Annotated in this window: 52 protein-coding genes and 1 pseudogene (2 of these 53 only partly in view); 19 read left to right on the top strand and 34 right to left on the bottom strand. The window is 65.0% G+C overall.

The annotated features are described in order from the left end of the window. The 4 genes from QWL29_RS10565 to QWL29_RS10550 all read left to right on the top strand — a co-directional run. Positions 1-114: the end of a TIGR03013 family XrtA/PEP-CTERM system glycosyltransferase gene (locus tag QWL29_RS10565; RefSeq protein WP_305822848.1), read on the top strand. The gene continues 1,290 nt to the left of window position 1, outside the view; only the last 114 of its 1,404 coding nucleotides appear in the window; the start codon falls outside the window, past its left edge; the stop codon is at positions 112-114. A gap of 63 nt (positions 115-177) precedes the next feature. Beyond that, complete coding sequence (prsK, locus tag QWL29_RS10560) at positions 178-2,271, top strand: XrtA/PEP-CTERM system histidine kinase PrsK (RefSeq protein WP_305822847.1); 2,094 nt, start codon at positions 178-180, stop codon at positions 2,269-2,271. Between the two features lie 27 nt (positions 2,272-2,298). Beyond that, complete coding sequence (gene prsR / locus QWL29_RS10555) at positions 2,299-3,660, top strand: PEP-CTERM-box response regulator transcription factor (RefSeq protein ID WP_305822846.1); 1,362 nt, start codon at positions 2,299-2,301, stop codon at positions 3,658-3,660. Beyond that, positions 3,657-5,084, top strand: a complete 1,428-nt coding sequence (locus QWL29_RS10550) for a right-handed parallel beta-helix repeat-containing protein (protein WP_305822845.1) — start codon at positions 3,657-3,659, stop codon at positions 5,082-5,084. The genes prsR and QWL29_RS10550 overlap by 4 nt, the downstream gene beginning before the upstream one ends. Positions 5,085-5,096: 12 nt before the next feature. On the opposite strand, the gene QWL29_RS10545 is transcribed toward QWL29_RS10550, so the two are convergent. From QWL29_RS10545 to QWL29_RS10495, 11 genes are all read right to left on the bottom strand, one after another. After that, positions 5,097-6,056, bottom strand: coding sequence for an AAC(3) family N-acetyltransferase (locus QWL29_RS10545; protein ID WP_305822844.1), 960 nt, complete (start codon positions 6,054-6,056; stop codon positions 5,097-5,099). Beyond that, complete coding sequence (locus QWL29_RS10540) at positions 6,049-7,158, bottom strand: hypothetical protein (RefSeq protein ID WP_305822843.1); 1,110 nt, start codon at positions 7,156-7,158, stop codon at positions 6,049-6,051. Before QWL29_RS10540 ends, QWL29_RS10545 begins: the two co-directional genes overlap by 8 nt. Positions 7,159-7,461: 303 nt before the next feature. Further along, entirely contained in the window at positions 7,462-8,277 is an 816-nt protein-coding gene (locus QWL29_RS10535; RefSeq protein ID WP_305822842.1) for a TOBE domain-containing protein, read from the bottom strand. Next, a complete protein-coding gene (locus QWL29_RS10530) occupies positions 8,274-8,963 on the bottom strand; it encodes an ATP-binding cassette domain-containing protein (RefSeq protein WP_305822841.1) in 690 nt (229 codons plus the stop codon). Before QWL29_RS10530 ends, QWL29_RS10535 begins: the two co-directional genes overlap by 4 nt. Before the next feature lie 22 nt (positions 8,964-8,985). Then, positions 8,986-9,657 (bottom strand): molybdate ABC transporter permease subunit, encoded by a 672-nt coding sequence (modB, locus tag QWL29_RS10525; protein ID WP_305822840.1) that lies wholly within the window; start codon positions 9,655-9,657, stop codon positions 8,986-8,988. A 19-nt stretch (positions 9,658-9,676) separates the two neighbouring features. Continuing rightward, positions 9,677-10,432 (bottom strand): molybdate ABC transporter substrate-binding protein, encoded by a 756-nt coding sequence (gene modA / locus QWL29_RS10520; protein WP_305822871.1) that lies wholly within the window; start codon positions 10,430-10,432, stop codon positions 9,677-9,679. 93 nt (positions 10,433-10,525) lie between these two features. Continuing rightward, positions 10,526-11,401, bottom strand: coding sequence for a hydrolase 1, exosortase A system-associated (locus QWL29_RS10515; RefSeq protein ID WP_305822839.1), 876 nt, complete (start codon positions 11,399-11,401; stop codon positions 10,526-10,528). Positions 11,402-11,624: 223 nt separating this feature from the next. Next, positions 11,625-12,458: a hydrolase 2, exosortase A system-associated gene (locus tag QWL29_RS10510; RefSeq protein ID WP_305822838.1), complete on the bottom strand. Its 834-nt coding sequence runs from the start codon at positions 12,456-12,458 to the stop codon at positions 11,625-11,627. Beyond that, positions 12,459-12,707: an acyl carrier protein gene (locus tag QWL29_RS10505; RefSeq protein WP_305822837.1), complete on the bottom strand. Its 249-nt coding sequence runs from the start codon at positions 12,705-12,707 to the stop codon at positions 12,459-12,461. It abuts the gene before it with no gap. Further along, a complete protein-coding gene (locus tag QWL29_RS10500; protein ID WP_305822836.1) occupies positions 12,704-13,762 on the bottom strand; it encodes a GNAT family N-acetyltransferase in 1,059 nt (352 codons plus the stop codon). The genes QWL29_RS10505 and QWL29_RS10500 overlap by 4 nt, the downstream gene beginning before the upstream one ends. Continuing rightward, positions 13,759-14,889 (bottom strand): DegT/DnrJ/EryC1/StrS family aminotransferase, encoded by a 1,131-nt coding sequence (locus tag QWL29_RS10495; protein ID WP_305822835.1) that lies wholly within the window; start codon positions 14,887-14,889, stop codon positions 13,759-13,761. The genes QWL29_RS10500 and QWL29_RS10495 overlap by 4 nt, the downstream gene beginning before the upstream one ends. A 190-nt stretch (positions 14,890-15,079) precedes the next feature. On the opposite strand from QWL29_RS10495, the gene QWL29_RS10490 reads away from it, so the two are divergent. The 4 genes from QWL29_RS10490 (at position 15,080) to QWL29_RS10475 (ending at position 20,385) form a co-directional block, all read left to right on the top strand. Then, a complete protein-coding gene (locus QWL29_RS10490) occupies positions 15,080-16,657 on the top strand; it encodes an acyl-CoA ligase (AMP-forming), exosortase A system-associated (RefSeq protein ID WP_305822834.1) in 1,578 nt (525 codons plus the stop codon). Beyond that, the gene (locus QWL29_RS10485; RefSeq protein WP_305822833.1) at positions 16,654-17,883 is read left to right on the top strand and encodes a pyridoxal-dependent decarboxylase, exosortase A system-associated; all 1,230 of its coding nucleotides are present in this window, start codon (positions 16,654-16,656) and stop codon (positions 17,881-17,883) included. The genes QWL29_RS10490 and QWL29_RS10485 overlap by 4 nt, the downstream gene beginning before the upstream one ends. 122 nt (positions 17,884-18,005) lie before the next feature. Then, positions 18,006-18,932 carry a hypothetical protein gene (locus QWL29_RS10480; protein ID WP_305822832.1) on the top strand — a complete coding sequence of 309 codons (927 nt, stop codon included), beginning with the start codon at positions 18,006-18,008 and terminating at the stop codon, positions 18,930-18,932. Between the two features lie 391 nt (positions 18,933-19,323). Continuing rightward, positions 19,324-20,385, top strand: coding sequence for a polysaccharide deacetylase family protein (locus QWL29_RS10475; protein WP_305822831.1), 1,062 nt, complete (start codon positions 19,324-19,326; stop codon positions 20,383-20,385). Here the strand turns inward: QWL29_RS10475 and QWL29_RS10470 are convergent. The 3 genes and pseudogenes from QWL29_RS10470 to QWL29_RS26770 form a co-directional block, all read right to left on the bottom strand. Then, a complete protein-coding gene (locus tag QWL29_RS10470; RefSeq protein WP_305822830.1) occupies positions 20,333-20,590 on the bottom strand; it encodes a hypothetical protein in 258 nt (85 codons plus the stop codon). The genes QWL29_RS10475 and QWL29_RS10470 overlap by 53 nt on opposite strands. Positions 20,591-20,729: 139 nt before the next feature. After that, entirely contained in the window at positions 20,730-20,873 is a 144-nt protein-coding gene (locus tag QWL29_RS10465) for a hypothetical protein (RefSeq protein WP_305822829.1), read from the bottom strand. A 134-nt stretch (positions 20,874-21,007) separates the two neighbouring features. Further along, a pseudogene (locus QWL29_RS26770) lies at positions 21,008-21,297 on the bottom strand (recombinase family protein); the annotation flags it as partial. Positions 21,298-21,871: 574 nt separating this feature from the next. Between QWL29_RS26770 and QWL29_RS10460 the strand changes: the two are divergent. From QWL29_RS10460 to QWL29_RS10450, 3 genes are all read left to right on the top strand, one after another. Then, on the top strand, positions 21,872-23,260 hold the full coding sequence (locus tag QWL29_RS10460) for a glycosyltransferase family 4 protein (RefSeq protein ID WP_305822828.1): 1,389 nt from the start codon (positions 21,872-21,874) through the stop codon (positions 23,258-23,260). Between the two features lie 94 nt (positions 23,261-23,354). Next, positions 23,355-24,419, top strand: coding sequence for an acyltransferase family protein (locus QWL29_RS10455; RefSeq protein WP_305822827.1), 1,065 nt, complete (start codon positions 23,355-23,357; stop codon positions 24,417-24,419). Positions 24,420-24,800: 381 nt separating this feature from the next. Next, a complete protein-coding gene (locus QWL29_RS10450) occupies positions 24,801-26,282 on the top strand; it encodes a lipopolysaccharide biosynthesis protein (RefSeq protein ID WP_305822826.1) in 1,482 nt (493 codons plus the stop codon). Between the two features lie 14 nt (positions 26,283-26,296). On the opposite strand, the gene QWL29_RS10445 is transcribed toward QWL29_RS10450, so the two are convergent. The 16 genes from QWL29_RS10445 to QWL29_RS10370 form a co-directional block, all read right to left on the bottom strand. Continuing rightward, positions 26,297-27,814 (bottom strand): lipopolysaccharide biosynthesis protein, encoded by a 1,518-nt coding sequence (locus tag QWL29_RS10445; RefSeq protein ID WP_305822825.1) that lies wholly within the window; start codon positions 27,812-27,814, stop codon positions 26,297-26,299. Then, positions 27,811-29,073 carry a glycosyltransferase gene (locus QWL29_RS10440; protein WP_305822824.1) on the bottom strand — a complete coding sequence of 421 codons (1,263 nt, stop codon included), beginning with the start codon at positions 29,071-29,073 and terminating at the stop codon, positions 27,811-27,813. Before QWL29_RS10440 ends, QWL29_RS10445 begins: the two co-directional genes overlap by 4 nt. A gap of 75 nt (positions 29,074-29,148) precedes the next feature. Then, the gene (locus QWL29_RS10435) at positions 29,149-30,108 is read right to left on the bottom strand and encodes a polysaccharide deacetylase family protein (RefSeq protein ID WP_305822823.1); all 960 of its coding nucleotides are present in this window, start codon (positions 30,106-30,108) and stop codon (positions 29,149-29,151) included. A 40-nt stretch (positions 30,109-30,148) separates the two neighbouring features. Then, positions 30,149-31,561: a putative O-glycosylation ligase, exosortase A system-associated gene (locus QWL29_RS10430; protein WP_305822822.1), complete on the bottom strand. Its 1,413-nt coding sequence runs from the start codon at positions 31,559-31,561 to the stop codon at positions 30,149-30,151. Next, the gene (locus QWL29_RS10425; RefSeq protein WP_305822821.1) at positions 31,554-31,742 is read right to left on the bottom strand and encodes a hypothetical protein; all 189 of its coding nucleotides are present in this window, start codon (positions 31,740-31,742) and stop codon (positions 31,554-31,556) included. Before QWL29_RS10425 ends, QWL29_RS10430 begins: the two co-directional genes overlap by 8 nt. A gap of 68 nt (positions 31,743-31,810) precedes the next feature. After that, a complete protein-coding gene (locus QWL29_RS10420) occupies positions 31,811-32,992 on the bottom strand; it encodes a glycosyltransferase family 4 protein (RefSeq protein ID WP_305822820.1) in 1,182 nt (393 codons plus the stop codon). Further along, positions 32,989-34,206 carry a TIGR04063 family PEP-CTERM/XrtA system glycosyltransferase gene (locus QWL29_RS10415; protein ID WP_305822819.1) on the bottom strand — a complete coding sequence of 406 codons (1,218 nt, stop codon included), beginning with the start codon at positions 34,204-34,206 and terminating at the stop codon, positions 32,989-32,991. Before QWL29_RS10415 ends, QWL29_RS10420 begins: the two co-directional genes overlap by 4 nt. 19 nt (positions 34,207-34,225) lie before the next feature. Further along, entirely contained in the window at positions 34,226-36,178 is a 1,953-nt protein-coding gene (locus tag QWL29_RS10410) for an XrtA/PEP-CTERM system amidotransferase (RefSeq protein WP_305822818.1), read from the bottom strand. Then, positions 36,166-37,353, bottom strand: a complete 1,188-nt coding sequence (locus QWL29_RS10405; protein WP_305822817.1) for a TIGR03088 family PEP-CTERM/XrtA system glycosyltransferase — start codon at positions 37,351-37,353, stop codon at positions 36,166-36,168. The genes QWL29_RS10410 and QWL29_RS10405 overlap by 13 nt, the downstream gene beginning before the upstream one ends. A gap of 1 nt (position 37,354) precedes the next feature. Beyond that, positions 37,355-38,893: an exosortase A gene (gene xrtA, locus QWL29_RS10400; protein ID WP_305822816.1), complete on the bottom strand. Its 1,539-nt coding sequence runs from the start codon at positions 38,891-38,893 to the stop codon at positions 37,355-37,357. Next, positions 38,893-40,140, bottom strand: coding sequence for a TIGR03087 family PEP-CTERM/XrtA system glycosyltransferase (locus QWL29_RS10395; protein WP_305822815.1), 1,248 nt, complete (start codon positions 40,138-40,140; stop codon positions 38,893-38,895). Before QWL29_RS10395 ends, xrtA begins: the two co-directional genes overlap by 1 nt. Continuing rightward, positions 40,137-41,021, bottom strand: a complete 885-nt coding sequence (locus QWL29_RS10390) for an XrtA system polysaccharide deacetylase (RefSeq protein ID WP_305822814.1) — start codon at positions 41,019-41,021, stop codon at positions 40,137-40,139. Before QWL29_RS10390 ends, QWL29_RS10395 begins: the two co-directional genes overlap by 4 nt. Next, positions 41,018-42,055 (bottom strand): XrtA/PEP-CTERM system-associated ATPase, encoded by a 1,038-nt coding sequence (locus QWL29_RS10385; RefSeq protein ID WP_305822813.1) that lies wholly within the window; start codon positions 42,053-42,055, stop codon positions 41,018-41,020. The genes QWL29_RS10390 and QWL29_RS10385 overlap by 4 nt, the downstream gene beginning before the upstream one ends. Positions 42,056-42,071: 16 nt before the next feature. After that, positions 42,072-43,619, bottom strand: coding sequence for a TIGR03016 family PEP-CTERM system-associated outer membrane protein (locus QWL29_RS10380; RefSeq protein WP_305822812.1), 1,548 nt, complete (start codon positions 43,617-43,619; stop codon positions 42,072-42,074). A 10-nt stretch (positions 43,620-43,629) separates the two neighbouring features. Further along, positions 43,630-44,664 carry an XrtA-associated tyrosine autokinase gene (locus tag QWL29_RS10375; protein ID WP_370663688.1) on the bottom strand — a complete coding sequence of 345 codons (1,035 nt, stop codon included), beginning with the start codon at positions 44,662-44,664 and terminating at the stop codon, positions 43,630-43,632. Positions 44,665-44,685: 21 nt separating this feature from the next. After that, positions 44,686-46,197: an XrtA system polysaccharide chain length determinant gene (locus tag QWL29_RS10370; RefSeq protein WP_305822811.1), complete on the bottom strand. Its 1,512-nt coding sequence runs from the start codon at positions 46,195-46,197 to the stop codon at positions 44,686-44,688. A 438-nt stretch (positions 46,198-46,635) separates the two neighbouring features. On the opposite strand from QWL29_RS10370, the gene QWL29_RS10365 reads away from it, so the two are divergent. From QWL29_RS10365 to pepA, 8 genes are all read left to right on the top strand, one after another. Further along, a complete protein-coding gene (locus tag QWL29_RS10365) occupies positions 46,636-47,385 on the top strand; it encodes a S1 family peptidase (RefSeq protein ID WP_305822810.1) in 750 nt (249 codons plus the stop codon). Between the two features lie 170 nt (positions 47,386-47,555). Then, positions 47,556-48,170, top strand: a complete 615-nt coding sequence (locus tag QWL29_RS10360) for an XrtA/PEP-CTERM system exopolysaccharide export protein (protein ID WP_305822869.1) — start codon at positions 47,556-47,558, stop codon at positions 48,168-48,170. A gap of 245 nt (positions 48,171-48,415) precedes the next feature. Beyond that, the gene (locus tag QWL29_RS10355; protein ID WP_305822809.1) at positions 48,416-49,060 is read left to right on the top strand and encodes a hypothetical protein; all 645 of its coding nucleotides are present in this window, start codon (positions 48,416-48,418) and stop codon (positions 49,058-49,060) included. A 21-nt stretch (positions 49,061-49,081) separates the two neighbouring features. Further along, positions 49,082-49,417, top strand: coding sequence for an HPr-rel-A system PqqD family peptide chaperone (locus QWL29_RS10350; protein WP_305822808.1), 336 nt, complete (start codon positions 49,082-49,084; stop codon positions 49,415-49,417). Next, on the top strand, positions 49,411-50,328 hold the full coding sequence (locus QWL29_RS10345; RefSeq protein WP_305822807.1) for an HprK-related kinase A: 918 nt from the start codon (positions 49,411-49,413) through the stop codon (positions 50,326-50,328). Before QWL29_RS10350 ends, QWL29_RS10345 begins: the two co-directional genes overlap by 7 nt. Continuing rightward, the gene (locus tag QWL29_RS10340; protein ID WP_305822806.1) at positions 50,325-51,446 is read left to right on the top strand and encodes a nucleotidyltransferase domain-containing protein; all 1,122 of its coding nucleotides are present in this window, start codon (positions 50,325-50,327) and stop codon (positions 51,444-51,446) included. Before QWL29_RS10345 ends, QWL29_RS10340 begins: the two co-directional genes overlap by 4 nt. 65 nt (positions 51,447-51,511) lie before the next feature. Further along, complete coding sequence (locus tag QWL29_RS10335; protein ID WP_305822805.1) at positions 51,512-52,231, top strand: GAF domain-containing protein; 720 nt, start codon at positions 51,512-51,514, stop codon at positions 52,229-52,231. A 183-nt stretch (positions 52,232-52,414) separates the two neighbouring features. Then, complete coding sequence (pepA, locus tag QWL29_RS10330; RefSeq protein ID WP_305822804.1) at positions 52,415-53,272, top strand: flocculation-associated PEP-CTERM protein PepA; 858 nt, start codon at positions 52,415-52,417, stop codon at positions 53,270-53,272. 135 nt (positions 53,273-53,407) lie between these two features. On the opposite strand, the gene QWL29_RS10325 is transcribed toward pepA, so the two are convergent. The 4 genes from QWL29_RS10325 to prsT all read right to left on the bottom strand — a co-directional run. After that, positions 53,408-54,472: a nitroreductase family protein gene (locus QWL29_RS10325; RefSeq protein WP_305822803.1), complete on the bottom strand. Its 1,065-nt coding sequence runs from the start codon at positions 54,470-54,472 to the stop codon at positions 53,408-53,410. Further along, the gene (locus QWL29_RS10320; protein ID WP_305822802.1) at positions 54,469-55,356 is read right to left on the bottom strand and encodes a ThiF family adenylyltransferase; all 888 of its coding nucleotides are present in this window, start codon (positions 55,354-55,356) and stop codon (positions 54,469-54,471) included. Before QWL29_RS10320 ends, QWL29_RS10325 begins: the two co-directional genes overlap by 4 nt. Before the next feature lie 99 nt (positions 55,357-55,455). Further along, on the bottom strand, positions 55,456-56,229 hold the full coding sequence (locus QWL29_RS10315; protein ID WP_305822801.1) for an N-acyl amino acid synthase FeeM domain-containing protein: 774 nt from the start codon (positions 56,227-56,229) through the stop codon (positions 55,456-55,458). A 165-nt stretch (positions 56,230-56,394) separates the two neighbouring features. Then, positions 56,395-56,802, bottom strand: partial view of an XrtA/PEP-CTERM system TPR-repeat protein PrsT gene (gene prsT, locus QWL29_RS10310; protein ID WP_305822800.1) — the 3' end only. Its footprint extends 2,367 nt past the window's final position; only the last 408 of its 2,775 coding nucleotides appear in the window; its start codon lies off the right edge, out of view; its stop codon occupies positions 56,395-56,397.

Here is a 56,802-nt window from a genome sequence, read left to right as displayed (position 1 = left end):
GCGCTGCAAAAGCTGCAGTACGACCTGTATTACGTGAAGAACAACAGCCTGTTCCTCGACTTCCTGATCCTGATCGACACGCTCAAGGTAGTGCTGTTCCGCAGCGGCCGTTAAGCGTTTGCGGTTCGACCTGTCCCGGCTCCGGCCGGGATCGGCTTTTTTCGGCCCTCCCAGACCATGGATAGTGTTTCCCTGACCAGTATCGCCGCGTTCAGCTATGGCGTTGCCGCCATCGGCTTCGTGGCGCTTGCCGTGCCGCTGCTGACCGGCTGGCGCAGGCGCGCCTACGGCCCCGTGCTGACCCTGGCCTGCGTCGCCACGGCGCTGTGGGCCGCGGCGCTGGCCTCAGCCGCGTTCGACCGCATGCTCTGGACCGATCTGAGCGACGCCATGGAAGTGGCGCGCAATGCCGCCTGGTCGCTGTTCCTGGTGGTGCTGCTCGGCGACTACCATCAGAAGGGCAGCCGCCTGCCGTTCGGCCTGCGCCCCGCGCTGTTCGTGGCCGCCGTCTGCTACCTGCTGGCGCTGGGCGCCGCCTTTGCCGGCTACTGGGACCTGTCCCTGCTCGACTCGGTGCTGCCGGTAACGGCGCGCGTGGCCCAGGCCGTGGGCGGCATGCTGCTGGTGGAGCAGGCCTACCGCAACAAGACGGCGCAGGAACGCTGGGCCATCAAGTTCGTCTGCCTGGCCATCGGCGGGATGTTCGCCTACGATTTTTATTTGTACAGCCACGCGATGCTGTTCCGCGAAGTCGACCCGGACATCTGGGCCGCGCGCGGCGTGGTCAATGCCCTGACGGTGCCGCTGATCGCGATCTCGATGCGGCGCGCCAAATCCTGGAGTTCGCCGCTGGCGGTGTCGCGCCGCGCCATGTTCCACTCGGCCGCGCTGTTCGGTTCCGCCATCTACCTGCTGGCCATGGGCTCGGCCGGCTACTACCTGCGTTATTTTGGCGGCAGCTGGGGCACGGTGATGCAGGTGACCTTCCTGTTCGGCGCCTTGCTGCTGCTGGCGGGGATCCTGTTCTCGGGCACCTTCCGCGCCTGGCTGAAAGTCTTCATCAGCAAGCATTTCTATAGCTACGGCTACGACTACCGCGAAGAGTGGATGCGGTTTACGCGCACCCTGTCGAATGGGGGCGAGAATCTCGGCGAGCGCGCCATCCAGGCCGTGGCGGCGCTGGTCGAAAGCCCGGGCGGGCAGCTGTGGCAGCGCCGCGAAGGGGGAGCTGACGGCGTGGGCTCCTACGAACCCGCCGCCAACTGGCAGGGGCCGGAAGTCGACGTCAAGGAACCGGGCGACTCGGCGCTGTGCCGCTTCCTGGAGCGCACGCAGTGGGTGATCGACCTCGGCGAAATCGTGACCGAGCCGGAAAAATACGATGGCCTGGAACTGCCGCAGTGGCTCAAGGACTACCCGCGCGGCTGGCTGGTGGTGCCGCTGATGATGGGGAATAAACTGTTCGGCTTCGTGGTGCTGCAGACCGCGCGCAGCCCGATCAAGCTGAACTGGGAAGTGATCGATTTGCTCGACATCGCCGGCAGCCAGGCCGCCAGCTACCTGGCGCAGCAGGAAGCAGCGAACGCGCTGATGGTGGCGCGCCAGTTCGAGTCCTTCAACCGCATGTCCACTTTCGTGGTGCACGACTTGAAGAACCTGGTCTCGCAGCTGTCGCTGATGAACGCCAACGCCGCCAAGCACAAGGACAACCCCGAATTCCAGGCCGACATGCTGGAAACCGTGTCGCTGTCGGTGCAGAAGATGCGCCTGATGCTGCAAAAGCTGAGCCGCATCGATGTCGAGGAAAAGCCGGCGCCGCAGCCGCTGGAAACGGTGGTGCGCCAGGCGATGGCGCAGAAGGCCGCATTCGAGCCCCGCCCGCAGCTGCGGGTAGTCGACGCCGGCCTGCGCGTGCTGGCCGACCGCGAACGCCTCGAGCGCGTGCTCGGCCACCTGATCCAGAACGCGATCGAAGCCACGCCGAAGGACGGCAGCGTCACCATTGCGCTGGCGCGTGCCGGCGAAGCGGTGCAGGTCGAGATTGCCGATACCGGCGAAGGCATGAGCGAGGAATTCATCCGCGAGCGCCTGTTCAAGCCTTTCGAGTCGACCAAGTCGGCCGGCATGGGCATCGGCGTGTTCGAGAGCCGCGAATACATCAACGAGCTGGGTGGACGCCTGGAGGTCAGCAGCCAGCCCTTGCGCGGCACCACTTTCAAGGTCATCCTGCCGCTCTTCCAGCGCGATGCGCTGCTCGAGCGGGCAGCCTGATAGCAAAAGCAAGATACAAGGAATACCGTGACACAGACCAAACAGAAACTCCTGATCATCGAAGACGACCCCGGCCTGCAAAAGCAGCTGAAGTGGAGCCTGGATGCCTACGACGTGGTCGTGGCCGGCGACCGCGAAGCGGCGCTGGCGCAGATTCGCCGCCACGAACCGGCGGTGGTGACCATGGACTTGGGCCTGCCGCCCGATCCGGACGGCTCGACCGAAGGCCTGGCGACCTTGCAGCAGATCCTGGCGCTGGCGCCCGACACGCGCGTGATCGTCCTCACCGGTAACCAGGACCACACGAATGCCGTCAAGGCGATCGGCCTGGGCGCCTACGACTTCCACCAGAAGCCCTGCGACCCCGAGGTATTGAACTTGGTGGTCCAGCGCGCCTTCTTCCTGCACACGCTGCAGCAGGAAAACCGCCGCATGCAGCAGCAGCAAGCCGATTCGCCGATGTCGGGCGTGATCTCGCGCGCGCCGAGCATGTTGAAGATCTGCCGCAATGTAGAGAAGGTGGCGCCGACCTCGGCCTCCGTGATGCTGCTCGGCGAATCCGGCACCGGCAAGGAAGTGCTGGCGCGCGCCGTGCACGCACTCAGCCCGCGGGCCAAGGAACGCTTCATGGCGATCAACTGCGCGGCCACTCCCGAAAACCTGCTCGAATCCGAACTGTTCGGCTACGAGAAGGGCGCTTTTACCGGCGCGGCCAAGCAGACCAAGGGCAAGGTGGAACTGGCCCACGGCGGCACCTTCTTCCTCGACGAAGTCGGGGACCTGCCGATGCCGCTGCAGGCCAAGCTGCTGCGCTTCCTGCAGGAGCGCGTGATCGAGCGCATCGGCGGCCACGAAGAGATTCCGGTCGACGTGCGCATCGTCTGCGCAACCCACCAGAAGCTGAAGGAACTCTGCGCCACCGGGCGCTTCCGCGAAGACTTGTATTACCGCCTGTCCGAGATCGTGGTGACGATTCCGCCGCTGCGCGAGCGCGAAGGCGATGCGGCCCTGCTGGCGCACCACTTCAAGAACAAGTTCTGCGCCGCCGAGTCGCGCCCGTCGCTGCATTTCGCGCCGGATGCGATCGCCGCCATCGAGGCCTACAACTGGCCGGGCAACGTGCGCGAGATGGAAAACTACATCAAGCGCGCGGTCATCATGGCCGACGGGAACACCATCGTTGCGGACGACCTGGGCCTGCCGGGCGAGGCACTGGAAGAAGAACCGATCAATCTGCGCCAGGTGCGCGACGAAGCCGAGTACAAGGCCATCGTGAAAGCGCTGGCGCGGGTGGACGGGAATATCGTCAAGGCCTCCGAGATCCTCGGCATCAGCCGCCCGACCATGTACGACCTGATGAGCCGCCATAACATCAAGACCGGACCGTGAAGCGCCTGGCTGGCGCACTGGCGCTGCTGGCGCTGCTGTTCGTGGGCGCCGTGGCCGGCGCGCTGGCGTTTTTGCAATCGCAAGGCGTGGCGCCGCGCGCGCTGGCGCCGTACCTGCTGCACCGGACGGGCGGGCATAACCAGTTCATCGAAGGCGCCGGCCGCTTGACGGCAGCGGCCTTGCTGCGCCTGGACCGCGGCAGCTACCTGCGCCAGGCCATGCCGCCGCTGCCTGTCGGCGCCCAGCCGCAGGCGCTGCTCGCGGCCGGCGGCAACGAGCGCCTGGTCGCCTCGGTCGAGGAAGCGCGGCGCGCGCTGGCCGGCGCCGTCCCCGGCGACGTCATTACCTTCCTGGCCGGGACGTACACCGTGAAGGGCACCCTGTTCGCCAGCCGTCCCGGCCTGGAAACCGCGCCGATCGTGGTGCGCGCCGCGCGCCCGGGCACGGTGGAGATCCGTTTCGACGCCGCCGAAGGCTTCTCGGTGTCGGCGCCCTACTGGCGCTTCGAGAACCTCACGCTGCGCGGCGCCTGCCGCTACGACGACAACTGCCAGCACGCCTTCCACGTGGTCGGCCGGGCCCACCATTTTGTCGCCCGCAACAACACGCTGGGCGACTTCAATGCCCACTTCAAGATCAATGGCGAGAAGGGCGTGTTCCCCGACTTCGGCCTGATCGAAGCGAACACCCTGTCCAACACGGCCGCGCGGCGCACTGGCAAGCCGGTGACGCCGATCGACTTGGTCGGCGCCAGCGACTGGACCGTGCGCGCCAACATCATCCGCGACTTCGTCAAGGCCGGCGGCGACCGCATCAGCTATGGCGCCTTTGCCAAGGGCGGCGCCCAGCGCACGGTGTTCGAGCGCAACGTGGTGCTGTGCGAGGAAGCGCTGCTGGGCGAGCCGGGGCAGCGCGTCGGCTTGTCGTTCGGCGGCGGCGGCACCGGCAAGCCGTATTGCCGCGACCGCCAATGCATCACCGAGCACGACGAAGGCATCATGCGCGCCAACCTGGTCGCCGGCTGCTCGGACGTAGGCATCTACCTGAACAGTGCGGCGGGTGCGCGCATCGTCGACAACACGATCCTCGACACGGCCGGGGTGCAGGTACGCTTCGCCACCAGCAGTGCGGCCCTGGACGGCAACCTGGTCGACGGCACCATCCGCAGCGACGCTGGCGGCAGCCTGCGCCTGGGCGACAACCTGGTGACGCCGATCTGGCAGCTGTACCTGGGGCGGCATCCGCAGCGGGCGCTGTTCAGGGATACGGCCAGCTTCGACTTGCGCTGGCGCGGCGATGCGCCGGTGCGCACGGGCGGCGCCGCGCCCGGCCCCGACCTGTGCGGCCGGCCGTGGGGCAGGGTGCCGGCATATGGCGCGTTCCAGGATTTCGCCGCTTGCGTGAAGGATGCTGCGCCGCGCTAGCGCCGGAAGGAATTACAGCGCACGCGCTGCAGCTGCAGCTGCCGTGCCCGCCGCCAGCGGCCGCGCCGCCAACTGTTCGGGCGTGGAATAGATCGTGATGTTCTCGGTGGCGAGACGCTGCAGGTGGTCGAAGAAGGCCTGGGCCGGGATAAACCATGCCTGCGCATCGCCCACCTGGCCGTTCACGCGCAGCCCGGCACGCTCGAACTCTGCGCGGAAGTAAGCGCGCAGGTCCTCGCGCCCCGGATAATCGATCCGCAGCGCCGAGAGGGCGCGTGCGAACGGCCGCACCGGCACCTCGCAGCGCCGTCCTTCCTGGTCCAAGCAGGCCAGGCGGTAGCCGCGTTCTTCCCAGACCGGCACCGGGAAGGCGTCGCCGAGCGCATCCTCGAGCACATGGTAGAAGGTCACCGGCCCCATCGACACGCCCAGCCCCAGCACCTTGGCGCCCTCGATGCCGACGAAGCGCTGCCAGGGCGAACCCTGGCCGAAGATCGACGGCGCCTGGTGGTGGGCTTCGGTCAGGTACTGCGCCTGGCGGCCCCAGGCCGATACCGAGTGGGTCGGGTGCATGCTGCGGTGGGTCGCCGCCCGGGCCAGGAAGGCCTCCGGCAGGCGCCCCATGTTGGTCCCATGGCGCTTCGGATCGAAGACATAGCCTTCCATCTCGCAGGTGGCCTTGACCGTGCCGGCAGGCAGGTAATAGGTCGGCACGAGCAGGGTGCCTTCCGGCCCGACCGCGTCCTGCAAAGCGCCGACCACCGCCGCCGCACCGCCGTCGACATAGCCAAGGCTTTTCAGCGAGGAGTGGACGAACAGCGTGTCGCCGCGGGCAACGCCCATGCGCGCCAGGTCGCGCGCCAGTTCCGCACGCGTGACGCGGCGCCCCGACTGGCGGATCTGCCGTTCGTTGCGGCGCCGGCGCACGCTTTCCAGCATGGCCTTGATTCGCTTCTTGAGCGACTCAAGCATGGCTGTCGCTGCCGGTCAGTTCGACCTCGAGCAGATTGGCGTCGATGCAGAACTTGGCGGCCCAATTCAGGTATTGCCACTGGCCGTACTCGCCGTTCACCGGATACGAACCCTTGACGCCACCGCTCCGGCCGTCGTTGCCTTCGAGGCGTACGGTGCGGCGCACGAAGGCAGTGAGCTTCTGGCCGGCGGACAGGTAGCGGACTTCGCCGGTCAGCCGGTATAGCAGGAAGAAGCAATGGGCGATCTGCACCGAACCGGTCAGGCAGGCATATTTTGCGGCGGGTCCGAACTTGCGGTTTAGGCGGCCGGCCATGTAGCCGCCGGTGCCGATTGCGCCGGTCAGGCTGTTCGCGGTGCGCACCGCCGCCTGCAGCAAGTCTTCGCGGCCGGATAGCAAATGACCCTCGAGCACGCCACGCAGCACGTAGCCGATGGTGTGCGTCAGGGGATTGTCGACGTCGTTCAGGCAGTTCGCCGCGAACCAGCCGTTCGGCTCCTGCTTGGACAGGGCCCACTCCACTTGGCGCAGGCCGGCGGCGCCGTAGCCATGGCCGGGCGCGACCCGCTCGGCTTCGAACAGGCCCCAGGACACATGGGTTTCGTAAGCTTTGTCGCCCTGCTTGGCAAACGGCGTCGAATACTTGCGCCAGCAGCCGTCGGCATCCTGGCTGTCGCGCAGCCAGGACGCGGCGCGGTGCATGGCGTCCAGGTAGCGCGTATCGCCGTATTCGGCCGCGCCGGCGGCGAGCCCGATCAGGATCTGGCCGGTATTGAAGGTCACCGGAACGCGCGGCACGGCATCGATCTTCCCGCCCTGGAAGGCGCCGTCCGCGAACTGGATGGCGACGCACCAGTCCAGCATGCGGCGTGCCCGTTCATGCAGGGCGGCGTCGCCATTCCGGTGCGCCATCGCGATCATGGTCGGGATGATGTAGCCGGTAGTCTCGGGATAGGAACTGGCCCAGCCCTTCTGCAGCGAAAAATCGCGGGCGACACCGCCATCGTTCGATGCCGACATGTCCTGCGCCATGCAAAGCCAGTCGGTGCAGCTCGCGATCACGGCCTCGGCGCCTGGATCATGGCGCGGCAGCCCGAGCATGTCCGATTTCAGCTCGTCCTTGGCAAGAATGGAAAGCGGCGCTTGGGCCGAAAATTGGTGTTTTACCGATCGTAGTAGTTGTAGCAACGGCGTCCCCATACGCAGTCGATGCCATCCCCCGTAAGAGTGGCGTTTATAAGTATTTTGCTACGGAAAATTACTAATAATAAAATTTTAAGTAGATATTACTAGCAGTTGGGAACTTTATTTCTTAAGCGAAGCTTAGGGGCGTAAATACCACAATATTGGCAATAAGTATTTACTTTCAAGCCATTTTGTTGACTAATAGTTTTATTGGTAGGCTCAGTCTGGCACAGCCAGGATCACGCTCGAGGCCTTGAAGATGGCCATCACGCGCTTGTCCGGCGCCAGTTCCAGCGCCGTGCTGCTGTCGTTGGTGACGATCGCCGCCAGCGCCACGCCGCCGTCCAGGTCGAGCACGACCTCGGTGTTGACGGCCCCGGGTTGGAGCCGCGAAACCGTACCGTGCAGCTGGTTGCGCGCCGAGAAGCGCGCCGTTTCGTCAGCTGCCACCAGGATGATCGAGGAGGCCTTGATCAGCGCAAAGGCCTCGGCGCCGGGCTGCAGGCCGAGTTCCTGGGTGCTGCCGTGGGTGATGACGGCCACGATGCGGTGGCCGCCGGCGACGTCGAGCGCGATCTCGTCGTTGACGGCGCCGGTCTTGACCGAGGCGACCTTGCCGAGGAACTGGTTACGGGCGCTGGTGCGCATGCTGATTCTCCTGATGAGCAGGTATTCGTCGGCCAGGGCTCCGCTCTGCCGTCCAAGTTGTTCGACAAAGCGCCGGTGTTCCCGTTCCACGCGCGCGAAGTTGTCCACCAGCTGGGCGCCGCGGCCGGTGAGGCGGGTGCCGCCGCCGCCCTTGCCGCCGGCCGCGCGTTCGACCAGCGGTTCGCCGGCCAGGTTGTTCATGGTGTCGATCGCATCCCAGGCTGCCTTGTAGCTCATTCCTGCGGCTTTCGCGGCCTGGGTGATCGAGCCGCACTCGGCGATCTTCGCCAGCAGGGTCAGGCGGTTGGCGCCGCCGAAGGTCTCGCCGCCGGCGGTCAGCCAGAGCGCGCCCTGCAGTTCCAGGGGTTTGTCGGCAGGTGTCGTCATGTGTGCTCCAGTCCGGGGAGGGCCGCATCGAGCGCGCCGTCGCGCATGCGCACCACGTGGTCGCCGAACACCTCGGCGTCGGCCACGTCGTGGCTGATCAGGATCATCGGCAGTCCCAGCGCGCGCTGCAAGGCGTCCAGCTCGCCGCGCAGGACGGTGCGCAGGTCGGGGTCGAGGGCCGCGAAGGGTTCGTCCAGCAGCAGGGCCGCTGGCTGGGCCACCAGGGCGCGCGCCAGGGCCACGCGCTGGCGCTGGCCGCCCGAGAGTTCGCCCGGCAGCTGGTGCGCCAGGTGTTCCAGGTGGAAGGCGGCGAGCCAGCGTTCGACCGCCTCGCTGCCGGCTTGCCTGCCCGGATTGCGCCAGCCCGGCGTTTCGCCGAAGGCGATGTTCTGGCGCACGCTCAGGTGCGGGAACAGGGCATAGTCCTGGAACAGGTAGCCCATGCGGCGCGCCTGCGGCTGGAGGTCGATGTGCTTGCTGGCATCGAACAGCACGGCGCCGCCGACCATGATGCGGCCGCTGTCCGGGCGCATCAGGCCGGCGATCGCGCGCAGGGCCTGGCTCTTGCCGGCGCCCGAGGGGCCGAGGATCACCAGGCGCTGGCTGTCCGACTGCAAGCGCAGGTCGAGGTGGAAGCTGCGCTTGCCGGAGCGGAGGGTTTTCTGGATGTCGAGGTTGAACTGCATGCGCGTAGTGTATCGATGGCTGCTAGCGATGCGCCACGCGGCCCGGCGCCAGGCGTCCCGCGGTCAGCAGCACGGCGATGCACACCGCCGAGGTGATCAGGACCAGGGTGTTGGCGATGTCCTCCTGCCCGGCCTGCACTGCCTCGTAGACGGCGATCGACAGGGTCTGGGTGCGCCCGGGGATGCTGCCGGCCACCATCAGCGTGGCGCCGAATTCGCCCATCGCGCGCGCAAAGGCGAGCAGGGCGCCGGCTAGGATGCCGCGCCAGGCCAGCGGCAGGGTCACGCGCAGGAACAGCGCCGCTTCCGAGATGCCGAGCACGCGCGCGGCGTCTTCCAGGCGGCCGTCGACTGTCTCGAAGGCGGCGCGCGCCGGCTTGAACACCAGCGGGAAGGCGACAATCGCCGCGGCGATCACGGCGCCTTGCCAGGTGAAGATCAGGTTGATGCCGAACCAGTCCTGCAGGCCCTGGCCGATCCAGCCCTTGCGGCCCAGCAGCACCAGCAGGTAGTAGCCGAGCACGGTGGGCGGCATCACCATCGGCAGGGTCAGGATCGTGTCCAGCAGTTCGCGCCCCGAAAAGCGGCGCCGCGCCAGCAGGAAGCCGACCGCCACCCCCAGCACCAGCGCAATCGCGGTGGCCCAGCAGGCGACTTTCAGCGACAGGGCGAGGGCGGTCCAGGTCGGGTGCATCGGCGCGCGGGAACAGCGATCAAGGCTTCAGGAAGCCGTAGCGGGCCAGCACGGCCTGGGCCGCCGGGGCCTGGACCCAGGCGACGAAGCGGCGCGCTTCGGCGCCATCCTTCGCGCCGGCGGTGGCGGCGATCGGGTAGCTGATCGCCGTGGCCAGCGGCACGTCCAGCGCAACCTTCACCTTGCTCTTGAAGGCGATGGCGTCGGAACCATAGACGAAGCCGGCCTCGGTCTCGCCGCGCGCCACGTAGTCGAGCGCCTGGCGCACGTTCTGGGTCATGATCATCTTCGGGCCCAGCGGCGCCCACAACTTGGCGGCCTCGAGCGCGTCCTGGGTGTAGCGGCCGGCCGGCACGCTGGCCGGGTTGCCGACCGCCAGGCGCGTGACTTTTTCCTGGCGCAGGTCGTCGAGGCGCCTGATGGCCAGGGTGCTGTCGTTTGGTACCACCAGCACCAGGGTGTTGCGCACGAAATTCACGCGCTCGCGCGGCAGCACCAGTTTCTGGCTGACCGCCGCATCCATGGTTTCCTGGTCGGCCGAGGCGAACACGTCGACCGGCGCGCCCTTGGCCATCTGCTGCAGCAGGGCGCCCGAGGCGGCAAAGTTCAGCAGCACCTTGCTGCCGGGGTGGGCGGCTTCGTAGCCCTGGGCGATTTCCTTGAAGGCGTCGGTCAGGCTGGCCGCGGCCGACACGGTGATCTCGGCGGCCTGGACGAGACCGCTGGCCGCGACCAGGGCGGCGGCGGCGAAGAGACGGCGGGTAAGGGAAGCCAGCACGGGGAATCCTCCAGGAAATGGGTTATTCCCGACAGTTTAGCAGCGTTATGTACTTCCGTATATTGCGCTCCGTGCCGATGAGCAGGGCGCTTACCACGAGCGCAGCCAGTCGCGGGTCCAGCTTGACACCTGGTCTTGCCAGGGCCGGCGCGAGAAGGTGTGGTCGGCCTTGTCGATCTTCTGGCGCGTGAAGCGCGGCGCCCCCAGCAGCTGTTGCCAGGCGCCGGGGCGCGCCGACAGGTCGGCGAATTCCTGGGCCGTGAGGTCGGCGCCGCTCAGCACCACCAGCACGCGGCCGCCGAACCGGGTCAGTGCGGCCTGCATGCGCTCGGGCAGCGGAGCATGCGCCGGTGCGGCCACGCCGCTGCCCTTGCCGGTGTCCTGACGCGGCCGTAAGGCCTTGCCCAGGTCCTGCCACAGGCCGCGCACCGAGGCTTTCACGTCGAACCGGCCGCTGGTGACCTTTTTCCACAGGCGTGCATCGAACAGGCGCGCGCGGTAGTAGTGCTTGATGGTGGCGCGCGCCGCGCCTTCCTCGGTGCGCACCCAGGGATTGAGCAGCACCAGTCCGGCCACGCGCGCATCCCCGGGGGCATACATGGCGGCGGCCGAGGCGCCGTCGCACAGGCCCCAGAGCACCACTTCCCGCATGCCCGGCACTTCGAGGAAGAAGCGGTCGATCGCCGCGCGCAGGTCGTCGCCCACATCGTCGAAGCTGCGCAGGTCTCCCTCGCTGTCGCCCATGCCGCGGTAGTCGAAGCGCATCGCCGGCACGCCGGCCGCGGCCAGGTCGCGCGCCAGCAGGGTGAACTGGCGGTGGCTGCCGGCGCGGTATTGCGGGCCGCCGACCACGACCAGCACGCCGCGCGCAGGCGCCGTGCTTGCCGGGGCGGGCAGGCTGACAATGCCGTACAGCCAGGCGTCGCCGCAGGCGAAGGAAAGGGCGCGTTCTTCAGGCATCGTCATGGTGGCTCAGGGCGTGTGAATNGCCGCGCGCAGGCGCCGTGCTTGCCGGGGCGGGCAGGCTGACAATGCCGTACAGCCAGGCGTCGCCGCAGGCGAAGGAAAGGGCGCGTTCTTCAGGCATCGTCATGGTGGCTCAGGGCGTGTGAATAAATCGTCAGGGCAAGGCGCCGAGTCGAAGACAGTACGAGCGTACGGCGAGACGAGGCAACGCAGCCATGGCGATTTATTCGCACGCTCTCAGGGCGGCGCTGCTGGCCGCGATCAGGTTAGGACAATCGACGGTCTCGGGCGCGGCCCAGAACTGCGGGCCGGCGGCCAGGTGCACCTTGACGCGGCTGCCCTGCAGGCGCCAGGTGTCGACCACGCGCGCGGCCGCCGGCGGCAGCGGGCGCTCGGGCGCGGCCACGACTTCGCACCAGTCGATCGGACAGCGCGGCGCCAGGGCGCGCGCGTCAGCGCCGTCGATGCCGTCGGCCAGCGCGGGCGCCAGCGCATAGCCGGCGATGTCCAGCGACTCGCCGGCCTTCAGGGCTTCGCGCAGGGCGTCGGTGCCGCCGCTGTCGCTGCCGCCAGCCAGCAGTTCGCCCGCCAGCTTCAGGCGCAGGAACTGGTTCAGGTAGCCCGAGCCGATGGTCACCGGTTGCCACAGCAGCAGCCGCGCCGGCGGCACGGCGGCGCGCTGGGCGTGGCAGACCGCGAGCAGGGCGCCCAGGCGCAGGCCCCACAGGCCGGCCGTGCAGCCGGTTTTTTCTTCAATCCAGGCGCGCGCGGCCGCGATGTCGCGCAGCCAGCCATCCCAGGAGGCGTCGCCGAAGTCGCCGCCGCTGTCGCCGCAGCCGTGCAGGTCCAGCAGCAGCACGCCGATGCCTTGCGCGGCCAGGGCGCGCGCCTGCAGCGCGGCCATGCGCCGCGAACGGTTCATCTCCTCGGCGAACGGGTGGATGTAGACCAGCGCGCCGCGGCAGTCGCCCACGGGCGCGTGGTAGAGGCAAAAGCGCGGGCCGTCCGCCGTGTCGAGGAAAAAGGCGTCGGCGGGCGCGTGGCCGGGCGCAGCCATTTACGCTGCGCGTTCTTCGACGAACTGCGCCAGGCTGCCGAGCGTGGCAAAGGTGCTGGCGCTGATGTCGTCGTCGTCGATGGCGATGCCGAAATGCTCGTCGAGGGCGCCGATCAGGGTGACCACGGCCATCGAGTCGAGCTCGGGCAGGCTGCCCAGCAGCGGCGAATCGGCGCCGAGCGACTGGCCGGCAGGGCCGAGATTGAGCACGTCGATCAGGAGGGTTTTGACTTCTTCAAGGTACTTCATAAGCTCGTCGTCGGTGTGGTTGCGGGGCGCCGGCGCGCGTTCACCTGTTGTTCCAGCATGGTATGCAGGCGGCGCAATCCGGGCCAGCGGTAATAGTTCACATGGTACATAGTGCGTACCTCGTCCGTCCAGCGCAGGTGCCATTCCATCACGCGCCCGTAGAATTCCAGGCGCGCGAAGCGCCCGGCGTCGAACAGGGCGCGGCAGGCTTCCTCGCGCATCAAGAGCGTCGGCGACCAGTTGCCCGGTACGCTCTCGTCGTAGCTGGTCTTCAGGACCACGATGCTGTCCGCGTCTTCCACGCACAAGTCCATCGCCACCAGCTGTTCGTTGAAATAATACCGGTAAACACTGGCGGCGTTGCGGCCGGCCAGCGCTTCCAGCATGGCCTGGTAGTAGCGGCCCTGGGCATTGCCGGCGTGGACCGCCGTGCCCTGGCCGGCCTTCCAGCCCGAGCTCTCCAGGCGGCCGTAATCCGTCACGGCCTGCGCCATCGCCTGCGGATCGCGGTCGATGTGCAGGCGGGTGGCGATGCCTTCGCGTTCCAGGCGCGCACGTTGCTTCTTCAGGTTGGCGCGCAGGTTCTTGCCGCGTTCGGCCCAGTAATCGTCGAAGCTGCCATCCAGCGTCACACGCGCCGTATCGATGTAGTCGAGGGTGCGGGTGCAGGGGCCGTCGGCCGGGCGCGGCATCAGGAAGGGATCCACCTGGGTCAGGGCGAAGATCAGCGCGAAGCCGGGCAGGGCGCCGGGCAGGCTGCGCGCCAGCTTTTCCGTATCCAGGCCGGGCCGCTGCAGCCACAGGCCGAGCGGCGCCTGCGCCGGCTGCAGGGTGGCCCAGGCGCCGCGCCGGGTCTGGCGCACGACGGTCATGGCACCGATGGTTTCCTCCTCGCGCCAGACCGCCAGCAGGTCGTGCTCGCGCCCGAACTGCTCGACCAGGGGCGCCACGAAGTCGGCCGCCAGCAGGCTAGTGGCCGGGCCGCTCGCGTGCAGCCGATCCCAGTCGGCGGCATGCTGCGCAAAAGAGCGTGCCGGGAAGACGGTCCAGCTCATGCCAGCACCGCCTTGCGCACGGCGTCGACCAGCCAGTCGACTTCCTGTTCGCGCAGCTCCTGGTGGCAGGGCAGCGACAGCACCCGGCGCGCGAGCATGGCGGCGTTCGGGCACGTATCGGCATCCTGCCACAGCGGATGGCCGAAGCGCGTCAGCGGCACCCCGAGCGCCTTCAGGCGCGCGAACAGGGCTTCCGGGTCGTCGGCCAGCAGCGGGAAGACCCAGGGGCAGGCGCCGTCGGGCAGCTGCGCATGCAGGGGGCGGATGCCGGGCAGGCCGCGCAGCGCCGTGTCCAGGCGCAGGTAGTGGCGGCGGCGCAGCGCCTGGATGCGCGCCGGCGCGGCCAGCTTCAGCATGCCGCGCGCGAACCAGGAGGAGCGCTTGTCGAGCCAGCGCGGATCGAAATTGAAACTGCTGTCCGAGGAATCCGGCGCCAGCGCCTTGGCCGGCGCCCTGCGGCCGCGCTTGAGCAGGCCCCAAAGGGCGCCTTTCGCGCGCAGCGGCAGCCACAAGGCGGCCTGCACGGCCGGCAGGCGGCCATAGGCAAAGCCGCGCTCCAGCGAATTCAGGGCGGCTTTCATCTCGAAGCCGGCGCCGGCCGAATGCACCCGTACGTTGTCCAGGCTGCGCCTGGCCGAGACCAGGGCGCCGCCTTCGTAGATGGGGAAGAACTTCATGCTGCTGGCGATCGCGTAGTCGCCCCAGCTGCCCAGCGGCTGGCCGGCGTGTTCGCCGATGAAGGCGTGGGCGCAGTCCTCGACCAGGGCGATGCCGTACGCGTCGCACAGGGCGCGGATCGGCGCCATGTCCTGGGCGAAGCCGAAGTAATGGGTGACCATCACGGCGCGCGTGCGCCCATCGATCCTGGCCGCCAGGTCGGCGAGGTCGACGTGCGCATCCGGGCCGACCCGGTAGAACACGGGCGTGGCTTCGCGCCACAGCACCGGCGGGATCATCGAGGGGCTGTGATAGGCCGGTACCAGCACCGTGTCGCCGGCTTGCACGCCGAGTTCGCGCAGGGCCAGGGCGATGGCCACGCGGCCGCTGGTCACCAGGCGATGGGCGCCGGCATCGAGCACCGTGCGCGCAGGCGCGCTGGCCGCACGCCGGAACGAGGAGGCGGACAAGACTGGTGCCAGGGGAATCAGCGGACGGGTGGAAGAGGGAGACGCAAGCATGAGTCCAGTATAAACCTTGTGTTGAATAATTTGCCACGAAAGGTGTTGGAAACCAAAAACCGTGCTGCGGTCAAAAGCTGCAAGCTGTTAAGATTGCGGGCTGCGCGCCGGGTGCCGGCGCGGCCCACGAATCCTTGCCATGGCTGACCTGATCCACGACTTCATCTTCGATTCCGCGCGCCGTACGCCCGGCGCCGAGGCGCTCGCCTACGGAGCGCTGCGTCTCGATTACGCCGCCCTGGCGCAGACGGTCGCCTGCGCCGCCGGCGCCCTGCTGGCGGCCGGCGTGCAGCCGCGCGAACGCGTCGCCGTGTTCCTGGAAAAGCGCATCGAGAACGTGGCCGCGATGTTCGGCGCAGCGCTCGCCGGCGCCGTGTTCGTGCCGGTCAATCCGCAGCTGAAGGCCGAGCAGGTGGCCCACATCCTGGCCGACTGCAACGTGCGCGTGCTGCTGACCTCCCCGGAGCGCCTGTCGCAGCTGGGCGCGGCGCTGGACGCCTGCCCGGACCTGCGCACGGTGTTCGTCACCGGCGCCGCCGCGCCGCAGGGCGCACGCGCGGTGCGGGGCTGGGACGCCGCGCAGGTGGCGCCCGCTGCGGCCGTGCTGGCCGCGCGCCGCGCCATCGACGCCGACATGGCCGCCATCCTCTACACCTCGGGCAGCACCGGCAAGCCGAAGGGCGTGGTGCTCTCGCACCGGAACATGGTGGCCGGCGCGCGCAGCGTCGCCAGCTACCTGGCGATCACGCCGCAAGACCGCATCCTGTCGGTGCTGCCGCTCAGCTTCGACTATGGCCTGAGCCAGCTGACCTGCGCCTTCCTCACCGGCGCCACCGCCGTGCTGCTGAACCATCTGTTCGCGAAGGACGTGCTGAAGGCGGTGGTGGAAGAAGGCATCACCGGCCTGGCCGCCGTGCCGCCGCTGTGGTTCCAGCTGTGCGCCCTGCCGTGGCCGCAAGACTGCACGCTGCGCTATCTCACCAATTCCGGCGGCGCCATGCCGACCACCACGGTCGCCGCCCTGCGCGCCGCGCTGCCGCGCGCCGAACTGTTCCTGATGTACGGCCTGACCGAAGCCTTCCGCTCGACGTATTTACCGCCATCGGAGCTCGAGCGGCGCCCGGATTCGATGGGCCGCGCGATCCCGAACGCGCAAGTGATGGTGGTGCGCCCGGACGGTACGCCTTGCGACCCGCAGGAGCCGGGTGAGCTGGTGCACCGCGGCGCCCTGGTCTCGCTCGGCTACTGGAACGACCCGGCCAAGACCGCCGAGCGCTTCAAGCCGGCGCCTGGCCAGGACCCGGCCCTGCCACTGGTCGAGATGGCCGTGTGGTCGGGCGACACCGTGCGCATGGACGAGGAGGGCTATTTGTACTTCATCGGCCGCAGCGACGACATGATCAAGGTTTCGGGTTACCGCGTCAGCCCGAACGAGGTCGAGGAAGCCGTGTACGCCAGCGGCCTGGTGAGCGAGACCGTCGCCTTCGGCGTGCCGCATCCGCAGTTGGGCCAGGCCATCGTGCTGCTGGCGCTGCCGAAGAATGCCGACCTGGACGACAAGGCCCTGCTGAAGGAATGCCAGCGCCGCCTGCCGGCCTGGATGGTGCCGGCGCACATCGCCTTCGTGCATGACGCCTTCCCCCGCAACCCGAACGGCAAGATCGACCGCAAAACCTTGCGCCTCTCCTATTTAACGATGTTCGAACCCACGCCATGAACGCCAAGCCTGTCCACGCCGCCCAGACCCTGTTCCCCGTGGCCGACGACTGCCTGCAGGTCGGCGGCATGCCGCTCACCCGCCTGGCCCAGCGCGTCGGCAGCACCCCCTTCTACGCCTACGACCGCCGCCTGCTGGGCGAGCGCGTGGCCCACGTGCGCGCCCACCTGCCGCCGGCCGTCGAGCTGCACTTCTCGATGAAGGCGAACCCGATGCCGGCCCTGGTCCAGCACCTGGCCGGCCTGGTCGACGGTATCGACGTCGCCTCCGCCGGCGAAATGAAGGTGGCGCTGGACACCGGCATGGAACCCGGCCGCATCAGCTTTGCCGGCCCCGGCAAGTCGGACGCGGAACTGGTGCGCGCGGTGGCCGCCGGCATCGTGGTGCACGCCGAATCCGAACGCGAGATCCGCGCCCTGGCACGCATCGGTAACGAGATCGGCATTGCGCCGCTGCTGGTCCTGCGCGTCAACCCCGACTTCGAGCTGAAGGGGTCCGGCATGCGCATGGGCGGCGGCGCCAAGCAGTTCGGCATCGATGCCGAGGAAGCGCCGCGCATGCTGGCGCTGGCGTTTGAACTCGGCTTGAGCGTGCTCGGCTTCCACATCTTCAGCGGCTCGCAAAGCCTGAAAGCCGACGCCATCATCGAGGCCCAGGCCCAGACCCTGCTGCTGGCCGAGCGCCTGGCGGGCGCGGCGCGCGATCCGGTGCGCATCCTGAACATCGGCGGCGGCTTCGGCATTCCGTATTTCCCGGGCGAGGCGGCGCTCGATTTGGCGCCGATCGGCGCCGCCCTGGACGCCGCCCTGCCGCGCGTGAAAGCCAGCCTGCCCGACGCCCAGCTCTCGATCGAACTCGGGCGCTACCTGGTCGGCGAGGCCGGCGTGTACGTGGCGCGCGTGGTCGACCGCAAGGTCTCGCGCGGCCAGGTGTTCCTGGTTACCGATGGCGGCCTGCACCACCACCTGGCGGCATCGGGCAACTTCGGCCAGGTGATCCGCAAGAACTACCCGGTCGCGATCGGCAACCGCATGGGCGCGCCGCGCGAAACCGTGTCCGTGGTCGGCCCGCTGTGCACCCCGCTCGACTTGCTGGCCGAGCGCATGGAGCTGCCCCAGGCCGAGGTGGGCGACCTGGTGGTGGTGTTCCAGTCCGGCGCCTATGGCCGTTCGGCCAGCCCCCAGGGTTTCCTCAGCCACCCGGACGCGCCCGAAGTCCTGGTCTGAGCGGCCGCTCAGCGGGCGTCAATCGTGTGGGGTGCACCGTTGGATTTGCGATAAATTCATTGTTGCAGGAAAATAAACGGATACGGTGATGTCGACCGCGCCGGCCACCCAGGAACCAGACCATGCTCGCGCACCAGAATTTTAGCTTCGAATCCTGCTTGTCCGACCAGTTGCAGCGCGCCTTGGCGCTGTGCGCAGTGCACCTGCCCGATGCGGCCGTGCGCGTGCGTGCTTTTCTCGCGCATTTTGCCGATCCCGCTCCCACGGCCGGCTTCAAGGCGATCCCGCCGGCGGCGCGCGCCCTGCACGATGCGGTGGTGGCCGAGCGTGGCGAACAGGCCGGCGCCTGCCTGCTGCTGGCGGCCGTGCTGATGGGCGTGCGCGACTCCCTGGCGAGCGAGCTGATGGCGCGCCTGCCGCCGCGCGTGCGCGGCCACCAGCTGCGCCAGTTCGCGCGCATCGCCAACCACGACGAAGCCTTCTTGCCGTTCTGCCGCCTGTACAGCGACGTCTTCTTGAAGGAATTCGGCCTGGCCACGCTGCGTTTGTATGCAGGCGCCTCGAGCGTGATCGATCCGCGTTCGGGCATCGGCCGCTCGATGCTGTGGACAGGCGGCCTGGCGCAGTTGCCTGGCCGCGTCCTGCTGTTCGCGCGCGCCGGCGGCTTCAAACCTTACTTCGAGATCCACGTGAACCGCCTCTACCAAGACGAGTTCGACGAGGAAGGCCGCAACGAGTGCTACCGCTGCTGCGTCGACCTGTATGCACTGCATCCGCAAGCGCTGGGCATGATCGCCGGCAGCTGGTTCTACGATCCGGTGGTCGAGATCATCAGCCCGCACCTGGCCTACCTGCGCAGCGTACCGGTAGCGGGCGGGGCGCGCGCCTTGTTCGTCTCGCACGACGAGCAAGCCGTCAAGAATGCCACCGCCACCTCAGAAAAGCGGCGCGCCCTGCATGCCGCAGGTCAGTACCGCCCGGCGTCCTGGTCGCTGGTGTGGCCGCGCCGCGCCCAGATTGCATGGGCCCGCCGGCACGCCAGCGCCTAGTTTTTCTTCCTTTCGCTTTCTTCTCATCCCGCCTCCCTTTTCCGGATAGCTGCCAGGCTATCCCGGTGATTCCGATCGCCGCTTTCGTCTACATAGGCGCACGGATTCGTGCTTCCATTTAACAATTAATTGTTAAATGGAAATTGATGACGTGCTGCAATAACTCAATTCTGTCCATAGCGAAATTTTTCTTTTCTATCGAAATTAAGCCCGTCAATAAAGGCGCTATGCGTTTGAATGGGAATTCAATCGTGCGCGTGATTTGTAAAATCCACGATAAATTAATCAATATAAATAATGCAAGAAGGTGACAGGATGGCATGTCCCGGTCTTCCTGTACCTGTTGCCTCGTACCCCCGTCAGCGGCGATGTCCCGAATAGGCCAGATTCCATGAAGATCAAGACCCTCATCCTGCACGCCGCCAAGTACGCCGGGCTGTTCGCCCTGATGCGTGCCACCACCCGCAAGAATCCGCGCATCCTGTGCTACCACGCCGGCAGCATCGGCGACGAGCGCCATTACAACCCCAAGCTGTTCTGCACCCGCGCGCAGCTGCGCCAGCGTCTCGACTGGCTCAAGCGGCGCGGCTTCGTGGCGGCCAGCCTGGAACAGGCGACCCAGCCCGGCACCGGCATGGCAGGCATCCCGGTCGCGGTGACCATCGACGACGGCTGGTACTCCACCTACCGCGACCTGCTGCCTTCGCTGGCCGAATACGGCTACCGCCCGGTGCTGTATTTGCACAGCGAGGCCAGCGACGCCGGCACCCCGATCGTGCCGGTCACGCTGCGCTACCTGGCCTGGAAGGCCGGTGCGCGCGAAGTCACGCTCAACGGCTACGACGACAACCTGGACGGTATCTGGGACCTGGCTGACCCGCGCCAGCGCGAACGCCTGGTCGGCGCCGCCGAGAAATGGGTGAATGCCCAGCCGGTGCAGGCTGTGGCCGGCTGCCTGGAACGCTTCGGCGCCAGCCTGGGCGTGCGTCCCGCCGAGCTCGACCTGGCATCGCGCCGCTTCAGCTACATGAGCGAGGAAGAATTGCGCGAAGCCTCGGCCCACGGCTGCCGCATCGAGTTGCACGGCCACGTACACGTTTATCTGCCGGGGCAGCCGCACCGCAACCAGGAAAACATCGAGCGTAACCGCGCGCGCATCCGCGCCGCCGGCTTGCCGTATCCGACCCATTACTGCTACCCGAGCGGCAGCTACGACAGCTACGCGCCGGACGTGATGCGCGCCGCCGGCGTCGCCACCGCTACCACCTGCGTCCCCGGCCTGGTGGATGTCAGCGACCCGGACGCACGCTACTACCTCCCACGCTTCCTCGACGGTGGCGACGTGTCGATGATCGAGTTCGAAGCGGAGATGAGTGGCGTGCTGGAGCTCTTGCGTTCCCTTACGCGCCGCCAGCATCGTCCGCGACGTGTATTGCGCCCAACGACAGCGTAAGGGTCGATTGCTCCAGCCAAGGCATGCATCGTGCCAGACAGCGATTGCGAAGGATGCCTTTGACCTGCAAATCCTCGATGCCGATGGTGTGGAATTGTCGGTTGAGACTCGTACTCAACTGACACAAGCCGTTGTTGCGCACGTTGGCTATCCTGGCATGCAGGCGCGTGCGGTTGCGCGACAGGCGCCGCAAGCGCTCCAGCATGCTGCGTAAGGCCTTCGGTCGGCAAACGTTTCGCCTGTCGAAAAGGTCGCCAACTGCGTCACACCCAGGTCGATAACGACCGGGCCTTGGCTTTCGCCTAGCGGTAGCATTGCGTCTCTTCCCTGTAAAGCGCAAGGCCTCAACCATCCTCAGCGATATTCGGAATGCGAAGACGTTTGCCATCGACGTGAAACTGGTCGTTGGTCAAACTGAACCGGTCGTGTGTGCCTTTGGGCCGCAATGCCGCTTCGTCGGTTTCGGCAGGTTTGGATTGCGTTTGCATGCCCCGTACTGCCGTTGCCATTCGGCCAGTGCCCAGGTGCCTTGCCTATACTTGGCAGGGTCAAGCCGGATGCGGTGGGCTAGGAGCTGGATGCCCTCGATTAATTTCTGGTTATACTGGCTGCGGCTGCCTTACAGCCGGGCCGAAAACACGGTGAGGATCTCGAGCACGTCACCGGTCAGCTCTTCCTCGAAACTGGTGTCTTGCCCTTGATAGATGAGGACGACTTTGGCCTGCCTGCCTTCACACAAGGCAAACAGGAGTTCGGCGCCAAAGCGCAGGAGCCGTTCCTTGCGGGTCAGGACCAGGCGCCCGACCTGCTTTCGAGGACCGCGTCGAGTAGCCGTCTCAAGTCTTTCTTGTGATAGTTCATGCCCGAACCAAGATCGGCCACGACCTCGAACGTCCAGCCCTGGCTCGCGCAGTCGGTAGCGTCACGCCTGTATATACGACGACCGAACTGGGCTTCAGCAGGAAGACGCGGGCCTCGACAGAATTCAATTTCACAACAGGACAAGATTTTTTGCTCAGCAGATCGTCTTAACTACCTCTACTCCCTGTTATGATTATTATCATAGAACAAGATAATTAATCGATGGCCGTCGGTGACTTGGGATTTTTATTGCATTATTTGCAACGACGGCTTGCATGTCAAAACGGGCCATCGCTTTAATCTAAAGCTGGGTTTGAGCATCCGTAGAACGCTGTAGTGCGATCTGATCTGATGTCACGGACAAGAAATTGTTGGCGAAAGTGTCCAGTACCTCACTTTTCGATGTATCCGATTGACTGAGTGCGCACTAGTAAGGAATTGCCAGTAGCGATTTCCGCTTCCTGTCTATTCTTCGTTCATCGTACAACTTTTCCGGTCAGCAATGATTTTGCTTGTGGAGATGGGAATTAGTCTGTGACGTATTTTCAAATTCATTTACTTGAAAATAAAAAACCTTACCTAAGGTAAGAATAAAATATTTATAATTAATATAGCTAGGGATATCATGAAAACAGTTTTGACAGATCACGATACGGATGTGGTCGAGATTCGTGAAAAAAATTCTCTCCGACGAAGCAATCCGATATCCAGTTGGATGAAAGGCCAATTTGGCCTTTACGTTACTTCCTGCACGCATATCCTTCGTACTGTGTATGGTAATACAATCGCAGGCAGATCCGCCAATCATCCCAACCTCACCGCACGGAGGAATAAAAAAGCCACACAAGAACAAGGCTCCGTCAGCCCGGCCGATAAGCCAGGCTTGTACGATAATTCAAGTGGCTTGGCGAACCCATTGCCGCCTTCCCTTCCTTTGAAGGTGGGTTTTCTTTCGTATCCGATGCTTTTTCAAAATAAAGGCGGGTTGCAGGTACAAGTCCGCGAAACCCAGGCGTCATTACGCAGGCTAGGATTTAATGTACGGCTCATCGATACGACGCAAGATGATTTGGCAGACTTCGACATCGTTCACATCTTCTCAGTCTTGCACGGTAATGTAAAACTGGTGGAACAAGCACGCGCGAAGGGTTGTCAGGTAGTCGTTTCAGGTTTGCTGAACCCTGCGCTTGTTGTCAAGGAACCATTGCGACTAGCTACCGTACGCATTCTTGAAGCGCTCATCGCGCGTGTATCGCGATATAAGGTCAGAACTGATTTCTCTAGCATACGGAAAGCATTGGCCAACGCAGACCACATCATTGCCCTGAGCAATTGGGAGCGTCGCGTGGCGAGTCAATTGTTCGGAGCAGACGCCAAGCGAATTTCCGTCGTTTCAAACGGCGTGTCAGAACATTTTTTCAAGGCTGACAGTGTCGCGTTCAATGCTGAATACACCATTGCTGGTCCATTTGTATTTTGTCCAGGTATAATTTCCCCTTGGAAAAACCAGATCAGCCTGGTGAAGGCTTTGGTAGGTACCGACATCACCGTGGTCCTTGCTGGTCCGGTGCATGAACAACACCCTACGGCTTTAGATGATTGCCTTGGCGTGCCTGGGGCTAAAGTTGTTTATCTCGGCAATCTTGACAGGGAAAGTCCTGTCCTCTCTGGTGCTTATGCAGCGGCCAGTGCTGTCGTCTTACCGAGCACAGCAGAGTCGGGGCCGCTGGTAGCCCTGGAAGCGCTTGCCGCAGGCACGCCCGCAATCATCACTTGCAACAATGGATTGGACATGCAGCCAGACGGGCGATGTCTACATACCGTTCCACCATTCGACGTGCAAGTTATTCGCAAGACTGTGTTGGCAGTAGTGGCAGCGCATATTGATCCTGAAATTTGCCGCGCCGCCGTAGAAAAAATGTCGTGGGGACAGGTAGCGCATCAGATTGGTGACATCTATTTGAATTGTGTATCGCACGCTGCACGTAGCAATCAGCTTGTCGCCAATGCGTAGCAGGAACAGTCATCCTTTCTTGTCAGTAATAAAAATCATCTCTGGATGCAGACAAGTTCCCGATAATGCCGCCATACATTTTTAACTACGTATCATGACCCTGCACGCTCCAAAACATATCGCGTATCTTGACGGCTGGCGTGGGCTTGCCATCATTTGCGTGTTGATTGGCCATTTCAGTCGAACGCCCATGCTGGGATGGCTCGGACCGTTTGGCGTCGGTGTCTTCTTTGCACTGTCGGGACGGCTGATGAGTGAGCTTTTATTCATCAAGCGCATTAACCTTGTTGATTTCTTCGTGCGTCGCGCCAGTCGTGTGTTGCCGACTTTTTGGCTATTTACTGCGACAGTTGCCTTGTCGACCTATATCTGGCCACACTGGCGTGTGAATGCTAAAGAACTGCTGGCTACATTCGTCTTCCTCCGAACCTACTTTCCTCCTGAAATTGACATTTTCAGTAGTAGCCTGCCGGTTGGACATATTTGGTCTTTAAACGTCGAGGAGCATACCTATGTCTGGCTGGCTTTCTGTGCATTGCTCGCACGGGTATGGCGCATGCCGGCGCAATGGTATCTCGCGGGGACGTATACGGTTTCGCTCGCCTTTTTAGCTTATTACGTTGGAAACCCACCGGACACCGCTACCGACTGGCACCTGAGAACGGAAGTTGCTGCCATGGGTATCGTGGCGGCGGCAATACTACGCTGCGTTCCTTTGGACGCTATCAGACGTCTGCCACTAGCCGGCATGTTGCCTATCGCGGCTTATGCCATGTCTGCGCTCTGTTTCAGTATGTACGCGCACAAGGCGGCGGCACTATGGCTCTCGCCTCTGTGTCTTGCTTTTGCAGTCAACTATCTGCACGTATTGCCTAATTTTTTACTCCGCGCAATTTCGGCGCGCTGGCTGCAATGGTTCGGGTGCTGTTCTTTTTCGATTTATCTGTGGCAGCAACCTTTTTTCGTTGCCGTCAATGAAGGAAGGTTGAATCCGGTATTGGCTTTGCTTGTTTCCTTGGGCATTGGTGCTCTGTCATACTACCTGTTCGAAAATCCTTTACGCCATTATTTGAACAAAAAATGGGCACATCGTTCGGATATCAGCCATTCTGGAAATCGGAAAACGCAATCGAAACTCGTAGACGCCGGTTCCTCATGATTGTTCCTGATGGCCGCCGATGGCCTGCCACGCCGGGCGCCGTCCACCCACGAGATGTCGCTGCGCCACGTACTACGAGGATGTAAATCGATCGCCATGGCTGCGTTGCACCATCTCGCCTTACGCTCGTACTGTCTTCGGTGACGCGCCTTTGCACCACACGGCCCGTGGCCCTGAACGGTATGCGTCTGGACAGGCGAGCATAGACAGGGATGAACAGTGTCGGGGGCCTATTCAAGTTGACACCCCCATGCGCTTCCACTAACCTCAAGGAAGTTTCCATTAGTCACATCCAACGCCCCTACTGTTCGATAAAGCACCAGCTCGTCCTTCCTGGCATGCTGTTGCGGGGCCGCAATCGTAAGAAAGTAGTCAACAACAATGCCCCCTGTCAAAAGCCAGAGTCTCACGCGGGGCGCAATCATGATGGTTGCCATGCGCTGGTTCGATCGTCTCATTGGCATCGCGAGCACGTTCATCCTAGCGCGCCTGTTGGTACCCGACGATTTCGGCATCATTGCCATGGCCTCGGTCGTCGTGTCGTTTGCCGACATTATTTTTGATATCGGCATCAATGTCGCACTGATCCAGAAGAAAAACCCGAGCCAGCCGTATTACAACACTGCCTGGACACTGCGTATCCTGCAGACCACGTGTGTTGCAGCCGTGCTGATGGTGTTGGCGCCATTCGCAGCGGAGTATTACAAGGATCCGCGCGTTACATCCGCAGTGCAACTGATGGCCCTGTCGATGATGATGGCGGCGTTCGAGAATGTCGGCATCGTCGACTTTCAAAAGCACTTGCGGTTCGGTGACGACATCCGCCACGTGATGTTCAAGCGCCTGGTCAGCTTTTCCGTCACGATCATATTGACGATCATCTTGCAGAGCTACTGGGGCATGATTCTCGGTGCGCTGTGCAGCCGGCTTGCCGCCACCATCCGCAGCTACATCGTGCATCCGATGCGGCCTTCCTTTTCCCTGGCGGAAGTGCGCGCCATTTTCTCGGTCTCGCAATGGGTGCTGGTAAGAAATATCAGCGCCTTCCTCGATCAGAAACTGCACATTTTCATGGTCGGCGGTATCGCCAAGACCAGTGTCACCGGCGGTTATACGCTGGCTAGCGAGATCTCCGATGTACCAGGAACCGACTTGCTGGCGCCAATCAACCGAGTGCTGTTTCCTGCCTTCGCGCGCGCCAAGGATGATCTGCGCGAACTCACTTCGCTGCTGCTGCGGGCCCAGGCGATCCAGATGATGGTCACTTTCCCGACCTGCGTCGGGTTCGTGCTCACGGCCCATGAGTTCGTACCAGTGGCGCTGGGCGAGAAGTGGGTGTTCATCATCCCCTTCATCCAGGTCCTGGCGCTGTCGAACATCATCCAGTCGATCAGCAGCAGCGCCAACTACGTGCTGACCGTAATCGGGCAGATCCGCGTGCTGGCGCTGACCAGCTGGATCCAGATCGGCGTCTTCTGCGTCGGCGCGATGCTGCTGCACGCCAACCTGAACCCGGAGCGCATTGCGCAATTGCGCCTGCTGGCAATCGTGCTGACTTTCGGCGTGTCGTACATGTTGCTGATGCGCCATGTACCCGGCTTGTCGGTCGGGATGCTGGCGCGCGGAAGCGGGCGTCCGGTTCTGGGCTGCCTGGCCATGGTGATGGCGCTGCCGCTGCTGGAGGCCGGGGTGATTGCGCCGGCCTGGGTGATGCTGCTGCTGAAAGTGGCCGTGGGTGGCCTGGTGTATTGCGCCGTCGTACTCGGACTGTGGCGCCTGGCCGGGCGGCCTGACGGGGCGGAATCCTATTTTCTCGGGAAGATACGGCCGGCGCCTGCTCGCGCCGCCGCCGAAGTCAAGTAGCCGGCCCGGCCGGCTCAGCCCACCAGCCTGATGCGGATGCCCACCTTGCCGAGCACCTGCTCCACGCGACCGAAGCTGTAGCGTTCCAGCCCGTGCGGCGATTTCGCTAGGCGCCACAGCAGGTACAGGGTGAGCGCGTAGACCAGCGTGCCCATGGTCAAACACACGGCCAGCGCGACGATGTAGTCGAGCGTAACCCCATGGCGCAGCTGCAGCTGGCTCTTCACGGCCAGCACCGCGCCGCCCATGACCAGGGAGGCCAGCAGCGGCCGCACCAACTGGCGGCAGAACGTGGTCCAACCCAGATCCAGGCAGCGTGCGACCATGCTCTGGTTTACCGGGATCATCACGATGGCGGTGGCCAGGTAGGTCCAGGACGCGCCGATCACGCCGTAGTATTTCACTGCTGGCACCAGCAGCGCCACCATGATTACCGCCTGCACCGTCGACACGATGGTGATCAGGCGCGGCCGGTTCAACGCCAGGTAGACGTAGGTGATATTCGTCTGCACCGCCTTGATCACGCCGTGCATTGCCAAGATCTGGATCAGCGGAATCGCGGCCAGCCACTTCCAGCCCAGCGCCGCCGGCACCAGCACGTCGGCAATCACGCAAATGCCGATCCCGGCCGGGATCGAGAACAGGGCGATTGATGAAATCACTTTCAGGAAGCTGTCGCGCAGCAGTTCGAGGTCGTGCGCGGCCCTGGCATAGCCGGGAAAGGCGGCACGGTTGATCGGCGCCACCAGCTCGGTGGTTGGCAGCGTCGCGATCTCGGTGGAGATGGCCTGTACGCCGAGCCAGGCCGGGGTGCTGTAGTGGGCGATGATGAATTGGGCCGAGCGATTGTTGACGAACTGGATCACGTTGTTCACCACCAGCCACTTGGAAGCGTGGAACATCTCGCCACGCGCCGCCAGCGAAAGGCGCGGACGATAGGTCGACACCACGTAGGATTGGGTCACCGACAGGATGGTACCGGCCAGCTGGCCCAGTACCAGCGCCCAATAATTGCGCATGATGAAGGCGAGTGGGATGGTGACCACCAGAGTGGCCAGGCGCTTGCTGAGCAGGAAGCGGAATTCCTTATCGAAGCGCATCTCGCGCTGGAACTTGACGGTGCCGATGTTCGAGAAGCCCTGGATTGCAAAGCCCAGTGCCAGCACGTACAGGATGTTTTCCAGGCGTGGCTCGTCGTAGTAGGCGGCTGCCGGAATCGCCAGCCCGGCCAGGGCCAGTCCGCAGACGCTGGCGAAGACCACGTTGAAGGTCCAGGCCGTGTTGAAGTGGCTGGTGTCCGCCTTGGGATTCTGGATCAGCTGGACGTCGAAGCTGAACGACACCAGCAGCTGCATGGCGGCGATCAGGATCATCGACATCGCCACCAGGCCGAAGTCCTCCGGCACCAGCATGCGCGCCAGGATCAGGGTGCTGATCAGGCCGATGCCGCGGTCAAGGAACTTGAAAGCGACCATCCATACCGCGCCCCTGGCAATCTTGGCGTCGAGCTCGGAAACCGGCTTCAGGTTCATTGCACCGCCTCGTCGAACAGGCGCGCCAGCTGGGCCGCCTTGTGCGTGCGCGCCGCCTGGGCGATCACCTCGTCCGAGGCGACGTAGGCTGTGCCGTCGCGCAGGCCGGGGATGAACCGTTCCAGCGCCGTGCTGATTTCCTCGGGCTGGTCGACCTGTGCGCTCAATTCGAAACCGGCGGCACGCAGCACCTGCGCGGTTTCGCCTTCCGGATCGACGAGGCCCAGGATCGGTTTGCGCGTACGGAAGTATTCGTAGACCTTGGCCGGGATCTGGTTGTTGAAAGGCGTGCCCTGGAACAGCAGCAAGCCGTCGGCCGCCAGCATTTCGCCGAGCGCCTCGCGATAGGGTACCGGCGGCAGGATCTCGACGATATCGCCGACGCCGTGGCGTTCGACCTTGGCCCGGGCCGCAGGAAGATTGCCTGGCGCGCGCAATACGATGCGCAGGCTGGCGGCATCGACCTTGCCGGCGCTTTTCAGGGCGGCCAGGGCGGCCAGGAAGGATTCCGGGTTGCGTCCTGCGTCGTACAGCACGCCGCTATGGAGGAGCGTGACGCGCCGCGCCGCGGCACCCGCCGCGGCTGGCGCCGCCGCCGTCGCCGCTTGCGCCAGCAGGCGCCCGAATTCTTCCTCGTCGTAGCCGTTCTCGATCACCACGAACTTGGCCGGGTCGACCTGGGGGAAACGTGCCTGGTAGGCGCGGCGGGCGCTTTCGGTCGTCAATACCGCGAACCGGCAGCGTGCGATCGTTTGCCTTTCGATCCAGCCGAAGATGGCGCGCTGGCGCCGCGAAGTCGGATGCGAGGGCTGGAGCATCGGATCGCGGAAATCCGCGATCCACGGCAGCCCGGTGAGCCGATGGAGGGACAGGGCGATCAGGTGGGCCGTGGCAACCGGGAAGGTCGACCACAATACCTGTGGCTTGTAGCGGCGGATCATGGCCAGGCCCGTCGGTATGGCGCCGAACGTCCAGGAAACGAAGCGGTCGGGCAGGGCCAGTGCATCGATGTAGCGGCCCTTGAAGCCGAGGTGGCGCTTGGTGTCGAGCGCGAATGGACGGCGGACCACCAGCTCGGGTGGAATCGCCGCCAGCTGGGTGGGATTCTGCACGTCGTAGGCGCGTGGATGGGCCGACAGTACCATCGGTTCCCAGCCATGGCGGCCCAGGAGTTTCGAAAAGCTCAGCGTACGCTGGATGCCGCTGCTACCTGCTTGCGGCGGGAAGTGAAATGCGATGAGTAATGCACGTTTGTTCATGGGTGGTCGTTTGGTCTTGCGGCCGGTGCCAGGTTTACTGCGGATTCCGTTGCAGCGGATGCCGTGGTTGATGTTCTATCCGCGCGCCAGCCACTGCAGCAGGCGCAGCCCGAAGCGCAGCGGGGTATCGTCCCAGGGACGGCTGCGCGGCAGCTGGAAGCGGTCGTGGTGGCGGGTGATCGAGCCTACCGCGGTGGTGAAGGCGGCCTGGAACCCGGCCTCACGCACCATCGCCACGTGGCGTGCGTCGTAGTCCTTGCCGACCTTGCCGTTCGGGTAGGCGAACAGCGGCACCGGCTTGCCGATGATTGCTTCCAGGTCGCGCTTGCTGCCGGCGATCTCCTGCATGGCGCTGGCGTCGTCCAGGCTGGTCAGGATCGGGTGGGTCACGGTGTGGGCGCCGATCTCGATGCCGTGGCGGTCGAGGTTGATCATCATTTCCGGGGTCAGCATCAGGCCCTCTACCGCGCTCTCGCCGACCAGCGTCTCGAGGCGCCCGACCAGGCGGCTGCGTTCCTGCGGCGGCAGGTATTTTGAGGCCTCGGTCAGCTTGCCGAGGGTGGCCGCGCGTTCCGGCATGCTGCGCAGCGAATACACGCCGAGGCCGAATTCGGCCAGGTCGAGTTCCTCAGCCGGCAGGGTCTCCACGGCTTCGACGATGCGGTCGTTCCACATCGTGTGGCCGTTCACGTAGCCGCTGCTGACGAACACCGTGGCCGGCAGCTTCAGGCGGCGCAGCACCGGCAGCGCCAGCTCGTGCACCGAGCGGTAGCCGTCGTCGAAGGTGATGCAGACCGCGCGCGGCGGCACCCGGCCCGATTCGATGGCGGCCAGGGCGTCGCGCAGCGATAGCACGTTGAAGCAGCGCGCCAGCAGTTCCATCTGCCAGGTGAAGGTGTCGATGTCCGGCTCGGACGCCAGGAAGGGACTGGGCGCGGCCAGCACCCGGTGGTAGTTGACGATCGCGACGCGGCCATTGCCGCGCGTGAAGCGGGCGATGGCATTGCCGGCGGATCGGATCAGTTGGTCGTTCATCAGTGGTGAAAATCCGCGCGTATTATTAATCTGCCAAGCACTATACCTGCTGAACGGCAATTGTGGATGCGGAAACAGTGCGCGCCGGTACGGGGTGCGGCGCAGAGGAGGCGGAAGGCGGCGTGGAGACGGCTGCGGCCCGTTCCGCTTCCATCCGTGCCAGCGTGGCCGGCAACAGGCGCTTCTCGATCACCAGCACCAGGCCGAACAGGCAGAAGATCAGGTCGACGTACGCGAAGCTGAGCGCCGCGCCGCCGAGGGCGAAGGCGAAAATGCTCAGCTGGAGCATGGTGGACAGCGTACGCAGCCATTCCGGCGCGCTGGCCCGTTTCGCACGGCGCGCCACCGCGCCGGCCTTGAGGAAGGCGCTTGCCAGGCAGCCCAGGTAGAGGATCAGGCCGCCGAAGCCCTGCTCACCCATCACCTGGAAATACACGCTGTGGGCGGCGCGGCCGACCGTGGTGTTCGGCGTCAGGTGGCCGGTATAGAACCAGGGATAGGAAAAGAAGTCGCGCGACAGGTCGCTCCAGACCGGGAAGTATTCGAGCGACTTGAAGCCGCCGCCGAAGAAGGGGTGCTTCATCGCCATGATGAAGGAGAGCTTCCACGACACCACCCGGCTCATGAAGGAGGCATCCTCGTTGGCCGCGCCGATGGTGTCGATCCGGCTTGTGTAGTCGGCGCTGATGAACGGCAGCGTGGCCACTACCAGGGCCACGATCAGCACCGTCAGCAATACCTTGCGCTCGCTCTTCATGTACATGTAGCCGCCTAGTGCGATCAGCGCCACGAAGCCGCCGCGTGACTGAGTGCCGATCACGCCGAACACCAGCAGGGCCATCGTGCCCAGCAAGCCAAGGCGCAGGACCTTGGATGTCTTGCCGTACTCGCCCAGCAGGTAGTAGCAGACTGGCAGGGTCATCACGAACGCCAGCGACAGTTCGTTGCGGTCGCCCAGTACGTGGCCGGGCATGCCGGCGATGTTGTGGCCGCCGCCGCTGGCGAGGAATTTCAGGGCTTCTAGGTCGGCATAGAAGCCCACCGACAGCACCAGGCACCAGAGCACGAAGTCGACGTGCAGCTTGTCCTGGATAGTCAGTGCCACGAATACGAACAGCATCACGACCTTGAAGAAACGGGTCAGGTATTCGAGGGAGATGTCGGACGGCGCCAGGGTGGTGGCCGTGCTGATGCAGGTCCACAGGAAGAACAGCAGCACGAAGCTGCCGATCATGCCCAGCTGGACCTTGGGCTTGTGCTTGTAGGCCAGGTAGCCGAGGATGGCGACCGCCGTGAACAGCAGGTTGTAGCGGATGTGGCCGGCCATGCCGTAGACCCAGCCGTTCGGAAAGAACAGCGCGGTCCAGACCCACATGCCGACCGCGATGAAGGGACGCTGCACCATCGCGTACAGCATGATCGGCAGCAGCGCCAGCAGGAAGAGGTCACGCATGGCCGCGCTCCTTGTTCAGGGCTGCGGTTTGCGCTGCCCGGGTTTGCACATCCTGCGCCTGGCGGCGCTTTTCCGCCTCGGCTTGTTCGGCCGTCTTGGCGCGGGCCTTGTCGGTGCGCAGCGCCCACAGGCAGAGGTAGACCACGGCGCACAGGTCGATTGCCCACAGAAGAGATTCCATCGTTCAGTTCATCCGTTTCAGTGTGTTGGGCTCAGTGTTGGGCTCAGTGTTCAAGCTTAGATGCGGATTCAGGTGCGGGCCAGCACCGGCGTGCCGGCGCGGCGCGCCAGGACCTCGCCGAACAGGCGCAGCTGGCCGTCGGTGGTGTCGTCCCAGCTGAAACGCTCGGCGTAGCGGCGTGTGGCCGCGCGGTCGGGGTAGTTGGCGCGCAGGGCGTTCACGGCGTCGGCCACGCCCTGGTAGCTGCGTTCTTGCATCAGCACGCCCGCTTCCGGCGCCGCCACCACCTCCGGCGTGCCGTACACGCGGCTGGCCACCACCGGCGTGCCGCAGGCCATGGCTTCCAGCAGCACGTTGGCCCAGCCTTCGCGGCTGGACGACAGCACCAGCGCATCCGCGTTGCCGTAGTGGCCGCGCAGCTGGGCCTGCGGCACGGCGCCGAGGAAAGTCACGCGGTCCGTCACCTTCAGGTCGCGCGCCAGCGCTTCCAGTTTCGCGCGGTCCGGGCCGTCGCCGGCCAGCACCAGGCGAACGCCCGGCAGCAGGGGCAGGGCGCCGATGATCAGGTCCTGGGCCTTTACCGGCACCAGGTGGCCGACCGCCAGCAGCGTGAACATGGCATTTGGCGTGCGTTCGGCCGGGCGGAACAGGTCGAGGTCGACGCCGTTCCTCAGCGAGACCACGCGCTCGGCATCGATGCCCATGCCCACCACTTCGTCGCGCAGGGCATTGCACACCGTGATGATGGCGTCGGCGCGCTTGGCCGCCCACAGGATCTGGCGGCGCGGCAGCGCGTATTGCGGGAACAGGGTGATGTCCGAGCCGCGCGCCGTGATCACCAGCGGCTTGTTGAAGTAACGCCCCAGCATGGCGGCAGCGACGCCGTCCGGATAAAAGTAATGGGCGTCGATCAGGTCGAAATCGAAGCCTTCGTCGATCATGCGGCCGATCGCCGGTTTCACGGCCTGGGCCAGCAGCAGCGGCGCGACGCTCATGCCGACTTTCGGCAGCACCGGATAGCGCGGGTGGCGTACGTCGATCCCGTGCCGCACTTCCTGGCGCGGCGCCTTGGCAAAGCGCGCGTACTGGCCGTAGCGCGGATTGGTCGAGGGGAACCAGGGAATCGGCGCGACCACGCGCGATTCGATGCGGCCGCTTGCCGCCAGGTGGCGCAAGCGGGTTTCCACGAAAATCCCGTGTCCCGGCTTTTCCGCGTTCGGGAACAGGGTGCTGAACGTCAGGATCTTCATGCAGCCTTCAAACCGGTCAGGCGGCCGTAGATGTTCTTGTAGCGCGACACGCTCACCGGCCAGTTGCGCTCGTTCTCCACGTAGGCGCGCCCGGCCGAGCGCAGCGCAGGCCACAGCATCTTCGCGTCCAGCAAATCGCCGACCTTGTCCGCCAGCGAGGCCGGGTCGTCCGGTGCGAACAGCACGCCGGTCTTGCCGTCGACGATCAGCTCGCGGTGGCCACCCACGCTGGACGCAGCCAGGATGCGGCCCTGGGCCATGGCTTCCAGCGGTTTCAAGGGCGTGACCAGGTCGGTCAGACGCATCGACAGGCGCGGGTAGACCAGCACGTCGAGCAGGTCGTAATATTTTTGCACCTGGTCGTGCGGCACGCGGCCGGTGAATACCACCTTGTCGGCGATGCCCAGGTCCTTGGCTTGCTGGCGCAGGTTCGCATCCTGCGGACCGCCGCCGACCAGCAGCACGCGCAGGTCGGGGTGGCGCGCGGCCAGGGCCGGCACCGCGCGCAGCAGCACGTCCAGGCCTTCGTAGGCATAGAAGGAACCGATGAAGCCGATCAGGCGGTTGCCTTCGAAGCCGAGCTTGCGCTTGAGTTCCAGGTCGGCTTCGCCGCCGACGGCGAACTTGTCGATGTCGACCGCGTTCGGAATCACGGTGACTTTCGCCGCCGGGATGCCGCGCGCAACGATGTCGCTGCGCAGGCCTTCGCAGATCGTGGTCACGGCGTCGGCGCGCTTCAGGGCATAGGTTTCCAGGCCGCGCGTGAGTTTATAACGCAGGCCGTTCTCGGTGCTGGTGCCGTGGTCGACGGCGGCGTCTTCCCAGAAGGCGCGCACTTCGTACACCACGGGAATGCCGAACTTGCGGCCGGCGCGCAGGGCGGCGATCGCATTCAGGCAGGGCGAATGGGCGTGCAGCACGTCGGGTTTCACCGTCGGGATGATCTCGAGCAGGCGTTTTTCGAGGCCGCGGATGACTTCCAGCTGGTTCAGCACCGGCATCTTCGCCAGCGCACCCGTCGAGCGCGGGGTGCGGTAGAAGTGCAGGCCGTCGGCCGTTTCTTCCGCCAGGTCGTTGCCGCCTTCGTGCTTGGCGCCGGTGACGTGGAAGGTTTCCCAGCCGAGCGCGCGCTGCTCGCGCAGGATCGAGGCGGTGCGGAAGGTATAGCCGCTGTGCAGCGGGAGCGAATGGTCGAGGACGTGAAGGACACGCATGTAAAACTCCGGAATGCCGTTATGCCGCGGTGGCGATCAGCTGGCTGATCGAACCGGTGCTGCTGGTGGCGCCGTCGGCGCCGTTCTTGCGCAGGAAGGCTTCGAACATCAGCACCGCCCACAGCGCCGTGCTGTGGTCCTTGGTGCCGGCCAGGTGTTCGTCGACCATGCGCTGCAAATAGTTGGGGTTGAAGATGCCGGTATCGACCAGCATCGGGTTCAGCACCGCCGCCTTCATCGACTCGCGCAGCGGGCCGCGCAGCCAGGACGCCAGCGGGATCGAGAAGCCCATCTTCTTGCGGTACAAAATGTCGTCGGACAGGTAGGGCTGCAGCGCCTTCTTGAAGATATGCTTGCCTTCGCCGTTGCGCAGCTTGGAAGACGATGGCAGGCCCGACACCCATTCCACGAACTTGTGGTCCAGCAGCGGCACGCGCACTTCCAGCGCGTGGGCCATGCTGGCGCGGTCGACTTTCGTCAGGATGTCGCCCGGCAGGTAGGTCTTCATGTCGACGTACTGGGTGATCGACAGCGGGTCGTCGGTCGGCGCGTTCGCCGCATGGCCGCGCATGACTTCGACCGCGCGGTAGCCCTGCAGCTGGCTGCGGAAGGATTCCGAGAACAACTGGTCGCGCACGCGGTCGACCAGGATCGACACGCCGTGGAAGTAACCGTCGACCAGGTCGCGCGCCAGCGCCTCGAAGGTGGTCTTGGCGCGGAAGATGCGCGGCGCCCAGTCGGCCTTCGGGTAAGCCTTGCCGAGGAAGCCGAACACCGGTTTGCGCAGGGCCAGCGGCAGCATCGAGCGCACCTGCTGTTCGCCCATGGCCATGCGGTAGCGGCGGTAGCCGGCAAAGTTCTCGTCGCCGCCGTCGCCGGACAGGGCCACGGTCACGCGCTTGCGTGCGAGTTCGCAGACGCGGTAGGTCGGGATTGCCGAGCTGTCGGCGTAGGGTTCGTCGTAGAGGCCGGCCAGCAGGTCGATCAGGCCGTAGTCGTCGGTGTCGACGGTGTCGCACTGGTGGTTCGTCTTGTACTGTTCGGCCACCTGGCGCGCGTAGGTCGACTCGTCGAATGCCGGGTCGTTGAAGGCGATCGAGCAGGTGTTCACCGGGCCCTTGTTCAGGCCCGCCATCATGGCGACGATGGCGCTGGAATCGACGCCGCCGGACAGGAAGGCGCCGAGCGGCACCTCGGCTTCGAGCTGGCTCTCGACCGCTTCGCGCAGGCGCACGATCAGCTCTTCTTCCATCTGCTGTTCGCTCATCGCGCCGTGCGGCGTGAAGGGAATGTCCCACCAGCGCTTCGGCTTCACATTGGCGCCGTTGGCGCCGACCTTCAGGGTCAGCGAGTGGCCCGGTTCGAGCTTGAAGGCATCCTTGAAGATGGTGCGCGGCTCGGGCACGTAGCCGTAGGCGAAGTATTCCTCGACGGCGCGCGGTTCGATCACGCGCGGCAGTTCAGGGAAGGACAGCAGCGACTTCAGTTCCGAGCCAAAGATAAAGGTACCGTCCGGCAGGAACGCGTAGTGCAGCGGCTTGATGCCGAGGTGGTCGCGCGCGACGAAGAAGGTCTGTTTATTCCTGTCCCAGATCGCGAACGCAAACATGCCGCGCAGGTGCTTGACGCAGTCCTCGCCCCATTCTTCCCAGGCGTGGACGATGGTCTCGGTATCCGACTTGGTGGCGAAGGTGTAGCCGAGCGCCGTCAGCTCTTTCGTCAGTTCGCGGAAGTTGTAGATCTCGCCGTTGAACACGGTGACGACCGAGCGGTCCGCGTTGAACAGCGGCTGCTGGCCGGCGGCCAGGTCGATGATCGACAGGCGGCGGTGGCCGAAGCCGACGCCGGGTTCCAGGTAGACGTCGCCCTCGACCGGACCGCGGTGGAACTGGGTCTGGTTCATGCGTTCGAGGGCGGCGCGCTCGAAATTGCGCCCGCCGCGCGGGTCAAAAATGCCAACTATTCCGCACATGGTTGAGTGATCTCGTTAAGGTTGTTCGTGCGCTTGCCGAGGCGGTCGTACAGCGCCGTGTAGGCGCCGACCATCGCGGCAACGCTGTAATGGCGTTCGATGAGGGAACGAGCCGCTGCGCCCTGCACGCTGGCGCGGTCAGGGCTTGCTGCGTACAGGCCGAGGGCAGCAGCCAGCGCTTGTGGGTTGCTGGCCGGGACCAGGGCGCCGTTCACGCCGTCCTGCACCACTTCCGGAATGCCGCCGACTGCGGTGGCGACGACCGGCAGGCCGCAGGCCATGGCTTCCAGCAGGGTCACCGGCGTGCCCTCGGCAATCGAAGACAGGGCGAACAGATCGAAGCTGCGCATCAGTTCCGGGATGTCGTTGCGCGCGCCGGGGAACCAGACCAGGTCCGCTACGCCCAGGTCACGCGCCTTCTGCGCCAGCTTGTCGCGCAGCGGGCCGTCGCCGATTACCGCCAGGCGCAGGCGTGGGCGCTGCTCGGGACGCGCCGCGCAGAGCAGGGCAAACGCCTCGATCAGGCTGGCCTGGTCCTTCACATCCTGCAGGCGGCCGACGGTGCCGATGACGAACACATCTTCCCCAGCCCATGGCGTGACGGCGGCTGCCAGGCCAGGCGCGAAGCGCACCGTGTCGACCCCGTTCATGATCAGCTCCGACTTCGCCGCAGGAATGCCGACCACATTGGTGAGCCAGCGCGCCAGGTCATGCGACACCGGCACGTAGCGGTCGATGAAAGGCACCAGCGCGCGGCGCAGCAAATTGTGCTTGCGGTTCAGGCCCTGCGGGTCGCTGGCGTCGCGTCCGTGCTCGGCGTGCACGCGCACCGGCACGCCGGCCAGCCAGGCCGGCGCCGCATACTCTGCGCAGGCGAAGTTATAGGTGTGCAGTACCGAAGGACGCAGCTGGCGCAGCAGCTTGAACAGTTTTAAATGAATGCCCAGGCCCAGGCCGGGCTGCTTGTCCAGTGCGTACAGCTCGACGCCGGGCCGCGTGATCTTGTCCGCAAACGCCGTGTAGCCGGTGAGGCAGACCACCGCGTGGCGGTAGCGTTCCGGCGGCATGTGGTTGATGCAGTCGACCAGCAGGGTTTCCAGCCCGCCGAAGTCGAGCCGGTAGATCAGGTGCACGACCAGCGGGATCTCCGCCGGCCGGTTGTTCGTTACCGCCATCTTACCGTCCCCGTGCCGCCTCGAGCGTGGCTTCCAGCGGCGCCAGGTTGGCGCCGAGGAAGCTGCGCAGTGCCGCGCGTGCCGTTTCCGGGTTCTCGCCGACCGGGGTGGCCACCATCAGGGCCGCGCCGTCGTCGCCGTGCATCAGGAGCTTGGCTTTCGCCTGGCGCAGCTTGCCGATGTAGTCGTTGGCGGTAAAGCTGCCGTCGACCCAGTTCCAGTGCCAGACCAGGTAATTTCCGTGCGGGCCGCGCACGCGGGTTTCGCGCAGCGCCAGCGGCTGGCCGCCGATGTCTTCGACGCGGCCGCTGGAAGCGACCTGCTGGAAGCTTTCCTTGCGGCTGTCGACGCGGTTCACGGAGCTGATCAGGCGCTTGTCCGGGCCCTGGTTGCGGTAGTACAGCACGTTCAATTCGACCGGTGCGCCGCCGGCACTGTAAGTGCCGCGCAGGGTGGCGTCGGCTGCCTGGTAGTTCGGGCTCCAGGTCGGCATGCCTTGCGGGTTCGAAGCCAGGCGCTTGCCGTCCAGCTGCACCGGATCCGGGTTGTGGGCCGCCTTGTCGCTGACATAGGCCAGGGCCGGCCACAGCGCGCAGACCAGCACCGCAACGACCGCCGCGCCGAGCACCGGACGCGAAGCCGCGGAATGAAGAGCCGCGCCGTTAGTCCCGGCTGTCGCCGGCACGATCGGCGCTTCATCTTCGCGCCAGTAGCTGCCGATCCAGAACATGACGAACATCACCAGGCCGAAGAACAGCCAGCCGTAGATCAGGTGGTCGACGCCGGTGGCCAGGGCCATGTCGCTGGTATGGCCGATCATCACGATCATGTAGGCGCGCAGGCCGTTGGCGACGATCGGCACGATGATCGACAGGCCAATGAACAGCACGCGGCGCCAGGTCGAGCGGTAGCTCAGGTAGGCGTACAGGCAGCCCAGGGTGATCGAGGAAATCAGGTAGCGCACGCCGCTGCAGGCTTCGACCACCGACCAGTTCCCGGTCGGCAGTTCGAACATGGTGCCGTTGCGCAGGACCGGGATGCCGGTGGCGCGCACCGCAGCCACGGTGAAGTCGGCGGTGAAGTTGATCAGCGGCTGGACGAAGACTTCGCCGAAGGGCACGGCGAACAGCAGGAACAGCAGCGGGAAGGTCAGGGCGCCGGCCAGGCGGCGTCCCAGCACGGCCAGGGCCATGGCCGGGAACATGGCGACAAAGGCGTACTGCATCACCACGCCGACTTCGCCCGCGCGCGCCACCAGCCAGCCGGCGCCGCACAGGGCCAGCAGGCCGATGGCCGGCCACCAGGGGGCGACCGGGATGTGCTGGAAGACCTCGCGCCGGCGCCAGATCAGCCACAGGCTGATGGGGGCGATGGCGTAGCCGTGGGCGAAGGTTTCGGAGCTGTTCCAGACCGAGACGATTGAGGCGGCCGTGCTCCAGTACAGCAGCAGCGGCGCCAGCAGGGCGGCGACGATGATGGCCACAGTCGGCACGGCCATGCGGCCGGGTGCGGCTCCGGAGAGTGCCGGATTCTCGTTCATCAGCATTCGAACCTCGTTTCGATGGTGGACAGGTGGGCCGGCCAGCTGTAGCGGCGCTCGACGCTGGCGCGCGCGGCGCGGCCCATGGCCGGGTGGGGCGTGCGCAGCAGGCCAATCACGGCGTCGGCATAGTCTTGCGGCGCGTCGGCCACCAGCAGCTCGCGGCCTTCAAGCGCCTCGATACCCTCGTAGGCTTGGGGCGAAGCGACCACGGGGCGCGCCATGGCCATCGCTTCGAGCACCTTGTTCTGGATGCCGCGCGCAATGCGCAGCGGCGCCACCGCGGCCTTGCAGTACGCCAGGTAGGGCCGCACGTCGGGCACGGTGCCGGTAACGACGATCGACTCGCCGGCCAGGGCCTGCACTTCCGCCGAAGGACGGGCGCCGACGATGTAGAAGCGCGCCTGCGGCACCGCTTCCAGCACGCGCGGCAGGACCTCGGCGGCGAACCACTTCACGGCGTCCACGTTTGGCCAGTAATCCATGGCGCCGGTAAACACCAGGGCCTGCTCGCCTTCCTCGAAGGGATTCTCGTACTGGCGCTCCGGGCTGAAGTAATCGGTGTCGACGCCGTTGTTGAAGAAGCCGATCTTGGCGCGGCTTTCCGGCGCCAGGGTTCGGAACAGCTCCGCTTCCGGGTCGGACACGAACAGCGAGGCGTCGAACTGGTCGGCCGCGCGGCGCTCGTAGTCGAGCAGGCTGCGCGCTTCATGGCGGTACACCCAGCTCATCGGCCAGGATTTCTTTTCGGCGTACTGGCGCCATTTGTCGGAGTCGACGTCGCAGAAGTCGATCACGCGGCGCGCCGCCGGATAGTCTTCGGCGTACTGCGCCATCACCGACGAGAACATCATGATGCGGGCGATGCCGCGTTCGCGCATGGTCTTCGCGATCCAGCTTTTCATGCCGGCGTCGCGGTAGTAGCCCAGCGACAGCGACTTGCCGGTGGCCAGGGCCACGGCGCTGCGCATCTTGCCCTGCATGGGCTTCAGGCGTGCGAAGTGGCTGGAGGCGCACAGGGCCTCGACCTTCGGCACGTACTGCCAGTCGTCCTCGTCGTCGACGAAGGTCGCCAGGTGCACGCGGTATTTCGACGCCAGGTGCTTCAGCAGATGGTACGAGCGGATCTTGTCGCCCTTGTTCGGCGGGAAGGGGATGCGGTGCACCAGCAGCAGCAGGTCGGGCCTGGCGGCTTCAAGCGCCTTGGCCGCGCGCTTTTCCAGCACGCCCTCGATGATCGAATTCATGGCCGTTCCAGGAAGATGCGGTCCATGCGGTCCCAGGCGAAGTCCTGGGCCAGGGCCGCGATGCGCCTTTCCATGCGCTCGATGTTGATGTAGTGGCGGAAGCGCGCCTTGGCGCCGAGGCCTTCGGGGCGCGGCTGGCCGGGGTCGACTTCCCATGGGTGGAAGTAGAACAGGGCGGGTTCCTGGTCCATCTCGTTGACGCGCTTGACCATCCAGCGCGACAGCGCGTACGGCAGCAGGCGGAAGTAGCCGCCGCCGCCGGCCGGCAGCTTCTTGCCGCCCAGCTGCACCGTGGTGATCGGCACTTCGAGCAGGCCGTCCGGGCCGTTCGGATAAAAGGCGAAACGCGGTGCGTCCGGCATGCCGTAATGGTCGTGGCGGATCGGGTAGATGCTGGAGCTGTAGCGGTAGCCGGCTTCGGTGAGCGCATCCAGCGCCCACAGATTGCCTTCGCCGATCGAGAAGCTCGGCGCGCGGTAGCCGATCACTTCCTGGCCGCCGATGTCTTCCAGCAGGGCTTTCGCGGAGCGGATGTCGTTGTCGAATTCGGCGCGGCTCTGGTCCGAGGCGCGCAGGTGGCCGTAGCCGTGGCTGGCCAGTTCGTGGCCGGCATCGACGATGCGGCGCACCATGGCGGGATAGCGCTCGGCGATCCAGCCCAGGGTGAAGAAGGTGCCTTTCACATCGTGGCGTTCGAACAGCGCCAGGATGCGTTCGATGTTGGCCTCGACGCGGCATTCGCGCGACGGCCAGCTGTCGCGGCTGATATAGGGGGCAAAGGCCGAGACCTGGAAGTAGTCCTCGACGTCGCAGGTCATGGCGTTGCGGATGCGCTCGCCCGGCTGGCGCTGCGGCCGGGCTGCGGGAGTTTGCATTCTCATTCGGGGGTATCCACGTGTTGGTTCGCCTGCACGCCGTTTGGCGGGTTGGCGACGATTTTCTTCAGGATCGACAGCACCGAGACGATCGATTTTTCAAGGCGCATCATGCGCTCGTCCAGCACTTCGGCGCTGGCGCGGCGTTCCGGCAGGTGGCCCAGCGGATCGTCGCCCAGGGGCATGCCCATCGCTTCCGGCGCAGGCGTACCGACTGCGTTCGGCAGCTGGAATTCCTCGGCGATGTCGCCGATGACGGTGTTGATGTGGTCCGCGCTGAACTCGTGCAGCTCTTCCAGGTAGCCCATCAGCAGCACGCGGTCGAGCAGGGTATTCGTCTTGCGCGGGATGCCGCCGGTGTAGCCGAAGATCGCGGCATGCGCGCCGTCGTCGAAGGCGGGGTCGCCGTTCCAGCCCACGGTGTGCAGGCGGTGCTCGATGTAGGCGCGGGTCTCGCTCGCATCCATCGGGCCCAGGTGGTAGCTGGCGATCACGCGCTGGCGCAATTGCTGCATGGTCGGGCTGTGCAGGGTGGCGCGGAACTCGGGTTGGCCGAGCAGGAAGGTCTGCAGCAGCGACTTGTCGTCGGTCTGGAAGTTCGACAGCATGCGCAGTTCCTCGACCGTTTGCGGCTTCAGGTTCTGGGCTTCGTCGATCACCAGCAGGGCGCGCTTGCCCTGGCGGTCGACGGCGCGCAGGAACTGCTCCAGGCGCGTCAGCAGATCGGTCTTGCTGGCGCCTTCGTACGGCAGCCCGAAGCCCGAAACCACCATGCGCAGCGTGTCGTCCGGATCGAGGTGGGTGTTGACGATGTGGGCGGCGACGATCTGGTCCGAGGGCAGCTTGTTGAACAAATTGCGCACCAGCGTGGTCTTGCCGGCGCCGACTTCGCCGGTGATGACGATGAAGCCTTCACCCTGCGACAGGCCATATTCCAGGTAGGCCATGGCCCGCTTGTGGCCTTTGCTGCCGAAGAAAAAATGGGGATCTGGGCGCAGCTGGAAAGGCTTGGCCGAGAGTCCGTAATAACTTTCGTACATCGTGTCACTCCGTATTTTAGAGCTGCACCGTCACGGTGGCGGAGACGGCGTTTTCGGTGTAGTCGCGGCGCGTGATGTCGCTGTCGCCGGTGGTGCGGCGCAGGTCGATGCTGCCGCGTACCGAGCGGCCGAAGCGGTGGGTCAGCCCCAGGCGCAGCGAGTTCTGTTTGCCGCTCAAATCGGTATCGAGCGAGCGCGAATGGCTGGACGACAGCGAAGCCAGCGCGGTCGAACGGGCGCTCAGGCGGTAGCTGTAGGAAGCCGTCAAACCGGCCTGGCGCACGCTGTCGTTCAGGGCGCGCAGCTGGCTGCCGAGCAGGCCGCTGTCGCTCTCCGACGACGACAGGGCGGTGCGCTCGCTGGCGTAAGCCGAGAGCACCGCGCTGCTGTGGCGCCAGTTGAAGGCAGCGGAGCCTTGCAGCAGCTTCTGGCGCATGTAGCGGTTGGTCAGGTAATTGATGTTGTCGGCCAGCGAAGACGGCAGGCCGGCGGCCAGGATATACGCTTCCACTGCCTGGCGCCGCAGCACCGGGTCGGGAATCGTGGCTGCGAACAGCGAGTCGAGCATCGAGGCGGTGTCGATCGCGGCCGGCAGCGAGAACTGCGAGCGGCTGGTGGTGACGGCGTCGGAATAGCCCAGCTTCCAGGTGCTGTGGCGGCTGCGGTGCAGGGCCATCAGCGAGCCGGTGTTGCCGAGGTAGTGGCGGCCGACCGATGCCTGGATGTTGGTGCGCGCCGACGGCGCCCAGCCCGCGCCCACCGACCAGCTGGCGCCCGCGGTCTTGCCGCCCAGCGCCTGGTAGTCGTACTTGTCGTAGCCGCCGGTGGCGTTCAGGCTGACGGTGGTGCCGAGGCGGTAGCTCAGGCCGATCGTGGCGTTCTGCGAGGAGGTGTCGCCGAAGCTTTCGTTGTCGACTTCCTGGCGCGCGTAGTGCAGGTTCCAGCCCACGTTGCGGAAGCCCGTGCCGCTGACGACGTCGAACGTCACGCCGTCGGCCGTGCTGTTGCCGAAGATGCTGCTCGAATCCGACTGCACGCTGTCGTGGCTGTAGCGCGCGGTGGCGGAGGCGAAAGTGCCGAAGCGGTGGGTCAGGTAGGGGCTGATGCGCCAGGTGTTGACGTCGGTCTGGTTCTCGCTTGTATAGCGGTTGCCGTTGACGTCCTCGGCCAGCGGGCCGAAGGCGGAGATGCTGCGCGAATTGCCGCCCGCGCTGGCATCCAGGTAGAACAGCTGGTCGACCACGTTGACGCGGCCGGCGGCATTGTACTGGTACTGGCTGTTGCGTACGCCCGGCACGTCTTCCTCGCTGTAGTCGTACCAGTAGGCGCGCGCACTGGCATTGAACTGCACGCGCGAGCTGTTCGCCTGGACGTCGATGGCCGGCATGGCCTCGGTGACCCAGGACGAGCGCTTGGTGGCGTCGCTGCGCAGGTTGACGTTGTCGGAATAGCTTTCGGTCAGGCTGAAGGAAGGGGTGACCTTGACTTCAGCATGGGCGCTGTTGCCGGCCATGGCCAGCAGCAGCGCCGCCGCCATCGGGCTCAAGCGAAGCGGACGCAGCATACGCGAACGCTTAGCCGTAGTGATAGTCATACGTCTCTTCGATGCCGGGGATGTCCCGGGCCTTGTTGTAGATGAGGTTCACGTTGCTGCAGCCTTCGAGCTGGCGCAGCGATTCCTTGACCGCGTGCTGGGTCGTGGTCTGGGCCTCGACCACCATCACGATCTGGCCCATGTGGCTGGCCAGCACGCGCGATTCGCTGGTCAGCAGCAGCGGCGGCGAATCGAAGATGACGACGCGGTCCGGATAGCGGTTGGCGATCTCGTTGACCATGTTGCTCATCGTCGAGCTGGCCAGCAGCTCGGTGGCGCGCGCGGTGCTGGTGCCGGCCGGGAGGATGCTCAGGGTGTCGACGTTCGTGCGCAGCATGACGTCGGACAAATCGAGCTTGTCGTCGATCAGGATATCCATCAGGCCGCGCTGGGCCGGCAGGCCGAGCGTGCGCAGCACCGAAGGACGGGCCACGTCGGCATCCACCAGCAGCACGGTGTGGTCGAGTTCCATGGCGATGCTCATCGCCAGGTTGATCGCGCAATAGGTCTTGCCTTCGCCCGGCAGCGAGCTGGTGACCATGATCAGGTTGTTCGGGCGGCCCGGCGTCGAGGCTTCGCCAAAGGCGCGCTTGAGCAGCGGGCGCTTGATGACGCGGAAGTCTTCCAGCAGGCTGGTGCGGCCGCTGGCGGCGGTGACCATGCCGGCCTCGCGCATGCGGGCAAGGTCGAGGTCGACCTTGCGTGCGCTGTGCTTGCCGGTCTGGGCGCGGCTGGCACGCGGCTGGGCCGGCGCCGCGTGGGCGTTGATGGCTGCCGCTGGCGCCGCCGCGCTGCCTGCGGCGAGGGCTGCCGCAGCGCTTTCGGCCGGCGTCGGCGCAAAGGTCTCGACGGCATGGATGACCGGGGCCGGCGCCACTGCGGGAATCACCGCAGGGTGCGGCGCGTGCGGCGCCAGCGCGACGGCTTCCTCGCCGGTCTCGACAGGGACCGCCGCGGTTGGCGGGGTATTGCGGGTGTGGTCAATGCGGCTTGCCGCTTTTTCGATAATGCTCACATTCGCTCCTAAAATTCTTCCTTACAGGCCCGGGCGGGCCATCATGGTCGCAATGCCCGCGCCATACAGGCCGATCAGCAGCAGCACGGTGGCGCCGAGGCCGTACAGGCGCTTCTTGCGGCGCACCTTCTGGCCATCGGTCCAGTGCATGTTGATGGTGCCGAGGATCGGCATGCCGGTCACTTCGCGCAGGGCCGTCTGGCTCAGGAAGGTCGGGCGGAACTGGCTCATCAGGAAGGCGCCGGCCAGGCCGGCCGCCAGCGCCACCAGGAAGGCGGCGGTGAACAGCACCGGACGGTTCGGGCCGGTCGGCACCGCAGGCGCCAGTGGCGGCTCGATCACGCGGAACGACATGATGTCGGTGGCCGAGGACAAATCGCCCGACAGGCGCGCCTGTTCGCGGCGTTCGATCAGGCGCTGGTGGTTTTCGCGGTTCACCTGGTAGTCGCGGTTCAGCTGGGCCAGCTGGGCCTCGACTTCCGGCGCGGTGGTGCTCTGGGTGCGCAGGGTGTTCACGCGGTTCTGGTACTCGTTGACGCGGGCACGCAGGGCGGCCACGCGCGATTCGGCGTCCGACAGGGTCACGTTCAGCTGCTGCATCATCGGGCTGGCGGCCAGGTTCGGGTTCACGCCGCCCTTTTTCGCCTCTTCCTTCTTGCGTTCCTGGAGCTGGTCCAGCAGGCGCTTGGTCGAGATGATGTCAGGGTGCTGCTCGGTGTACTGCAGGCGCAGCGAGTCGAGGTTCTTCTGGGTGCTGGCGATGCGCTCGGCCAGTTCCGGATCGACCGGCGCGGTGCCGTCCTTGCCGCCGCCCGTCATGCGGCGGCGGATGGCGTTGCGCGACTGCTCGGCTTCGGCCAGTTCCAGTTTCGCCTGGCTCAGGGCGTCGCTGGCGGACGCCACCTTGCTGCCGAAATCGGCGCCTTCGCGCGGCAGCAGGCCCATGTTCTTGATCTTGAATTCCTTCAGCGTGTTCTCGGCGGACGCCAGCTTTTCTTCATAGCTGCGGATCTGGTCGTCGATGAACTGGACAGCCTTGTCGGATTCCTGCTTCTTGCCGCCGTAGCTGCCTTCCATGAAGATGGTCAGCAGCGACTGCACCACGTCCTTGCCGAGCTTCGGATCGGGGGCGCGGTAGCTGATCGTATAGATGTCGTCGCGTTCGGTGCCGGCGATGGTGATCTTCGACATCAAATTGTCGATCATCTTTTCCTTCTCGTCGGCGTCGCGCGCTTTCACGTCGAGGTCGGTCATGCGCATCACCCGTTCCACGTTCGGACGGCTGATCAGGGTCTGGCGCATGAAGGTGACTTGCTGGTTGATGTTCGGCAGCGAAGTCATGCCCGATAGCAGGGGCTTCAGGATGCTCTGGGTATCGACGTAGACCCGGGCCGTGGTCTCGTACTGGTTGGGCAGCCGCAGCACGATGGCCCAGCCGATCAGCGCCACCACCCAGGCGATGGTCACTGCATGCCAACGGTATTTACCGATGGCCTTAAGGAAATTCAGGATAAGGGCTGTTATTTCTGCCATCTCGTCAGTCTCGCCATGAACGCCGGACGCTGTTGCGCCCAGCTACAACAATCAACAAAGAACCCGCATCATCGCTTGTAGTTTGTGCAATTGCAATTGCATGCCGGAAAATCATGCTAATAAAGGCGCCGGGTGGCACCGCTTACAACACAAATTCTCAGCTGCAACGCATAAAACCCGAGCCCAGGCCAGCCTGACGGAGTATTATTGTCGGCAAGCAAACTTTGCTGGGACTAAAATGTTGCACTAGGTCAACCGTGAGAAGTACTCGGAAAAGAGCACGGGATCGCTTTGCTCAACATCAAGCTGATGTATTGTAATGTTTAAAATACAAAAAGGTCTGCACGATTGATTCCTAATCGAAATAATAAAAAACGGTGGGCATCAACGCCGCGCCGTCGGCTTTACGCCTGGCCTCGCGCCTGGCTGGGTGCCGCCATGCTCGGCCTGGCCAGTCTGCTGGCGCTGCCGATGGCGCCGGCGCAGGCCGATGGCCTGGTCCGAACGATTCCACAGGTCAAGCCATCCGTGGTCGGGGTCGGCACCTTCCTGAAGACGCGCAGCCCGTCGGTGATGTTTACCGGCACCGGCTTCGCCGTTGGCGACGGCCTGAGCATCGTCACGAATGCCCACGTCGTGCCCGACAAGCTCGACGGCGCCAAGATGGAGCAGCTCGGCGTGGTGGTCGGCAGCGGCCAGGACATCGCGTTCCGGCCGGCGCGCCTGGTGGCGCTGGACCGTGAGCACGACCTGGCCCACCTGCGCCTGGAGGGCGGGGCCCCGCTGCCGGCGCTGGCGCTGGGCGACTCGCGCACAGCGCTCGAGGGCCAGGCGCTGGCGTTCACCGGTTTTCCGCTGGGCATGGTGCTGGGACTGAACCACGTGACCCACCGCGCCAACCTGTCGGCCTTGACCCCGATCGTCATGCCGTCGATGAGTTCAAAGCGCCTGGATGCGCGCGCCATCACCCAGCTGCAGCGCGGCGGCCTGAAGATCTTCCAGCTCGACGGCACGGCGTACCCGGGCAATAGCGGCAGCCCGGTCTACGATCCGGATAGCGGCGCCGTGCTGGGGGTGATTAATATGGTGTTCGTGAAAGGCTTGAAAGAAACAGCGATCACGATGCCCAGCGGCATCAGTTATGCGATACCGTCCCAGTACGTCGCTGAACTGCTGGCCAGACCATGATGCAACGAGTGTGAAAAAAGAGAAGTATTTCAATCGTGCATGCCTTTGAGGAAACACGATTACGATACAATACGCCGGTTTGATGGCTAAATAACAATTTTGTGGCATTCGACACAGCGGGGCGTTGCCGGTCGCTGCATGCCGGGAAAGGAATTGACGTGAACAAGATCATGACGAACCTGACGAAACTGACCCTGGCGCTCGCTTGCGGCCTGGCCGTGGCGGGTTGCGCCACCAAACCCGCTGCGCCATCGGCTGCTGCCATGGCCCAGGCCGCACCGGCCGACTACCTGATCGGACCGGGCGACTCCGTCAACATCATCGTCTGGCGCAATCCGGAAGTGTCGATGTCGGTGCCGGTGCGTCCGGACGGCAAGATCACCACCCCGCTGGTCGAAGACCTGCCGGCCGCCGGCAAGACCTCGACCGCGCTGGCGCGCGACATCGAAACCGCCTTGGCCAAGTTCATCCAGCAGCCGGTGGTCACCGTGATCGTAACCGGCTTCGTCGGCAACTACGGCGAGCAGATCCGCGTGATCGGCCAGGCCGCCAAGCCGCAGGCCCTGGCCTACCGCCGCGACATGTCGCTGATGGATGTGCTGATCGCCGTCGGCGGCGTGACCGAATTCGCTTCGGGTAACAAAGCCCTCATCATCCGCACGATCGACGGCAAGCAGGAAAAGCTGAACGTGCGCCTGGACGACCTGATCAAGGAAGGCGACATTTCGGCCAATATGCCGATGCGCCCGGGCGACATCCTGGTGGTGCCGGAAAGCTTCTTCTGATCCTGCCTGAACCTTGCTGACTGTCGGGTTTTCTTACAACGGCGCCTTCTGGGCGTCGTTGCAATTTGGGCCTATGCCCCGCCAGCCCCGCTAAGTGCTTGATTCTTTGTTGCATTTAGTCAATTTATTCAGGCTGGTACGGGGCTTGCTTAGTAATTAAAAGCAAATGCCCGGCAGGGTGATGGCATACTTCTATGCATCTGGAAAACGTCGCTCAGAAAAACGTCGCTCAGGAAAAAGTCGATATGGAAGATCAAGAAGGCCGCAGCGCCCCGGCAAACGCGGCGCAGGAAGCACAGGCAGCGCCCGCAGTACCGCAACTCGATGCGCGCGGCGCGTCGCGGCGCCGCTTCACGCGTGCCGGCGCCGGCGCGGCCGGTGTCATCCTGACCCTGCACAGCCAGCCCGGCATGGCCACCTACGGCAACTACGGCGGCGTTTGCGCGTCGCCGTCGGGCTTCATGTCGATCAAGACGGCCAGCCACAACCCAAAGAATTCCTGCAGCTACAATCGCTCGTTTACCTTCTGGCGCGATAATTCGAAATCCTGGAAGTCGCGTTGCGGCACCCGCCCGGAGACGCGTTTCGTCGAAGTGCTGCAGCCGCGTGGTGCCTATATTCACCTGAAGAATTTCACCCTGCTGCAGATCGTCCAGCAGACCAAGGAAGTGCGCGCCATCGACCGCTCCTTCGTCGCGCTGCAGATCGTCACCGCCCTGCTCAACGCCCGCGCCTCGGAGCGGGCCGGGATTCCGAGCGTGCTGCCGGAAGACCAGGTCGTGGCCATCTGGGACGAGTACAGCCTGAAAGGCTCGTACAAGCCGAGCGGCAGCGCCAAGGCGTGGACCGGCCTGCAGCTGGCCGCCTATCTGCAAACCACCTTCCGCTAGCCCGATCAGCCTTCGTTACGCATGAGTAGTCCGCCGATCTGGCGCCTGGCCCCCGGGCAGCGCCTGGTGCACCGTTGCCACGACGGCGAATGCGTGCTCTTCAACGACCTGACCGGCGACACCCACCTGCTGGGACAGGACGTCCTCGATGTGCTGGGCGCGCTGCGCGACATGCCGCGCACGGCCGCCGGCCTGGCGCAGGACGCCGGCGCCGACCTTGACCCTGAATGGCGCGCCGAGCTCGACGAACTGCTGGCCGACCTGGCCGCGCTCGATTTGATTGCACCTGAGCTGATTGCACCTGACTTGATCGCACCTGGGCTGATCGAACCTTTGCCCGGGACCCAGCCATGCTGACCGTGGCCAGCCTCGGCGAACGCGAACTGCGCGCGCGCCTGCGCGGCCCCGGCCTGCGCCTGCAAACCGGTCCCTTCGTCACCTGCGTGCACAGCCCACTGGCGCCGCTGGCCGCGACCCTGGGCACGATGTACGCCGACTATCCGGTGCTGGAAGAGGGCGCGCTGGCCGATTTCCACGTACGCCTGAGCGGTTCAACGGGCCTGCGCCGCTTCCTGCGCCCGCAGGTGCACTTTCATTACGACGGCATGGCGCCTTTCCAGCCGCTGCCGCTGGACCAGGCCTTTCCGATGTTCGAATGGGCGATGAACTGGTGCGTTTCGAGCCAGGCCAATTCCTGGCTGGTGATCCACGCCGCCGTGATCGAGAAGGACGGCCTGGCCGCGATCCTGCCGGCGCCGCCCGGCTCCGGCAAAAGCACGCTGTGCGCGGCCCTGGTCAACCGCGGCTGGCGCCTGCTGTCCGACGAACTGACACTGGTGCGGCTGGATGACGGGAAAATAGACCCGCTGCCGCGCCCGGTGAGCCTGAAGAACGCCTCGATCGGCATCATCCGCGACTATGCACCGGCCGCCGCCTTCACGCGCCCGGTAGCCGACACCGTGAAGGGCACCGTGGCCCACATGCGCGCATCCAGCGACAGCGTGGCGCGCGCCGGCCAGGCAGCCGCGCCGGCCTGGATCGTGTTCCCCAAATGGCAGGCCGGCGCCGCGGCCGAACTGACGCCGGTGCCGCAGGCGCGCGCCCACATGCGCCTGGCCGAGAATGCCTTCAACTACAGCCTGCTGGGCGAGACCGGTTTCCACACGGTGGCGCGCCTGGTGGACGAGGTGCGGACCTTCGATTTCCATTACAGCGTGCTGGACGACGCCATCGCCGTGTTCGAGCGCCTGCTGGCGGAGCGTGCATGACGCAGCCAATGCATTTGCCTCCGGCGCCGCATCTTCCTCGTTTTCCCCTGCTGCTGCGCGCCCTGCGTGAGCCCGGCGCCATGGGCGGTTTCAGCGAGCGCGACTGGGACCTGCTGCTGCGCCAGGCCCTGGCCTCGAACCTGGCGGCCACCCTGTGCCTGCTGGCCGACGAGCACGGCGTGCTGGCGGCCCTGCCGGCGCGCGTGCAGCGCCGCCTGGGCTGGGCGCGCACGGTCTGGCAACGCCACCTGCAGGCGGTCGACCTCGAACTGGGCAAGATCCGGCACGCGCTCGGCGAGAGCGGGCTGCCGCTGATCCTGCTCAAGGGCACGGCGTACGCCGCCGCCGGCCTGCCGGCCAGTGCCGGCCGCCTGTTTTCCGACATCGACCTGCTGGTGCCGAAGGAGCGCCTGCCCGAGGTCGAGAGCGCGCTGATGCTGCACGGCTGGGCCGGCAGCCACCACGACGACTACGACCAGCGCTACTACCGCGAATGGATGCACGAGCTGCCGCCGCTGCAGCACATGCGCCGCGCCAGCGTGATCGACGTGCACCACGCGATCCTGCCCGAGACGGCGGCAGTGCGGCCCGACCCGGCACGCCTGCGCGCCGCTGCGCGGGCGATTCCCGGCCGCGCAGGCTTCCATATGCTCGCGCCCTGCGACATGGTGCTGCACAGCGCGGTGCACCTGTTTTCCGAGGGCGAATACCACCACGGCCTGCGCGACCTGTTCGACCTGCACCGCCTGTTTTGTCACTTCGGCGCCGACTCCGGTTTCTGGGCAGCATTGCCGGGCCGTGCGCGCGAGCTGGAACTGGCGCGTCCGCTATGCTATGCCCTGCGGTACTGCACGCGCCTGCTGGGCACGCCGGTGCCGGCAAGCGTGATGGAAGCTGCACGCGATGGCATGCCGAACCCGGCCCTGCTGGCGCTGATGGATGCGCTGTTCCTGCGCGCACTGCAGCCGCCGCACCCGAGCTGCGCCGATGCGTTCGACCCGGCCGCCCGCGCCGCGCTGTATATCCGCGGTAACTGGCTGCGCATGCCGCCGCTGATGCTGTCGCGCCATTTGTTTCACAAGGCATTCGTGTCGCCGAAGGCCGAGCCGGCGCAGTAGGCGCAACGGGGCGCAGCCGGCGGAACAAGCATGGACAGGCCCTGTCCTGTCGAGGAGAAATGGGAATGGAAGAAAGCCAGGGTCTGGCGCGCCTGCACGCGCTGCGCGATTTCGTGTTCGAGGGCAGCCTGGAAGACAGCCTGCAAGGCCAGGCCCGCGAATGTGCGCGCCTGCTGGATGCCGACAGCTGCTCGATCATGCTGCTCAGCGGCGGCGCCGGGGAAGAAGACGGGCGCCTGCGCGTGCATGCCCATGCCGGCGCGCCTGGCGACCGCTTGCCGGCCGCCGCACTGGAAGCAAGCATCGGGCGTGGCGAGGCGATCTGCGGCCAGGTGCTGGCCAGCGGGCAGGCCTTGCTGGTCGAGGATATCGGCAAGTCGGCCTATGCGCTGCTGGCGCGCCGCCCCGGCGACCCGGGCCGTAGCATGATGTCGGCGCCGGTCCGCATCGATGGCCGCACGGTTGGCGTGGCGAACGTGGCCGGCAAGGGCTTTACCGAAACGGACCTGCTGCTGTTCGAGGTGGTCTGCCTGTTCATCGGCAAGTCGATCCAGGTGGCGCAATTGCAACATTTGCTGGCCTCGCGCTTTGCCCGGGAAGCCCTGGCCCGCGAGGCCGAAGGCCCGGTCCTGACCGCCTACCGCAACCCGGAAGCGGTGGCGCGGATCCTGGCCCGTTCATTCTATAAAGAGTGGACGCGTGCCGGCTTCGAGGCCCCGCAGATCGTGGGCGCCGCCAGCGAGATCATCGACCAGCTGAACAATAGGTTGCATAAAAAACATTAAACATTCTGCTTGACATTTTCCAGTAGGAAATGTATGTCGATAAATTTTACAGATGCGTTATCGAAATTTTAATAGATTCCGCTAAGTTGTTGATTTTAAAAGAATGTGAAATCCTGGCACGGGGCTTGCTAATAGTTGAGTGTGTTTGCCAAAACCGATCAACCACATCAAGGATTACCGATCATGAAATTTCTGAAGAAACTGACCTGCGCCGCAGCTGTTGCAATGTCCATGGCCTCGGCCGCCCACGCTGGTCCTGTCCTGAACGACTGGGTCTTCAACCCGAACGGCGGCGGCTTTGAAAACGGCCAAGTCATCAACGAATACCTGGACGTGAACGGCAATGCCTTCATCGCGCTGACCGGTACCGGCACCAACAGCTTCTCGTTCCGTGAACACGCTGTGTTCAACATCAAGCAAGCCGATTCGAACGGCCAGGACTTCGACGACAACTATGCTGGCGGCAACATCAGCGCCGTGTTCGAAGCAACCGGCACCGGCACCTTCAATGGCGCCTTCAGCTTCACCGGCGGCACCATCCGCATGTACCAGAACCAGACCAACCAGTACGCCAGCACCGAAGGCATCTACGGCGCCAACCTGGGTAACCTGATCGCCGAGTTCAACGTGCTGGCCGGCGGCGGCGGCTTGGTCAATGCAGACGGCGACCCAACCAACAACGGCCAAGTGACCGTGCTGGCGAAAGCCATGCCAGGCCAGCTGGCTGCAGGTTACTTCTTCAACGCCAACGGCAAGGACCTGTCGACCGACTCGATCATGTCGTTCGCCTTCACCAACGCCAACGCCCTGGCTAGCCCGACCCCGCGCCTGGTGTCGGAAGTCGCTTGCGAATTCGCCGGCTTCACCGGCGCCGGCTGCGATGGCACCTCGTATGCCAACGCGCCAGGCCAGTACTTCTTCGTCGGCAACAACGGTCAGTTCAAGCTGGCTGAAGTGCCAGAGCCAGGTTCGCTGGCCCTGTTCGGCATCGCCATGCTGGGCGCCGGCGTCGCTGCTCGCAAGCGCGCCAAGAAAGCCTGAGTTTTCGGGAATTTCCTGAAGCATTGAAAGGAGCGGGCATTGCCCGCTCTTTTTGTTTTTCTGGCGCCATCCACGCCAAGTAGGTATAAAAAACGGCAAGCACAAGCTTGCCGTTTTTTTGCTTTATTTCTCAGCTCAGCGCTGCATCAGTTGCGCCAGCGGCCGCCGCACCGAGCGCGCCGCGGGCCGCGGGCCATAGCCGAGGCGTCCCATGTACACCGGATGGCCGGCGCCCTGGAACACCAGCGCCTCGGTCTGGCGCTGCAGATCGCGCGCGGCATTTTCCAGGCGCGCGTCCCCGGTGAACCGGGTGTTCTCGCGCGCGTACTTGGAAAAGATCAGCGGCGTCATTTCCGGCTGCATGTACAGGCCGAGCGTGGTCATGGTCAGCCAGAAGCGCTGCAGCGCGCGGCCGGCCGCCACGTAGTCGTCGATCGAGGCCGGCTTGCCGGCGGCGCGCAGCACGAAGTGGCCGGCGCAGGCCATGCCGGGGGCCAGGTCCATCTGCAGGCGCGGCGCCCAGGTGCCCATCAGGGTGTTCACCGACTTCATGCGGCGCCAGCTGACCATCGCCCATTTCATCAGGTGCAGGGTCATGGCGTCCACGCCGAGGGCGTTGGCCGGCACCTTGTCCGGGCTTTCGACGCGGTTTTCCCAGTCGATGATGCTGCGGTGGGTGTCGAATGCTTCCGGCATCGTCAGGCGCAGCCGGGCGTTGTTGTACATGAGCTTTGCCGCCTTCCACTTCTGGTCGCGGCTTTCCAGCCAGTCCAGGGTGTAGTGGGGCGCGACGACCGCTTCCAGCTGGCGCTTGTGCTCGGCCGTCAAGGGCGTGGTCTTCATCGGGCGGCGCTGCACAGTGCGCTCCCTGATCGCGCCGATCAATGGGCTGGGCGTAACGGCCGCATCGGCCACGAAGCGTACGTCGAACACCGAGTGGGTCTCGCGCCCTGCCGGGCGGCGCGCGATGTCGGCGCGCAGGCCGTGGCCGCTGGCGGCGATGGCGATCGTTTCGAGCAGGGTGCCGAAGGCGATCTGGCTCGGGTGGCCGTCGAGGTCGTAGACGCAGTGGTCGCGCGTGTCGTAGGCGTGCACCACCAGGTGCTCGGGCGCGGCGATCTCGAAGCGCCAGGTCTGCATGTTGTCGCCGCTGGGCGCCCAGCGCGCCAGGTCGAGGATCTGTTCGATGGTCGTGCTCATTGTTGTACTCCAGCGGCGGCCAAATCCTTGGCCAGCTGCTTCTTGCCCACCGCAATCATCAGGCGGTGCAGCGGATTCTTGTTGCCGCCCGGGCGCCAGGTGCGCACCAGCTTGTTGCGGTAGGCATCGAACTGCACGCCCCAGGGCGCGGCCAGCACCTTGCCGCGGCCCAGCAAAATCTTCAGGGCTTCGGTGCCCATCACGCCGGCGCACAGCTGGCAGGCCATGATGGTCGAGGGGCCGCGCCGCTCGACAAAATTCACCGCTTCCGGCACCACCAGGTAGGGGCGATGCAGACCGGCCGGCGCCAGGCCGACCACGAAGTGCACGGCCTTGTCGGTTTCCGGCAAATCTCCCCACTGGAAGTATTCTTCGAAGGTCATCTGGCCCGGCAGGAAGTTCAGCAGGGCCGCGCCCATGCCCAGCGGCGCCACCGTGCTGGCCGGGATGCCGAGGCGGGCGCACAGGGCAAAGGTCTGCTGGCGGATCTCGAAGGCAAAGAAATCAAGCGCGTCGACGTACATGTCGACGCCTTTCATGAAGGCTTCCAGGTTGCCGGCATTGATGCCTTCGCCGAAGACCGTGACTTCGCAGTCCGGATTAACGTCGAGCAGCATGCGGCGGATCACGTCGGCCTTCGGCTGGCCCAGGGTCGAGACCATGGCGCCGACCTGGCGGTTAAAGTTCGGCACGTCGAAGCTGTCGAAGTCGGCAATGTGGAATTTGGTAACGCCCAGCCGCGCCAGCGTCATGGCATGCACACCGCCGACGCCGCCGCCGCCGGCAATGGCGACCCGCTTCTGCCGCAATCTTGCCTGCTCCTCTTTCGTCACCCAGCCAATGTTTCGGGAAAAAGCCTGCTCGTAGGGGAAAGGAGTCGTCATGTGCGGAGAAAAGGAAAAAGTGCGGACAATGCGGAACAACGCGAAGGGACGGCGGATGCTGCGGCAGGAATGGGCGCGCCATGGCGCCCGGACGATGAATTACGCGACCTGCTGTTCGTCGATGCGGCGCAGGCGATTGATAATGCCCTGCTCTTCGCGCGGCGAAAAGAAATACGGATAGAAGGAGCGTTCGTTGGTGGTGGTCGACCAGGTGCCGCCGAGGCTCTTGATCTGCTCCGTCACATAATCGAGGCTGATGCGCAGCAAATAGGCAGGCGCATTCACGCGCGGATTGGTCTTGACGTCGCCGACGCGTTTGAAACCGAGCATGTGCTCATAAAAGCGGCGGTGGCGCGGATTGACTTCGATAACGATATCCGTGCAATCGTGGATATCGCGGGCGTAAATCACGGCCAGGTGAAACAGGTTGGCCAGCGAGGTTTTCGAACGTACCGTGGGGTCGAATGCCAGCTTGGTGAATTCGCACAGTTTCGCGCCAGCGGCGCGGAAGCCGTCGAGGTCTTCCTTGAAAATCTGGTCCGCCATCAGGCCGATCGGCGAATCGATCCCCAGCGTCAGCGTCCCCACCACGTCGCCCTTGTCGGTGGCGGTGAGGGTGATGCGGTTGGGGTCGTCCGAGAACTGGTGCGTGCCCGCGTAGCCACGCCAGGCGTACATTTTGTTGACCAGCATGCTGGCCGAATTGCGTCCTTTCGCCGTATCGGTAAGCCGGATTCCATATGAATCTTGGTTCACGATAACATCCTCTAATTCCGAGCTCGCTATATTATCGCGATCCTCAAAAACATGAGCGTTCGATAGAATTTCGACGGAAACATCTCCATTGTCTTTCACATCATCGTTATTCGTCATCGCAGGACACCTCGTTTGACGGTGTTGCCGGCATCCGGCAGCACCCCGATTACGACGTACGCGCCAGGCTTTTCGCTAGTCGAAAACCCCGGCGCGACGCACCCCTATCCATCCATTTATCGCATTGCTTGTGTGGATTTTTTAGTATGTTCAGATAGTAGAACGTTATAGCGTTTTCAGCAACGCGCGCGCGTCCTCGAGCTGCGCGAAAGGGCGATTCAGGGCCAGCAGGGTTTCCAGTTCCTTGCGCGCGGCTTTCTTGTCGCCCGATTTATTCAGGCCGACCGCCAGGTGATAGCGCAGTTCCGGCGCCCCCGGCGCACCCGCCACCGCCTTTTGCAGCAGCGGCAGGCCGCGTTCGACATTGCCTTGCTCCACCAGCATCCAGCCCAGCGTATCCATCACGGCGGCATTGTTCGACGCCACCTTGTAGGCCTGCTCGGCCGTGGCCAGCGCGCGCGGGTCCTTGTCCTGCTGGTAGGCCCAGGCCAGGTTGTTCAGGGCCGCGCCGTTGTTCGGATCGCGCTTGACCAAGCCCTCGAGGATGGCGATGGCCGGCTTGAATTGCTTCTC

Source organism: Massilia brevitalea, from assembly GCF_030711405.1.
GTDB classification, from domain to species: domain Bacteria; phylum Pseudomonadota; class Gammaproteobacteria; order Burkholderiales; family Burkholderiaceae_D; genus Telluria; species Telluria brevitalea.
This window is presented reverse-complemented; position numbering and strand designations above follow the sequence as displayed.

Coding starts and splice junctions, on each gene's coding strand:
- prsK (WP_305822847.1), top strand. CDS start 178: ATGGATAGTGTTTCCCTGACCAGTATCGCCGCGTTCAGCTATGGCGTT.
- QWL29_RS10545 (WP_305822844.1), bottom strand. CDS start 6,056: ATGCTTGAGTCGCTCAAGAAGCGAATCAAGGCCATGCTGGAAAGCGTG.
- QWL29_RS10540 (WP_305822843.1), bottom strand. CDS start 7,158: ATGCTCGGGCTGCCGCGCCATGATCCAGGCGCCGAGGCCGTGATCGCG.
- QWL29_RS10535 (WP_305822842.1), bottom strand. CDS start 8,277: ATGACGACACCTGCCGACAAACCCCTGGAACTGCAGGGCGCGCTCTGG.
- QWL29_RS10530 (WP_305822841.1), bottom strand. CDS start 8,963: ATGCAGTTCAACCTCGACATCCAGAAAACCCTCCGCTCCGGCAAGCGC.
- modB (WP_305822840.1), bottom strand. CDS start 9,657: ATGCACCCGACCTGGACCGCCCTCGCCCTGTCGCTGAAAGTCGCCTGC.
- QWL29_RS10515 (WP_305822839.1), bottom strand. CDS start 11,401: ATGACGATGCCTGAAGAACGCGCCCTTTCCTTCGCCTGCGGCGACGCC.
- QWL29_RS10510 (WP_305822838.1), bottom strand. CDS start 12,458: ATGGCTGCGCCCGGCCACGCGCCCGCCGACGCCTTTTTCCTCGACACG.
- QWL29_RS10505 (WP_305822837.1), bottom strand. CDS start 12,707: ATGAAGTACCTTGAAGAAGTCAAAACCCTCCTGATCGACGTGCTCAAT.
- QWL29_RS10500 (WP_305822836.1), bottom strand. CDS start 13,762: ATGAGCTGGACCGTCTTCCCGGCACGCTCTTTTGCGCAGCATGCCGCC.
- QWL29_RS10490 (WP_305822834.1), top strand. CDS start 15,080: ATGGCTGACCTGATCCACGACTTCATCTTCGATTCCGCGCGCCGTACG.
- QWL29_RS10485 (WP_305822833.1), top strand. CDS start 16,654: ATGAACGCCAAGCCTGTCCACGCCGCCCAGACCCTGTTCCCCGTGGCC.
- QWL29_RS10480 (WP_305822832.1), top strand. CDS start 18,006: ATGCTCGCGCACCAGAATTTTAGCTTCGAATCCTGCTTGTCCGACCAG.
- QWL29_RS10475 (WP_305822831.1), top strand. CDS start 19,324: ATGAAGATCAAGACCCTCATCCTGCACGCCGCCAAGTACGCCGGGCTG.
- QWL29_RS10470 (WP_305822830.1), bottom strand. CDS start 20,590: ATGCTGGAGCGCTTGCGGCGCCTGTCGCGCAACCGCACGCGCCTGCAT.
- QWL29_RS10465 (WP_305822829.1), bottom strand. CDS start 20,873: ATGCAAACGCAATCCAAACCTGCCGAAACCGACGAAGCGGCATTGCGG.
- QWL29_RS10460 (WP_305822828.1), top strand. CDS start 21,872: ATGAAAACAGTTTTGACAGATCACGATACGGATGTGGTCGAGATTCGT.
- QWL29_RS10455 (WP_305822827.1), top strand. CDS start 23,355: ATGACCCTGCACGCTCCAAAACATATCGCGTATCTTGACGGCTGGCGT.
- QWL29_RS10450 (WP_305822826.1), top strand. CDS start 24,801: ATGCCCCCTGTCAAAAGCCAGAGTCTCACGCGGGGCGCAATCATGATG.
- QWL29_RS10445 (WP_305822825.1), bottom strand. CDS start 27,814: ATGAACCTGAAGCCGGTTTCCGAGCTCGACGCCAAGATTGCCAGGGGC.
- QWL29_RS10440 (WP_305822824.1), bottom strand. CDS start 29,073: ATGAACAAACGTGCATTACTCATCGCATTTCACTTCCCGCCGCAAGCA.
- QWL29_RS10435 (WP_305822823.1), bottom strand. CDS start 30,108: ATGAACGACCAACTGATCCGATCCGCCGGCAATGCCATCGCCCGCTTC.
- QWL29_RS10430 (WP_305822822.1), bottom strand. CDS start 31,561: ATGCGTGACCTCTTCCTGCTGGCGCTGCTGCCGATCATGCTGTACGCG.
- QWL29_RS10425 (WP_305822821.1), bottom strand. CDS start 31,742: ATGGAATCTCTTCTGTGGGCAATCGACCTGTGCGCCGTGGTCTACCTC.
- QWL29_RS10420 (WP_305822820.1), bottom strand. CDS start 32,992: ATGAAGATCCTGACGTTCAGCACCCTGTTCCCGAACGCGGAAAAGCCG.
- QWL29_RS10415 (WP_305822819.1), bottom strand. CDS start 34,206: ATGCGTGTCCTTCACGTCCTCGACCATTCGCTCCCGCTGCACAGCGGC.
- QWL29_RS10410 (WP_305822818.1), bottom strand. CDS start 36,178: ATGTGCGGAATAGTTGGCATTTTTGACCCGCGCGGCGGGCGCAATTTC.
- QWL29_RS10405 (WP_305822817.1), bottom strand. CDS start 37,353: ATGGCGGTAACGAACAACCGGCCGGCGGAGATCCCGCTGGTCGTGCAC.
- xrtA (WP_305822816.1), bottom strand. CDS start 38,893: ATGAACGAGAATCCGGCACTCTCCGGAGCCGCACCCGGCCGCATGGCC.
- QWL29_RS10395 (WP_305822815.1), bottom strand. CDS start 40,140: ATGAATTCGATCATCGAGGGCGTGCTGGAAAAGCGCGCGGCCAAGGCG.
- QWL29_RS10390 (WP_305822814.1), bottom strand. CDS start 41,021: ATGAGAATGCAAACTCCCGCAGCCCGGCCGCAGCGCCAGCCGGGCGAG.
- QWL29_RS10385 (WP_305822813.1), bottom strand. CDS start 42,055: ATGTACGAAAGTTATTACGGACTCTCGGCCAAGCCTTTCCAGCTGCGC.
- QWL29_RS10380 (WP_305822812.1), bottom strand. CDS start 43,619: ATGCTGCGTCCGCTTCGCTTGAGCCCGATGGCGGCGGCGCTGCTGCTG.
- QWL29_RS10370 (WP_305822811.1), bottom strand. CDS start 46,197: ATGGCAGAAATAACAGCCCTTATCCTGAATTTCCTTAAGGCCATCGGT.
- QWL29_RS10365 (WP_305822810.1), top strand. CDS start 46,636: ATGCTCGGCCTGGCCAGTCTGCTGGCGCTGCCGATGGCGCCGGCGCAG.
- QWL29_RS10360 (WP_305822869.1), top strand. CDS start 47,556: ATGACGAACCTGACGAAACTGACCCTGGCGCTCGCTTGCGGCCTGGCC.
- QWL29_RS10355 (WP_305822809.1), top strand. CDS start 48,416: ATGGAAGATCAAGAAGGCCGCAGCGCCCCGGCAAACGCGGCGCAGGAA.
- QWL29_RS10350 (WP_305822808.1), top strand. CDS start 49,082: ATGAGTAGTCCGCCGATCTGGCGCCTGGCCCCCGGGCAGCGCCTGGTG.
- QWL29_RS10345 (WP_305822807.1), top strand. CDS start 49,411: ATGCTGACCGTGGCCAGCCTCGGCGAACGCGAACTGCGCGCGCGCCTG.
- QWL29_RS10340 (WP_305822806.1), top strand. CDS start 50,325: ATGACGCAGCCAATGCATTTGCCTCCGGCGCCGCATCTTCCTCGTTTT.
- QWL29_RS10335 (WP_305822805.1), top strand. CDS start 51,512: ATGGAAGAAAGCCAGGGTCTGGCGCGCCTGCACGCGCTGCGCGATTTC.
- pepA (WP_305822804.1), top strand. CDS start 52,415: ATGAAATTTCTGAAGAAACTGACCTGCGCCGCAGCTGTTGCAATGTCC.
- QWL29_RS10325 (WP_305822803.1), bottom strand. CDS start 54,472: ATGAGCACGACCATCGAACAGATCCTCGACCTGGCGCGCTGGGCGCCC.
- QWL29_RS10320 (WP_305822802.1), bottom strand. CDS start 55,356: ATGACGACTCCTTTCCCCTACGAGCAGGCTTTTTCCCGAAACATTGGC.
- QWL29_RS10315 (WP_305822801.1), bottom strand. CDS start 56,229: ATGACGAATAACGATGATGTGAAAGACAATGGAGATGTTTCCGTCGAA.